The following is a 51898-nucleotide window of genomic DNA, read 5'->3' as shown; positions in this document are numbered from 1 at the left end:
AAATGCCAGGTTGTCTTTGTGCCGAATAACAAAAAACACACCGTTGCTGTCCCAAACGTTGAGTAAGGGAAAGTCATTGTAATACCTGTCGGCTACGATCACCGACCCTTTCTCCAGAGGCATGTCATAGGCACCTTTATTGTCTCCGACACTTCCTTCGGTAATATTCACATAAACAGGGAGTTTTCCGTCATAATCGAGAAGGGTATGCATCTTTATCGCTCCTTTTTTGGTACGGAAGGTAGCCCAGTCAAAGACCGAAAGACAAAGACTGACCACCGTGGAGTCCAGCAGGTAGACAGGGACCTTTACTTTGAGTTTTGTCCGCTTTAAAGAAGCTTGCTGTCCTAAACTGCCCAACAGTGAATAGTAGGGTTCTTTGAACAGATCTGAATCCCTTCGCTTGTTCTGGTAGCTTATACTTGACTTGGAAGGGGCCTTGGAAATACCCAAGTGGTTGAGATTACCAGTGGCTGACCGGAGTCCGTTGGAGATATCCCGTACCGAAGTACTTTTGGCGAAATGACAGAACAACATGGAGACTAGGTGGGTCCAACTGTCAAATCCTTTACACCCTTTGTCGGTTTGCTTTTCCAGAACCAGCTTCTTGAAAATTGAACGGTCAATTTTTTTAATAATCTGCGAAAACAGTGTAATATTACCCATGAGAGGTCTGATGTTTTGGTGCAAACCCAAAGTAACTATTTTGGGCAAAAAGTAAGACCTCTCATTTTATTATTTAGGACGGTATTGAACCCAAATCGATAAAGGATATTAAAATGAATAATCTTGGTCGTGCGTGGTATTTGATTTTGATGGTTTTTTCCTTCAAAATTTTGCAACTGCCCAAAGTAAAATATCTCTGGAGTTTAAAACAGGTTTAACCAATACTGATTTCACTTTTCAGGGTGATTTTCCAGAACTTGAAATAAGTTCAGTAGATAATAGATTCTACGGTGTTACAATTCTCAAATCATTAAGTAGAGGTCTTTCTTATGGTTTGGAGTTTAATTACTATCGATTTGACATAAATAGAAGATTTGTTCCTTTGGATCCTGTTAAAAATACAGGTGGTTTGGCAACTAACTTTTTGAGCTTAGGCCCGAAAGCTCAGTTTGATCTTTATTTCTTTCCTAAATTTGGTTCTAGCTTTGCAATTAGTTTTCTTCTGAACTATGCTCCGAATGAGGAATATGAATATCAGGGTGGGGAATTCCAAGGTGTAAGATTAGAGAATGGAGATCCTCGAATTCCTGTTAAGCCATACGGAAAAACTTATGTTGAAAAAATCTCCTTCATTTTAAAGCCTGAATTAAGCTTATTCTATGAATTATCGTCTAAATCTAGAATTATTATTACTTCGCAATGGGGATTGGACCTCCGCGAACCCTCCATCGTAATCGACCTGGATAGGATAGAATTTGAAGGTCAGACCTACCAAAATAAATATTTCTACAGCGGGAATTACTTCTCTGCCCTTCTGGGTTATCGTTATACCTTTTAATTAGATTAAAACTTTAAAAATGGCAGGAAATTAAATCCTGCCATTTTAATTCAGCTTTCTTGTTTTTCAAAACTATCTTTTATTTCTGAAACCTTCGAGGTCAAAAAAAGACCAAAGGTTGGGTAGATCCTTTGAGGTTTCTAAAACCACGAAGGATTCTTCAAAAACAGGATCCTCCTATTGCTCATATTAAAGGGACTTTTGCAAACCCTCCAAGATCTCCCGAATCCCCACAATACTTTCCCATTCCCGGTCTTGGGTGCCGTGCTCGATACCGACATACCCATGGTAATCGTGGGAAAGAACCAGTTTCATCATGCGCTCATAATCGAGCTCGGATTCATTTCCGGCATCGTCCCATACTCGGGGCTTGAGGCTGACTCCGGTGGCCAAGGGCATCAATTCGTCCACTCCACGATAGGAGTCGTAGGATACCGCTTTGTCATCCACCGTAGCGATACGGAAATTGCCGAAATCAGGCAGGGTTCCGGCAAGTGGATGGTCGGCGTTTCGGATGGTTTCGGCCAGCCATTTCCCATTGGAGGAAAAGCCCCCATGGTTTTCGATCACGATATGGATGCCATGCGGTTCGGCAAACTCACAGACCTTTCGGATGCCATCGCTGACGAGTTTGGAGGCTTCCGCAGCATCAGTAGGGTTTTCAGACCAAGGGATATCGGAGTAGCCATTGACTCGAACGGTATGGCAACCGAGGAATTTTGCCGCTTCGATCCACTTTTTATGGTTTTCTACCGCCTGTATTCTGTCACTTTCTGATTTTGCTCCGAGCATTCCTTCCCGATCCACCATGATGAGCACTTGGGTGATGTCTTCATTTTGGCAGCGGGTGTTCATCTCTTTGAGATAGGTCTTATCTTGGGCTTTATCCATAAAAAACTGGTTGACATACTCCACTGCGTGGATGCCATGCTTTTTGGTTTCCAAAGGGAAATCCAAATGGTCCAGCTTTTTACCAAAAATCAGCCGGTTGACTGACCACTCGGCTAGGGAGATTTTAAAAGGGGGATCTGCTGCTTTCATGGCGAAGGAAAATTGAGGTAAGCCTAGGCCTAAGGCTGCGGTGGCTAAGGTGGAATTTTTGAGAAAATTTCTTCGATTGGTCATGGAAGATTAGGTTTATGGGTTATTGAGTTTTGTTAGGGCCTCCAAAGGTTTTGAATCCTTAGAGGATTAATGAAAAACAAGATAATGATTTTGAGAGATTATGCGTTGCAAAAAATGGGAAAGCAATTGAAGGTTCTTCTTGATTGAAGGAATTATTCTTTTGAAGTCAGCTTTGATTTTATTAGAAGCTAAGGCCTAAACTAACGCCCATTCCAAATGGAACAAAGCTTACCTGATTTTCAGCAGCATCTGAATTTGAAAATGCCACGGTGGGGGTATATGAGATTCTGAAAAAGAAACCTCCTTCAGGTTTTTGATAGCGATAGCCGAGCCGAGCTAGGATATTTTGGTCCCAGTGTATTTGTTCTCTTACATTGTTCGGGAAAGTTTCATCAAAAGAATAGGTTCGATTTCGCAGGGCAAAAAATCCCGCTCCCAGCTCTAAGTGATGATCAAACCTCCCAATAAAAGCCGATAGCTCAAGTGGAATCACGGGTACCCAATATTGATTGAAAATACGTTCACTGCCTTTCCGATAAAGCATGGAAAAGCCCGCGCTCACTTGGAGCTTCAGTCGGTCTTTTTGGTATAGGGTGCGTCCATAATTCAATGCATAACCACCCGAATTTCCTGCAAATTCAGCATAAACTACATTTTTTGCAGTAAAAATTTCATTTTGAGGTTCTTCTTCACTTTGGGCAAATACTTTGCTTTGAATAAAAACACCCAAAATGATAATTGAGTATTTAAGGAGCGACATGTTATTTTAATTTTTTTAAAGTATTTTATTTAATTATAAATAAATATTTGTTTAGTGAAAATTTTATTTTCTAAAAATATATAGAGATAATAGGTTCCTGATTTCAAATTATTCGTTTCTAATTTGATTTTACTTTGATTGGAAACTCCTTCTTTGACCATTTTCTGATCCTCATCATATAATACCACTTTAAAATCCTGAAATATCCGAGTATCTTCTTTTGTTTCCTTCCCGTGTCCTTGGTTTTTATTTAAATCTTGGTCTTCAATAAGTTCTATATTTAGTTCGTCTATAGATGGATTAGGGTAAACCATAAAGCTTCCTAATGAGTAATTACAAGGGAAGGTAGTAATACCTGAATATCCTGTAGGGCCACAACCTATGTCTACAGAAAACCTAACTGGACCATACGATGTATTGTATGTGGGTACATATAAAGTAATGGTGTTGATATTACTGGATTGTAAACTCCATCCAGAAGGAAAATACCAATCATAAGAATAATCAGTTTGATGCCCACCAGGTACAATAGCTGTATAAGTATATGTGTTTCCATTGCAGACTGCTGAAGTACCTGAAACGTAAATTTGGGATGAATCAATATCTCCTACTCGAACAGAATAATTTTTTGGATCGCTCAGGTATCGATTGTTTGGGAAAGGACCCGGTTGTCCGTTGGGTATGGTCGCTTGTACTGAAATAGTGTAATTACCTGGAGGGTTGTTAGAAGGGGCAATAATATTTGCAGAAGCACCAAAACCAAAAAATGAATTACCTCCCCCATTTATACTCCAGCCTTGAGGAGCAGTCCAATAATACTCATAATGGTAATAACATGTTTCATCATCAAGACCAAGGGGTGGATCAGTTTCAAAGGTATAGGTTTGACCTGGGATGCAAATACTTGGAGATGTTACGGCCTTTATTTTATTTGGCATTTTAACTCTAGATGTAACATGTAAATCCCCTGAGACATTGAAAACGTTAATAAATCCACAACTATTCCCAAAAAATCTAACAATGTAGTCTCCCGGTTCAGTAAAATTATAATCAGAAATTGTATTCCCAGCCCCACCGTCTATTTGAAAATTATCGCTTTGCCTAATGATGAACCACTGCCAATAGGTGCATGTAGCATTTGATCCACTGATAACAGCTTGAGCAGTGTAATCGTGTCCAAGTTCTCCATTTGGATTAAAATTATTAGGACATACAGTTGTTGGACCAGAGATTTCAACTGTCTGGCTAAACAATTGCCCTAATAGAACAAAATATAAACAAAGGAAAAGTAGTAGATTGAAAATTAGGTTATATTTCATACCTTCTAAATTATTAAGTGAAAAAAACAAAAAAAGCTCAGATGCACAAATAAAAAGCAAAATATTTCATTGTCAACTACTTATTTGAATTAGATCCATTCATATATACAAAAAAATATTGATTAAAATTAATGTCATTCGATTAGAAACTCTAAAGGTAATTAGTTTCTTGAAATAGTATAAAACAGGAAAAGCGGAAGCACCGAATGGTATATTTCTATGTTGTCCTGTTTCTGCAGAAGCTGGACTTAATCATTGAATCCTGCTTTCGAAAAAGCGGGATAACTGAGAACTGTGACTGCCTTCTGCGTCCGCTTTCCTAAACTTCCCACCCCGCGCGATACTCCCTTGTTAGCAATTGATTTGCTGTTTCATCATTGGTGATTTTAACCAGATTGGCATCAAAACCTACTTTTTTGCCAGTTCTAAGGGCAACAGCTCCAAGGTTAATCGTATCAGTGATGCATTGGGCTCGGGTAAAGCTCCCCGGGGTCTGTCGCTTCTCCAGCATGGAATCGACCCATTGATCGGTTTTTCGGTCCACTTCACGGGAATTGATCCGCTCGGAATCCCGGCCTGTCATCATTTGAGATTCTGGTAAAAGCACCGGATTTTCACCACGGAAACCGCCCAGGATTTTCCCTTTTGAACCCACGATCAACAAACCTTCTTCAGGGGTGTCTTTTCCGTCAGCTTCCAATTCTTCACAGGCAAAAGGCTTCATTCCCCCATCATACCAGAACAGCTCAAAAGCGGGCAATTTCTGCTGGGCTGGGAAATTCCACTTGATGGTACAGCTGGCTGGGAAAGCTACATCGTTTTTGACCCACTGATAAACCTGATTGACTTCTTCTCGAGTTGTGGTGCCAAAAGCCCGGGCGGAAACAGGGCTTCGGTCGATTCCCAAGGTTTCAAAAAGCGGAAACAAGCTGTAATGTCCCATATCCGCCACCGATCCACCGCCAAACTCATACCACCCGCGGAAGACATTGTGCGTGTAGTTTTTGTGATAGGGCATGTCTGGCACCGGCCCCAGCCAAAGCTCCCAATTCAATCCTTCAGGGACAGCTTGACTTTCAGCAGGCCGCTTGGTCCATTGTTGCCAGACGGGTCGATAAGACCAGTTGTGGATTTCTTTCAATTCCCCGATCAGTCCAGCATCCATCCAGGCCTTGATTTGTCGGTACTCCGGTCGGTCGGACCAAGCCAACAAATGCGTGACCAAGCCGGTGTCTTTCGCTTTTTGGATGACTTTTCGCCCTTCGATAAGTCGGTTGGCGATGGGTTTGTGGGTGACTACGTGCATTTTCTGGTCCATGGCCGCCAAAGCGATTGGCGCATGGGTATGGTCAGGAGTCATAATTTTGACGGCGTCGATGCCCTTTTCCTTGGCAAAAAGCTCCCGATAGTCCTCGTAGCTGGCGCAACCCTTGTATTTACCGGAGGGTTTGTTTTTGGCATAGAATTTTTCCACATACTCCTGCCCGATGTCTCGGCCACCCGGGATTCCGGGCTTTCCTTCCCACCAGGATTCATCGCCTAAGGTTTCACGGATTCCGTCCCGAATGCCATAGGGCGACCAATCGAAATAGTCGGTAGAGAATTTATTCACATCGCAGACGGCGACGACCCGTACTTTGGGATTAGTGAGGAGTCCACCCATTTCCCGCAATCCCTGCGTTCCGCAACCAATATTGGCTACAGTCAACTGATCAGAGGGAGGAATTTTCCCCAGTCCGGCGATGACGTTTGACGGAACGATGGTAAATGAAGCAGCAAAAGTGGCTGCTGAAGCCAGAAAATCCCGGCGGTTGAGGTGGTCTGGTTTGGACATAATTGAGGTTTTTTGGGTTTGGATGGGAATTTAGGGAATTAAGCCAAAAAAGAGAATCTTTTTGCTTTCTTACTTCTCCAGAAGCCGGATTGTTTAGTGGGTAGATGGGTAATCTTGCTTTCAGAAAAGAAATCTTTAAAAATATTCACCCAAGGTCTTGCATAATAATATAATTGACCCAACTGATAAGTTGTCAGCTACTGGGAATCCAGTTATTTTAATTAAATTGATTTTATCATGAAAAAATTTATTTTCGGGGGAGTGGGATTACTGTTAATAAACCTAAATTTTCAAGTAACTTCTACTGCTTCTGCGAACCCCTATAAAGTTGTTTGGCAGAGATGTGCAGAAGGAAGTGAAGTTGAGTATGTAATTAGGTGTAGGCTGGAGGGGGGTGAAGAATGTTTTGCTAATTGCCAAGGCCATTGCGATGAGCCACCATCGATGGGTGGATGAGAATTTTGAAAGGCACCTTGGCTATTGTTTGAACAAGAAGCCAAGGTGTTAACTTATTTTGATAATGAATAGATTCACTTTAATCGTAATTGTAATCCTCTTTTTTTCTTGTGAAAAAAGTACTGTTGATTTTTCATTTTCTCCAATTAGTTCAAAGAGCCCTATTCTTTTTTCTAACCTAGGACAAAGATTAGAAATTGTAGAAATCGAATCGGACTATCCTATCTCAGGAACACCATTAATTCTCAAATCTGAGCGATATTTCTATTTGTTTGAACAAGGGATTTTAACATCTCTTCATCAGATTGATACGAATGGAGAATATAGAAAGAGAATAGATTTTGGGTTTGACGACAAACTGAATGCAGAAGCAATAACTCAAGTGCTAATTGAGCAAAATCAAATAGGAGTTATTACCCATGGAGACCGGATCACCTGGTTTGACGAAGATTTAAAGGAAGTCGGAACGGAGGAATTGCCTAATAAAGCAAAAGTTCATTTCAGGCAAGGAACTCAAACCATTGCCCATACCAATGGCATCAATGATGATGACTGGGAGATCAAGACCTACGGTTCTGAAGGTTCCAAAACCTTTTTACCCAGAGATAAAAATCGGTATCATTTTTACAATCAGACCTTTTCCCCTTTCTCAGAATGGGAAGGAAAAGTACTTTTTTCACAAGCCTTTAACGATACGATTTATGTTTGGGATAAAACAGATTTTAAACCACTTTTCCATGTGGATTTTGGTATAAATGCAGTGACAGCCGAAAGGTTTTCACAAATCCAAGGAGCAATGGACATGTTGTCCTTTTTCAATGAAAAGAAATACAGCTATATGCCTGGGGAGGTTTATGGATTGGATGAAAATAGGATTCTTTTTCAAGTAATCGAAAAAGGAAAACAGCGATTGGGTTTGATGGATTTTCAGAATGAGGAACTTACCATTTATCCCGGATTTGTCGATAATTCTGTCTCGGGGATACCCCTCTTTTCACCACAGTTTTCTAGAAATGGTATATTGTATTTCGGTGTATCTGGAGAGCGGATCTTGGAAAATTATGATCAATTACCTGACTCCTTTAAGCACAGGCTTTCGGATGATTATGCCGAGTCGTATTTTATCTACTGTTTGAAGTTGAAAGATTGAAATTAATAACCCCTCCCACTTGCTTCTCCAGAAGCTGGACTGGTTAAGTCCGTGAATATGAAATCCTGCTTTCGGAAAAGCAGCAATAGTAAAAAATCCCCAAATTTTTATAGGATTTATTGTGGACTAGTCTTATAATTGATTCTGAATAATTCGTCAATCTTTTTCAGCGTAAAATGAAAACTAATTTACCCCCCCCCCCCCCCCACTCCCTCCATTTTATTTCTTTCTTGAAGGATAAGAGAAGTCTTTTGCGCCTTTGCGCCATTGCCTGTTTGTCAGTCCTCTTATTGATAGGGTTCTCCTGTATTCAGGAGGAGGATATTGAGACTTCCATGGATCAGGGATTCAGCCCGGGGATCCAAAAAGTAAAGTCTTGGTATGAAAAGAATAAGGTGCTCTTGCATCCCAAGCCGGGTTCAGCCCATGCCCGGGAATTCGCCCATGATTTGATTTTACCCTTCTTCGAAAAAGAGCCGGATTGGGAGGATTTTTATTCTTATCAATTCCCGGACGGAAGACAAGTGTTTGAGGTGCATCTTAAAAATCTAACCGGAATCCTGCCTACTGCATTTATGGAGAAATATGGCAGTCAGGCCGATGATTTGACCGAGGAGAGTCTTTTATTCATCGAAAATCCTCAGATACCGGATGGCTTTGTACCGGTGGTGGCCCGTTATTTCAGTGAAGGTCAACAGTCCGAGGGGATGACCTACCACCAGATACCGTTAGGATGGACGGGAAGGATTGATATCTTTACCTACGATGAGCGACATCTGAGAAGTATCAAAGTGGAAAACGGACAGTTGATCTCACATATCCGCTATCAGACCGAGGAGCCGAGAGTTTCATCAAGAGCATATTCTTCATACACTTATTGCCAACCGGGTTATTGGGTGGATTTTCCCTATTATGCCATGGAAGAAGGGATTGGGGTAGAATCCCAGCAATCGGTGTGGGTTCAGGAGTGTTATACGAATACGTATGAAACTGAAGAACCAGGAACCTCCAGCCCTCAAGTAGGCGGAGGAGGAACGAGTTCACCACCCCCTTCATCAACTACCCCGGAAGAAGAAGATATCTGTGAAGAGGAGTTTTGCATACCTTTTCCGGAGGAGTTGCTTGATCCGGATCAAAAAAGAGAAGCACAACTGGACTACCTGAATACTCATGGCGCTTCAGAGTTTGTATCCATGATTCGGCAAATGATGGCAACTCCAGGATTGACGATGGGTGATTGGGCAGAAATTAATAAGCTTGTCAATCAGATTTATCTTCAGCAGAAGGGGAAATTTATGATGGCCATTTTTAGTCCAGAGAATGTTTCTCAAGTACTTTTTCTAGCACTTTCAACTAATATCTCTGACGCGCTCAGAAATCGGGTGTTTAGTTTATCAACAAGATATTCAGCTTACACCGAAATAGCATCTATGCTAGGCAGTAAAAGTTGGACTGTTGGAGGACTAAAAATCACTTTTAATGGATATACTTCCCATGGAACAATTGCTTATGGAATGTCTAAAGGTTTTACCCCAACTCTTATTAAAAATATTATGAATAATGGATCTGTTTTTAGATTCCCCTATGGAAATGGATATCAGCTTAGAATATTGCATCCATTTAATGGGAAAACAATTGGAATTGTAGTTGATGCTAATCCAGGGACTAGGAATTATGGAAAAATAGTAACTTATTTAACTGACTATTAAATGGATATTAATTATAAAATAAATGAGATTCTTAAAATTTGGAACCCAATAGGTGTAAGAGGAAATGATCTTGATAATGAATATTTAAGGTATGTGGATGAAATTATTGAGTGTGTAAACAATAATAAAAATCTTATGGACCTAATTGAAGATATAGAAGGAAATCAAATTGGATTCTTTTACACTTCAAAGGAAGATAGAGAAATGGTGGTTGATCAGATATTAAAAATTTTTAATAAAGATCAATTATAAAAAAGTGACCCCTCTAATTCAATTCTTCTCTAATACTACTTTACGAAGTTAAAAATAGTGTTTCTGGGGTTGTAAAACTAGGTTGAAAGCAGTACCCTAAGGAAACAAATAAATCAGTTTTAACCCCGCCGATTGAAATTGACCATGCCATTTCAATCGGATAAAAAAAATTTGATTACAAGTCAATCCTCTCTGAATCAGCAAGTAATCTTGGTCAATTCATTCGCCGCTATCGGCCTGAATTTTTATGCCATCGCTATGACAATTCTTCCACTGCCCTGGAATATATTTTGGGACTTATCGCATGTAAAAAAAATACCGCTAATTTGGAAAGAATGGAAGAAGCTATAGATCAAGGCGAATACCGCAGGTACCAACAATTTATCTCCAATTCAACATGGGATCACGCTGCTGTATTGAAAAAGCTCCAGCTCCAAGCCTCCGAAGTATTGGCCTGCCAAAAGCAGAAGAATGGCAAGCCAACCGGACTGATAGTGGACGAGTCTTCTCATGTGAAAAAGGGGAAAATGTCCGTTGGAGTTTCCCGGCAGTACGCAGGTCTGTCGGTAAGGTGGACAACTGTCAGGTGGGCGTTTATGCCTCCCTGTGCAACGATACGTTCGCCACGCTGGTTAATGAGAAGCTTTTTCTTCCAAAGAACTGGGTGGAAGATAAAAACCGCTGCGACAAAGCCGGTATTCCCAACACCGAGCGGATATTCAGGACCAAGCCGCAACTTGCCCTAGCGCTTGTAGACGAATGTATTGCTCATGGAGTAGCCTTCGACTGGGTTGGTGCGGATGGCCTTTACGGACACAGCGATATACTCTGCTCCGGACTGGACAAGCGGGGGCTGTTGTTTGTGCTGGACGTTCACAACGACGAGACCGTCTTCTTCGAAGAACCGGTCCTGGCAGTACCGTTAGACCAAGGTAACCGGGGACGCAAGCCCAAGCACCCCAAACCTGACCGGCAAGCGGAGCGATTGGATGATTACCTGACTAAGCTGTCGGAAAACGACTGGGAACAGGTGAAGGTCAGAAAAACGACCAAAGGATGGCTCTGTTTGCGGGTCCACAAATGTGCTGTATGGTCATGGAACCGAAAGGATGCCCAAGCAAGGAGACGGACTTTTTCTCATAACCCGAACCGAAAGAGATAAACCCAAGACCATGTTCAGTTTCAGCAACGGGGAACTGGAGGCCTACACGGCCCAAGAGTATGCCTATTTTCAATCCTAACGCTTCTGGGTAGTGCACATTCGACGATAGTAAAAATGAATTGGGACTATCCAATTACCAGGTGAGAAAATGGATTGGATGGCACCATCACCATGCGTTGGTGTTCATGGCCACACTTTTCATGAGGAACAAACGGATTGAAAACGGAGTGGATATCCCCTAACTCAGTGTCAGAGATTATAAAATCCTAATGATCGTTTCCATGTTTGGAACTCCCCAACAATTCCAGATAGAGTGGGACCAGATGAAAATACGGCACTTAAAACGACAACAAGACATCGATCGACATTACCCGCCAGAAGAAGATCTTAAAGTCGTAAAGTAGTATTAGGAAGATACCCGAGCGAACCCTGTGGAGTTAGTTTTGTCCCTTCTCGATTACACTTCCTACAAGGTGATGTAAAGGACTTTTCCGATTTTTTCAACTAACTTAAGTGTCCATCAATTTTACCACTTATGTATCGAGCGATTTTTCTTTTGGTCTTTTTCATTTTAAGTGCATGCTCCGAAAAAGAATCCACAATCTCGTATAAGCCAATCTATTCGGAGAAAGCCCTTTTAGTATCCGAAATAGGCAAAAATCTGGAGATTCTTGAAGTCAAAACCAAGTATCCGATCACAAGCTATCCGACAACCTTGAAATCAGATCGATACTACTATCTGCTTGAAGAAGGATTGGTGACTACGCTGCACCAAGTGGATTTCAAAGGAAATCTTCGAAAAAGTATGGATTTCGGGAATGATGACAAGCTAAATGCTGATGCTATCTCACAGGTAGTCACCAAAGATTAGCGAGTTGGCGTCATTACCTTCGGAAAGCAAATCACGTGGTTTGACGAGGATTTGAAAGAAATCGGATCCGAAGAACTCTCTGTCGAAGCAAAATTTCATTTTCAAGTGGGCAGGGATTCAATTGCACATACGAATGGAGGCCGCGATGCAGATTGGGACATTATCACCTACGGACCAAATGGGATAAATTATTATATGCCAATCGATAAAAACCGATATGGCTTTTATAATCAAACATTTTCACCTTTTGCAAAGTGGGGAGAAAAGGTTCTGTTCTCCAGAGCATTCAATGACACCGTCTACAGCTATGAAATTGGAAGTTTCAATCCACTTTTTCATGTCGATTTTGGAGCAAATGCAGTAAGCAATGAATGTTATCTCCAAATTCAACATCCTTTGGAAATGCTGGATTTTATCAACGAACGAAATTACAATTACCTCTAAGGTGAGATTTATGCGCTGGATGCGGACAGGGTCCTATTTCTCCCAAATAATAAAAGCAAAAGGAGTGTTGGCTTAATGGGCTTCAAAACCAATCAGCTGACTGTCTATCCCGGCATCGTGGACAATTCAGTTTCCCTGATGCCGCTATTTCATCCTCAAGTAACCATTGAGGGAGACTTGTATTTTGGGATTTCGGGAGAAACCATAGAAGAAAATTACAATCGGCTTCCCGACTCATTCAAACATCGCCTTTCTCCGGAGTATGCCGAATCGTATTTCATTTATCGGCTTACTTTGAAATAGCCATCTTCAGTTCACATTAAAATTCCAATTTTTTAAGGCCAACCTACTTTTCTGGCTTTACCGTTGAGGTCAAAAAGTATCACTAGCCTTAAAATTTTGAATTTTTAAGGCCAAATTGTGATTTTAACCTTGCGTTTAAGGTCAGTTTTCTTACCTTACATTAAAATTCGACTATTTTAATGCCAGATCAGCACTATCGAATCAATCCCGACCGGACTATTCCTTGGAATAACCTACCCAAACTCCCAATCGACGCCTCGTTATACCGGGATTTGGATGTATTTGAAGGTTTGGGAAAGGCAAAGGCGGCTTTGGGTAAACTTCAAGGGCGGAGCATCGCCATTCCCAATCAAGGGATTCTGGTGAATACGATCAGTTTGCAAGAAGCCAAAGCTTCAAGTGAGATTGAGCATATTTTCACCACAGACGATGAACTGTATAAGGCTTATAGTGACGAGGCCACCCAAATAGATGGACCAGCAAAGGAGGTTTTGCGATACCGAGAATCCATCTGGTCTGGGCATGAGTACTTGACTGAAAAAGGCAAATTCGACTTGGGCTATTTTGAACAGGTTTACCGTACTACTACGCAGTACACGGATGGACTGAGAAAACCCTTTGCCCAAACTTACATCCGACAGGGCGGTTCCGGCCCGAATGCTGGGAAACCCATCTACACGCCACCTCGTGGGGAAGGTATCTTAGAAGACTTGATGGACAATTTGATCCAGTTTGTCAATGATGTCCAGCAACCCGAGATCGATCCTTTGATCAAAGTGGCCATCGCACACTTGCAGTTTGAGGCGATTCACCCCTTTCGGGATGGAAATGGGCGAACAGGTAGGATTTTCAACATTCATTACTTGGTTCACAGTGGACTGTTGGATCTGCCGATTCTCTACCTGAGTAAATATATCCTCAGAGAAAAGGAGCAGTACTACGCCAATCTCGCGGCTGTCACTCAGCGTGCGGCTTGGAAAGACTGGTTTCTGTTTATGTTCCGAGGGATAGAAGAGACGTCTCAGGATACCTTTCAAAAGATCACCGACATCCTCAATGCCAAGGAGGCCATTATTCAGGTCTTGGAAAATCAAACTAGTATCGCCCGTCCGGAATCACTTTTGGAGGCGATTTTCACTCAACCCTTCACCAAAGTCAAGCACTTGGTGGACAAAAAGCTCTATGCCGAAAATACCGCCCGGCAGTATTTGAATCAGTTGGTCGAGTTGGGGGTGTGTGAAAAGCGAAGAATCAGCGGGGGAGATTATTATCTGAATCTGGAGTTGTATCGGATATTGGGAAACTAAAGAATGACCAACTCCTCCAATCTTTTTTTCCCTCAACCAATACATTCAAATCTATCCGTTCCCCAATACCCGGTAAACTGCCCTTTTCTGAAAATTACCATATCGTCCAGTCTTCGGTTTCTGGCTTGACAATAGTATTGTAATTGGCCACCCAAATCGGATATTCATCAAAGCCCTGATTGTGTAGTACTTCCCAGAAAAACCGATCTCCTGTGTAAACCATGGGCTTAACTCCATAGTGCTGCTCCACGATCTTCAGCCAATTTTTTAGTCCTTCGCGTAATCGATCTCGAGACTGAATGGTACTATGTTTTTCGATATCCAGCACAGGAATCATATCCCCCGATTTGAGTGGGGCAGTTTTGATAAAGTTCTGCGCCTGAAGAATACTATTTTCGTTGGGACGATAATAGTGATAAGCTCCACGCTTGACTGGGAGAGGGCGAAATCCTTCCCAGTTTTGCTTAAAGCGGGCATCCACTCCATCTTTTCCCATGGTAGCCCGAATGACTACAAATTCAATTTGGTGATTTTGCAATTGGAGCTGAAGGCCAGGAAAATCAATTTTACCTTGATATTGAGACACATCGATCCCAAGAATTCCCTCCGAAAAATTAGAAAACACGCCCTCAAATTTCAAGGCTTCAGTAAAAGGGGGTGCCTTTCTTGTAAAGTCCCCCAATCTGCGATCCAATTGGTGACGGAATTTGAATACTAAATATCCTGATCCAAAAGCTACAAGGATCACCAAAAACACAATCCAAATCCAAGGGCTTGCTTTTTTCTTCAGGGGCATATTCGATTTCTTCGATTTTGGATTTACGGTTTTAGAATTCCTGTGATCGCAAATTCAATTTCAAGGCCTTTTCCTTTAAATTTTAATATCATGGTATTATCAAGTTTGTAAAACTGGGGAAGCCAAAAACTTTCGTGTTCTTCGTGGTTCACATTTTTACCTAACCTCAAACACCGCCGACTCCCAAGGCCCAAGGTCCAAATCGATCTCAGCTCCAGCATCGGTCACTCGAAGTTTAGTCGTCTTTTTCCCAAACATCACTTCCTTGATTTCCCGTTCGCCGAGTTCTAAGTTCCAAGTGTTCAGCAATTCCGGAGAAAGTTTGAGCGTTGTTTTCACGGATTGGAATTCATCGAAGTTGGTCACTACGATCAGTTTTTGGCTCTTATCCCATCGGGCAAAAGCAAAGGCTTTGTTGGTATAGGCTGGGTTTTGGGATCGGTTGAAGGAATGTAATTCCAGATACTCTCCCATCAGTGCCGAACTGTTCCGGGTGAAGTTGAGCACTTCGGAATAGTAGTTCCGCAGCGCTTTTTCATTTTCCGATAGCTGCCCTCCATCAAACTTTCCTTCATTCATCCATTTCTGATGCTGCGGTACCCCGATGTAGTCAAAAATGGAGGTTCGGCTCGGATCACCAAAACCTGCATCTTCGGCCCCCGGTTCGCCCACTTCCTGCCCGAAATAAATCATCGTTGGAGAAGTGGAAACGGTGGCTGACACGACCATAGCAGGCATGGCTTTCCAGGGGTTTCCGGCAAACTCCGGACTTGCGATGCGTTGCTCGTCATGGTTTTCCAGGAAGTGAAGCATGTGATGCTCGGTGTCACGCTGCGATTCAAAAATCGCGGGTAAATTGTCTGTAGAGCCATGCCCGTAAATGATGTTTTTGAGTGTGTCATAAAGCTCCACCTTGTCGTAGAGGTAATCCATTTTGCCCATGAAAATGTAATCGCGATACAAGGCAGGCTGATAGACCTCTGCCATCAAAAAGGCATCCGGCTTGGTGTTTTTGATATGGGAATTCAAATAAGACCAAAATTCCACCGGGACCATCTCGGCCATGTCGAAGCGGAATCCGTCTACTCCCTTTCCCAACCAAAACTGGGTGATATCTTTGAACTTTTTCCAGGAATCAGGCACGTCTTTTCCCCGCCAAAAGTCATAATGCGCTTTCCAATCCAGAGAATCCGCTCCGGCAGGCAACTCATCAAAATCTTTTTCCCCATCGGGACTCACTCCGTAATTGATCTTGACCGTCTCATACCAATCGTAGAAGTCGGGTTGTGCCAAACGTGAACCATTTCCGGTCCATTTGGCGGGGTTTTCATCAAATTTTCCGTCAGCTAATGGATGTTTTTCTCCTCCAAGTGGCTGATAGCCATTTTTGGGTTCTGGTACCTGAAAAGCTTCTCCGGGGATGTAGTAAAAGTTGTTATCCTTGGAATATTCAACTGATTTATCATCATCTGCTCCAAAATCACGAACTCCGGCCGGGTTGTTTTTCCCTTCATAAAAGCGAGACACATGGTTGGGCACAATGTCAATGATCACCTTCATGTCCTGCTTGTGCGTACGGGCGATCAAGGCCTCAAACTCCTCCATTCGCTGGGTCACGTCCACGGCCAAGTCGGGATTGACTTGGTAATAATCCCGAACGGCGTAAGGAGAACCAGCCCTCCCTTTAATCACGTCGGGATCGTCCGAACTCACCCCGATCTCCGGAAAATCCCCAATCACGCCATGATGAGGTACACCCGTGTACCAAATATGGGATACGCCGAGCTTTTTGATCTCTTCCAAGGCGGTATCTGTAAAGTCATTAAACTTCCCAACACCGTTTTCTTCTTTGGTTCCCCAAGGCTTGTTGGTGGTATTGGTATTGCCAAAAAGTCGGGTAAAAACCTGATAGACGACTATTTTCTGGGGTTTCATAGGCTCGGATTCTGAGGATTCTGGAGCTTGGCAGGATAGAACCACAACCAAGATTACCATAAAAGTGACTATTCTTTTCATGAGTTTATAATTGTTTTTTAGCGGTCACATGGAATCTCGCTATTATAATCATCCAAGTGTGTGACGCGTACGTCATGCTCGATTTCATCTGTTTATAATTGTTTTTTAGCGGTCACAACTTGTCCCGATTATCGGGATAGCATGCCCCGATCACTCGGGGGAATCTCGCGATAATAATCATCCCAGTGTGTGACACGTACGTCATGCTCGATTTCATTGAGATTTCAAGTAATCAATTGGCAAAATAGCTGTTCTTTTCCTTTAGACCTGCTGCCTTTTCCCAAAAAGGCAAAAAAAAACGTGGTGAGACACCACGCTTAGTTGTTTGATTTTTAATTTCAATCCACTCGGAAGGAAATATTACAAATCACACCATAGGAGCTGATTTTCCCATCTTTTACATGAGCTTTAATGTCTTTGACATAAACTGAATCGATGTTTCGAACAGTTTTTGAAACTTCCGTGATTCCGTTTTGGATGGCCTCTTCGATGCTTTTTTCTGAAGAGGCGATGATTTCGATTACTTTGACAATTGACATGGTTACTTTGGTTTATTGTGAAATATTGCCTGAAATTGAGATTCTGGATTTACCCAGAATTGATTTTGGAAATTAAGTCAAATCAAGCTCTTTTAATTTACGATTAATTGCTCTAAATCAGAAAGATGTATCACATTTTCTTAGCGCCTATGAGGTGAAAGTTCTTTTTGGAAAAGTGAGAAGTTAATTTTGATTGGAATTTTTTTTCCTCTTGAATCCTTCAGTTTTTCTTCTTGCCCTTTCCAAGAAATATTCCGCAGAATTTGTCTGGCCTGTATTTCATCAAAAAAATACTTATAATTAGGTCTCCAAAAAACCTATTGTACATGGCCAATTTTAATATCGATGCCGACAAAAATCTCACTTACGATGCGATCGTCATCGGTTCGGGAATCAGCGGAGGCTGGGCGGCAAAAGAACTTTGTGAAGCCGGGCTCAAGACTCTCGTACTCGAGCGAGGACGAATCGTGGAGCATGTGGTCGATTACCCCACCATGACGCTTGACCCTTGGGAACATGAGCTTCGTGGCGGGCTCACCCCAGAACAAAAAGCCAAACACCCCAAAGGCGGCCGATCTGGATTTATCGGTGCTTTCAATGAACACTTTCACGCCAATGACTTGGAAAATCCGTATACCGAAGTCAAACCTTTTATGTGGGTTCGAGCCCATCAAATGGGCGGAAGATCTCTGCTTTGGGGCAAGCAAACCTATCGCTGGTCAGATTTGGATTTTGAAGCCAATGCCAAAGATGGTCATGGGGTAGATTGGCCGATTCGATACAAAGACATTGAGCCATGGTATACGCATGTGGAGAAATATGCTGGAATCAGTGGGGAGGCCATCGGATTGCCTCAATTGCCGGATTCCCATTTTTTACCTCCGATGGAATTGAACTGTGTTGAAAAATACGTGAAAGAGCGAATTGAGAAAGATTTCAAAGGTCGGAATTTAATTATTGGCCGTGTCGCTCACCTGACTGAGCCGCTGAATGGCCGTGGGAAATGTCAGTTCCGTAACCGCTGTGATCGAGGTTGTCCTTATGGAGCTTACTTCAGTTCCAATGCGGTGACACTTCCTGCTGCCAATGCAACCGGCAACTTGACTATCCGACCATTTTCTATTGTGCAGTCGGTGGTTTATGATGAGCAAAAAGGAAAAGCTTCCGGCGTACGCATCATCGATGCGGAGACCAGTGAAGAGATGGTGTACAAAGCCAAAATCATCTTTGTCAATGCTTCCACGCTCAGCACCACTCAGATTTTGATGAATTCGACCTCTAGTCGCTTCCCAAATGGTCTGGGAAATGACTCTGGTGAATTGGGGCACAACCTGATGGACCATACCTATCGCGTAGGCGCTATGGGAACCGTAGAAGGTTTTGAAGATCAATATTATAAAGGACGCCGGCCAAATGGCATTTACATTCCCCGCTATGTCAATCTCCAAGACGGGCCACAGTCAGATAAGTTTGTCCGAGGTTTTGGCTTCCAAGGCGGTGGAGGTCGAGCCGGTTGGGGGGCAGGTAGCAATCAGGAAGCCTTTGGTGGAGACTTTAAAGATGGGCTGATGAAACCCGGACCTTGGGAGTTTTTCATTACCGGTTTTTCCGAATGCCTTCCTTACCATGAAAATCAGGTGTATCTCAATAAAGAGGTATTGGACAAATGGGGACAACCTACCCTTTCTATTGATGCAGAGTGGAAAGCCAATGAATTGGCGCTAAATGATCAGGCCCGACAGGATGCCAAGGAAATGCTGGAGCGGGCAGGGCTGAAAGATGTCATGGAATTTGACAACAAGCACGAAATGGGTTTTGGGATCCATGAAATGGGCACTGCCCGAATGGGAAAAGACCCCAAAACCTCTGTGCTCAATGGCAACAATCAAGTCCATGGATGTGAAAATGTCTATGTTACTGACGGTGCCTGCATGACTTCTTCCTCTTGTGTCAATCCTTCCTTGACTTACATGGCGCTCACCGCCCGAGCGGCCGATCATGCGGTATCCGAACTTAAAAAAATGAACCTCTAAGCCATGAATAGACGAGACGCACTCAAAAAATCAGTTTTAGCATTCGGCGCGGCCGCTGGAGCCCCCACATTGCTCAGCTTACTTCAGTCCTGTTCGCAACAGGATCGATTGACTTGGACTCCTCAGTTTTTATCAGATGAACATGCGAGGTTTCTGTCTTCTTTCGTGGATTTTCTTTTGCCTAAAACAGATACGCCGGGAGGATTGGATGTCAAGGCTGATATTTTTATTGATCTGATGTATGCCAAAACCTACGATGAATCAGGGCAAAAACAGGTGGTGGCTGATATCGAAAAATTCAATGCCGACTGCAAGAAAAAATATGGGGATATCTTTGCTGAGCTTTCTGCAGAGGACAAAGCAGCCTGCTTTAAGGAGCACGAGGCTAATTCTCCAAAATTTGCCAAAAAAGTTTGGGGAGGAGATGTGGGGCCTCGAGAGCCTGTTGGGTTTTATCGGGGATTGAAATCTACGGTACTTTGGGCCTATTTCAGTTCGGAGGAAATCGGGAGAAATGTCCTCAGTTACGATCCGATTCCGGGTGAGTACAGAGGCTGTATGCCTCTTGCTGAAGTGGGGAATACCTGGAGTCTGTAAGGATTTAAGTGAAAAAAGGTTTTTCGTTCAATACGATTTAAATGAAAAACTGAAAAAATGTCGGCATTTTGGGCTTGGCATGGGGATTGATTCTTTATGGGCCTAAACCAATTGTTTTACTTAAACTCATATTCACTATGAAACTTAAATCATCAGCAATTTTAGCCATGGCCATTGGAGGTCTTTCTTTGATGGCATGTAATGGAAATCAAAATGAAACCACAGAGACGGAATCCGTAGAGGTGGAAGTCGAATTTGAAGAGGAACGCAGCGAGCTTCAGCAGGAACTCCGAGAAATGGAGGCTGAGATAGATCGGGAAATTCAACGGTTGGAGGCAGAAAAGGAAGAGGCTTCCGATGAACTGAAAGCTGAAATTGAGGAAATGGAAGAAGATCTTCGTGGCGAGAAATCTGAAATTGAAAAGGCCATGGAGGAAGTAGAAAATGCCAGCGAAAACACGTGGCAAGATGTCAAAACTTCAGTAAATAAAACTGCGGAGGATATTGAAAACGAGTGGAAAAAGTTAAAAACCAACGTAGGTGAGATTTTCAAGAAGGATTGATCCTATGGAATGAAGAAAAACAAAAAGCCGGGTTTTGCCCGGCTTTTTGTTTCGAAAGATGTAGGAGGCTAAACAGGTAGCTTAGAATTCAATCGTTTTTTCGATTGTTTTTGGGATGAAATAATGGATATTTCATCTGTTTATAATTGGTTCTTCAGCGGTCATATGGAATCTCGCAATTCTAATCATCCCGGTGAGTGACGGGTACATCATGCTCGATTTCATCTGAGTTGGCTAGAAGTTTTTGGGCTCAAGTGTTGAAAACCAGCTATAGAATTACTGGCCGGTAAAGGTCATCTCTGATTTTATTTTCATGGGAATTCGCATGCCTTCAGGCATTTGAGGATTTCCTTCCATGATCGTTGCTCCCTCTATTACCTGAGAAATCTTTGCTTCATAGATCCAGCCAGTGATTTTATCAACTAAGATGTCTGATTTAATGGAGCCATTGAGGTCGGATTTTACACTCATCCCGTTCATCTCAAATGCATTGGGACTGCTGCTTAAAGTTGCCTCACCGGTAATTTTATGATGGGCTTCATCTGAACCTAAATAGGTGTAATTGCTATTTACAATCACATTCATACCCGATGTCAGCTCGCTTTCCACCACCCAAGTGTCCCCCTCTGCTACGTTTTGATTGGGGTAAATGGCAAGGGTCATTTCCATATTACTTCGAAGACTTTTTTCTCCAAAAGTTCCTGAAACTTGTTCCTTCATCTGAGCGAGTTGTTCACTACTCATGCCGGGAAAATCTGCAAACACTTTCTCATAGATTTTGTCAAAACCTGAAATGTCTTGAATTCTGCCGTACTGATTCATTTTCAGGCTGAAAGGTACATTGCAAAAATTGGTAAAGAGTTTAGACATTGGATTGGTTTCATCCCCACTTTTTATCGTCATTTCATTTCCTTGGGGCATCACCATATTCATTTCCATGGATTTGTATTGGACTTCCATGTCATAGACTCCGTCTTCGAAATTTTTGACCAGATAACTCAGTTCGCCAGTCAAATTCATATCGATGTCCATTTCCATTCCCTGAACATTTTGGGCAATGGACATGGTAGATTGTGTTTTTTGAAGGTAGGTTTCATCTACATTCAAATTGAGCTTTAGTTCTGTTTTCTGTGCCCAAGTGGCTGTGAAAAACAAGAGTAAAGCGAAGGAAAAATAAAGCTTTTTCATATTCATTTTGGTAGTTTAAAGATAGTCCTCAAATTAAGGGATTTATTGTCAAAATTTTTAGTCGGTGAATTGTAAATGGTATAAAAAGGTCGAAAAATATCGTTTATTCTGGCTGATACGCTTGGATCAGAAGTTGATTTAATGAATAAAGAGAGCAGGTCATTCAGGAAATTTATTTAGGTGGATTTGATTTATCCTATTCTATCCTCAAAACACCTGCAATGAATTGCCTGAAGGGATGTGAAAAACCGGCAGTCCTGGCATGTGTTTGTTGAGCCAATTTTTGACAAATTCCGATCCGCCTTCTTCGCTTGCGGAATGTCCAATCTCAATCATGGAGAGTTTCATTCCGATTTCATTGGCTGCGCGGACATATTCAGGGGTTTCCCATTCATTGGATTCTCCACATACCAAAACATCGGGTCTATGCTCCATGATTTGAGTGATTTGGAGACGTCCACCCACGGCACCGGGAAGCAAGAGTACTTTACGGCAAGGTTGATTTAAATCCCCCACATACCGCATGGCCGGCACATCGAGTTTGGTTTTTAGGTGATTGATCAGTCCACGAAGATCAGTTTTGGGAATGGTGAGGATGCGGCTGCCGGGCATGTAATATTCCTGCCAGTCCAAGTCTTCCACCACACCCACACGGACGCCATCGTCGGTCATCCGGTGCACATAATCATGATTTCGCCAGAGGGTAATTCCGTTTTTCTCCATCAACTCATATTTGGCTCTGAAAACAGGATCCTCTTGCAAATAATCCGTTTCGTCTTGACCGGAGAAGAAAGTAGGCTCATGCGGAATGATCAGGTTGGCTTTGAGTTCGATGGCTTTTTGGATGATTTCCAGGGTAGTGAACATGGTCGTCACTACTCCGGTCACCACCTGATCACGCGAGCCGACTTTGATCGTGTCTACCGTTTGTTCAAATGGTGCATTGGGGACTTGGGAGATAAAAGCGTCTATAATCTCACCCACTGTCCAAGAATTTTTTGAGGCAAAGAGCGAAAAGGGGTTTGCCATCAGCCCAGCCCCTAGTAAGGTGCCGCTTTTAAGTAAAAAATCCCGTCGATTTGGAGAATGATTTTTCATAAGATGAGTTTTATCTCAAGATAAAAAAATCCCTTTCGCTTTTTGACTAAAGGGATCATTTTTAAGCAGGCAGATTTCCGTTTAATTAACTTTAACGTCGGTAAACCAAATGAATTTTTCACCTAGCGCATTTTTATGGTCCAAGGCGAGTTTGATAGGACCAAAGTCCTGGACATTCTCCCAAGTCCAAGTAGCGCCTTGATCGCCATTTCCCCTTCGGAAAGTCCACTCTAAAATCATATGATTTTCATCCAAATACAGGTCATAGGCATCCCCAGGGGTATAGCCATCCGCAGAATTGTAGATGATGGTCAGTTTGGTGGAGGGGGAACCTTTTAGTGGGGAGCTTGCATTTTCCTCGGTTTCAAAGGTGTATCCCTGATCCCAGGCCAGCTGAAAAGGCATCATAAACCAATATTTATCATTGATGAAACCTTTGTCCGCTTCAGGAAGTGAATCTGTTGGCAGGTCCAGACTATAAGTGTAGCTGGTATCGGCCCCAGTATACCCTACGGTACGATCTTTGACATTCCATTTCCAATTTCTGGAAAATACAGTGGCTGAATCCCTTTGGACATTCCAGGTATATTCAATGGTTTTAACTTGATCCCACTGATCGATGCCATAGGCTTGGGCTACTTTCATGGGTAGGGTTTCGGATTTTTCTTCGGCTTGTTGGCAGCCAAAAATTAAGAATGCAGAAAGTAGAATGAGGCTAATGTTTTTCATGGAATGAAGATTTATTTAGTAAAGGAGTAACTGAAAGGGATGAGAAATGTTGAAGGATTAGTTGGCAGGAAATCGTTTAGGATAAAGTCTTTCTTTTAAGTTATTCATGGAATTTTGCTTCCGGGAAATGGATTGAGATTGGGTTAACGTTGATCCCAAAAAATGGGCGAAAAGGCCTGAGGTCAGGAAAGTATTCTGGATCCAATTCCTTGATGCTAAGGGTTGCCAGTTTTCCCCAGCCACTGCCCGTCGGTTTGACAAAAAACTGGACGCCATTCCACCGCTGATGAAGGTCAATCGGCAGAAATGAGGTGGTTGCAGGAAGAGGAATTCCTCCCGAGTTCACCTCACAGCTGAAGATGATATGGTTAAGTTTTTTAACTGTGATTAGAAGTTTTCCGTTATTCTCTACCCAATCAATCTCTGCTTTGCTTTTTGGAATGCCCCAATTGGTACGACCATTTTGGGTGCTTGCCAGAGTGTTAACAAAGATGCTGATGATAGAATGCTTTCGTGACTTTCCGAATTTCCCAGGGATGAAAAGGAGCTCTCGGTAGGGTCCCACGGGGCTTTGCTGGTAATTTATCAACATCAAAAATCCCAGTCCCCCTCTAAATTCTTTTCTTAAATAATCTGGAATAAGAGCACATTCTTTGATCCAAGAATGAGAGATTTTATAGGCAAAGATGATTCCCTGTCCCTTGAGATTCCAAGGTGGTGGAGCAAATTTGACAAATTTACTTTTAGATAAGTTTAGGATTTCTCTTTCATTCATAGGGTGATGGGCTTATACTGGTCCAACCGCCATCGATAATTAAAGTTTGTCCAGTGATATGGCGTGCTCGATCCGAAAGCAGGAATGAGGCCGCCTCGGCAATGTCCAGTGTGGATGCCGGTCGGCCTAATGGGGTGAGTTTAGACCAGGTTTTTGCGTAGTCAGGATCAGAGGTTGTACGTTCGGTTAGGGTAGCTCCAGGTGCTATGGTATTGATCCGGATGCCTAAGGGCGCAAGCTCGAGTACGAGGTTTTTGGCAAGCATTTCTATGGCTGCTTTGGACATGGCATAGGCAGCGAGGTTTTCGTGACTTTGATGGGCAGTGACCGAGGAGGTCAAAAGGATGGATCCGCCGTTTTCCTGTTCCTTCATTACCCTGGCGGCAGCCTGAACCAGAAAAAAAGTTCCAACCTGATTTACCCGCACCACCTCCATAAAATCCTCACGATTATAATCTAAAAAACTTCCAAATAAAGTCACCCCAGCATTGGCCACAATTTGGTCAATTTTCCCAAAGTTAGACTGGGCCAATTCCATGAGTTCATGAATGACCGATTCGCTTGCAGCATCTCCAGAGCAAGCTAATACCTTTCCTTTTCCAAGTCTGGAAAGATTGGCTACGGCGTCTTCGGTGAGGCTTTTTTCCAGGTCGTTGAGTATCACCTGACCTCCTTTGAAGACCAGCTTTCGGGCGATCTCCAGTCCGATTCCCTGACCGGCACCCGTTACGATGGCTACTTTTGGTGTTTTCATTTTTAATTTGGTAAAACTCGGCCTGATTAAAATCTGGCCAGTTTTAGGTACATCCCGATCAATGCGAGTCTCTTTTTACCTCAGAGCCCGAGCTTCCTTGGAGAAAATCAAAATCAACCCCTTCATGAGCTTGATTGACTTTGTCAAGAAATAGATTGACATAACCGCGTTCATAGGGGAGTTTGATGGGCTGAAATGCTGCCCTTCGCTTTTCAAATTCCTCTTCCGTAATCAATAAGTTCAAACTACGATTTGGGACATCCAGCTCGATTTGATCTCCAGTTTGAACCAAAGCGAGCGGACCGCCAATTGCCGATTCGGGAGAGACATGAAGCACTACCGTGCCAAAGCCCGTTCCACTCATCCGTCCATCCGAAATGCGAACCATGTCTTTGACTCCTTTTTCGAGTAATTTTTTTGGCAAGGCCATATTCCCTACTTCCGGCATTCCAGGGTAGCCTTTTGGTCCTACATTTTTTAGAACCATCACGCTTGATTCCTCAATATCCAAATTTGGATCATCGATTTTTGCTTTGAAATCATCAATATCCTCGAAAACTACAGCTTTACCGATGTGTTTGAGCAGTCCCGGGCTAGCTGCCGAAGGTTTGATTACCGCCCCATTTGGACAGAGGTTTCCTTTGAGCACGGCGATTCCCGAATCCGGTTTGATCGGGTTATCAAAGGTTCCGATCAGATTTCGGTCATAGCATTCCGCTTTTTGGATATTTTCGTTCAGGCTTTTTCCGGTGACGGTGATCACCTCGGTGTGAAGTTGGTTTTCGATTTCTTTCATCACTGCCGGAAGTCCACCGGCATAAAACAAATCCTCTACCCAGTGTTCCCCGGAAGGCTGCACATTGGCGATCAAGGGAATTTTTGAAGAAAAATGATCAAAATCTGTCAACTCCAATTCTACTCCGATCCGTTTGGCGATGGCGGTAAGATGAAGGATAAAATTGGTCGAACCGCCCAATGCAGCATTGACCATGATGGCATTTTCGAAGGATTTCCGAGTGAGCACTTTGCTCATTTTGAGGTCTTCATTGACCATTTCGACGATTCGAATTCCCGCCATGTGGGCGAGAACTTTGCGGCGGGAATCTGCCGCAGGTATGGTTGCATTGTCTGGCAAGGCCAAGCCCAATGCCTCTACCATGGCTGCCATCGTGGAGGCGGTTCCCATCGGGGCACAGTGGCCGACCGAGCGGGACATTGCCGCTTCGGCCTCGATAAATTCTTCCTGTGAAAGCTTACCCAGTTTATAATCTTCAGCAAATCGCCACACATCAGAGGTCCCGATTTTTTTGCCCTTGAATCGTCCCACCAACATCGGGCCGCCTGAAATTACCAAAGTAGGCAAATCGACCGAAGCGGCACCCATGACGAGCGAAGGGGTGGTTTTATCACAACCGCACATTAAAATCACTCCATCCATGGGATTGGCGCGGATGCTTTCCTCTACATCCATAGAGGCCAGATTTCGAAAAAGCATGGCTGTGGGTTTGATGGAACATTCACCAAGCGACATCACGGGAAATTCCAACGGAAATCCACCTGCTTCCCAGATTCCTCGCTTCAAAGCTTGCGCAAGGTCCCGAAAGTGCGCATTGCAGGGAGTTAGCTCAGACCAGGTATTGCAAATACCGATTACCGGTTTATCCCCTTCAAAGAGGTGATGGGGAAATCCCTGGTTTTTCATCCAAGAACGGTAAATAAAACCGTCTTTTCCGGTCCGGCCATACCATTCCTGGCTTCTGAGCTTCTTTTTGGTCATAGGTTTTTGGGTTGATAAATTTTTCAGAAGTTAGAAAAAAATATGAATATCCGAATGATTGTGGGTGTAATTACGTATGCTTTCCTGATTTGAGCCTACTAAAAATGGTCAGAATAGAGCAAAAGCTACATTTTTTTGGATTGAAAGGGGGAATAGCGTTTTTAAAAACCAGAGTATCCTAATTGTAAGATTTTTGGTAAACGGGTTTTCGAAAAGGATAACAAGCAAAAACCCCACTCGAGAGCCAAGTAAATTAGCTCTCGAATAGGGTTTGAGATTGACTTAAAGGTTGTAGAGGTCCTTCTTTTTCCTATAGATTAAATTCGCTCGATGTCTGCTCCAAGGGCATTCAGTCGCTGATCAATATACTGATATCCCCGATCAATCTGCTCAATATTGTCAATCACGGATGTTCCCTTTGCGGACATGGCTGCAATTAAAAGTGCCACCCCAGCACGGATGTCCGGGGAAGTCATTCGGATTCCTTTTAGTTGGTATTTCCGGTCCAGACCAATCACCGTTGCCCGATGTGGATCGCAGAGAATAATCTGCGCTCCCATATCGATCAATTTATCGACAAAGAATAAGCGGGATTCAAACATTTTCTGATGGACCAAAACTGTTCCTTTTGCCTGAGTGGCGGTGACCAAAACGATGGAAAGTAAGTCTGGAGTAAAGCCTGGCCAAATCTGATCGGCTACCGTTAAAATAGATCCATCAATAAAGGTTTCGATTTCGTAGTGCTTTTGCTCAGGGATAAAAATATCATCTCCTCGAAACTCCAATTGGATTCCCATTCTTCGGAAAGTATCTGGGATAATGCCCAGTTTGGGGATTTGGCAGTTTTTGATGGTGATCTCTGATTGCGTCATTGCTGCCATTCCGATGAAAGAACCGATTTCAATCATGTCCGGTAGCATGGTGTGTTCGGTTCCCCCGAGTTTTTCTACTCCTTGGATGGTCAATAAATTCGAGCCTACACCGCTTATTTTTGCGCCCATGCGATTAAGCATATCACAGAGTTGCTGCAGGTAGGGTTCGCAGGCAGCATTATAAATGGTTGTTTTGCCTTCGGCCATGACCGCAGCCATGACGATATTGGCTGTGCCGGTCACTGAGGCCTCATCGAGAAGCATGTAAGTTCCTTTGAGGTTTTTGCCGTCAATGTGAAAAATCTCCCTTTCGGCATCGTATCGGAATTTGGCACCGAGTTTTTGAAAGCCAAAAAAGTGGGTATCCATTCGTCTGCGACCGATTTTATCACCTCCCGGTTTGGAAAGCTTTCCGGTCCCAAATCGAGATAAAAGTGGCCCCAAAATCATGACCGAACCCCGAAGTGCAGAGGCTTTGTCCAAGAAATCCGCAGTTTCCAAATAATCTAAATTAACTTGATCTGCTTGAAAAGAATAGGATTCTGGACCTAATTTGGTCACTTTGACCCCCATATCTCCCAATAGCTCGATGAGTTTGTTGACATCGCGGATCGTGGGGATTTTGTTGATGGTGACCTTTTCTGAGGTCAATAAAACTGCGCAAAGAATCTGAAGCGCCTCGTTTTTAGCGCCTTGAGGGATGATCTCACCTTTAAGCTGATTTCCGCCTCTTACCCGAAAAGATGACATTTAATTTCTCCTTTTATTTTTATGGCCTCCATTACTTCTTCGTTTATTTTGATGTGCGGGGCGCTTGTTTTTGCCGTTGTTTTCTTCCTGCATGGGCAGTTTAAAATCCCGCCGTGTGTTGGATTCAAAAAGTGCGTTTTCCTTTACTTTTTCCAAGTCAATGTGCAGCTTTCCTTTGGAAAGCGTTTTGATATCATCGAGGATAATTCCGTCGTCGAAATTATCTCTGTTCCAAGTGGAATGGAAGCTACGCATCAGCTGACCGATGTAAATAATGGCTGCTTCCTGTTCTTCATCATCCTCGAGTTCAACGGCTTTTTCGATCAGTTTTTCGATGTTTCTACCGTAGTGCTTAAACTTGATTTCTCCCTGAGGGTACCCGATGGGAAGTGGTTTTTTGCCTAAAAGCTCCTTCACCGGCATGGGGAAGGGCCCGTCCACATCCAGTTTGAAGTCTGACATGATGTAAATGTCATCCCATAGCTTTTGATCGGTTTCCTGCTTGAGGGCGGGATTGAGTTGCTTGATGATTTCGATCACAGTGTATGCGCTAGCGGTGCGCTTTTCTCGGTCTTCAATCGTACAGATGTGATCGACCAAGCCTTGGATATTTTTTCCGTATTCCTTCATAAAATTACGATTGTCTTCAATGGTTAAGCCCGGTATGAATCGGGGGAATTTCGCAAAACCTTTCCGCCTTTGTCAGGGGATTTGTTCAGGTTTGCGTCCAGTGTGTTCATTCTTTAAAGTGTAAAATGCTCAAAAACCTTTCTAATTTGATTCTGCCTGGCAAAAAATCTACCAAAAGACAGGATAGTAGGGAATTAATCAATAATTCTGAGCTTCGCAAAGCTAAGTAATAATGTCTTCTCGCCAAAATGCTCGAATTTGATCGTTGCTTTTCGATTGAGCCCCTCCACTTCGATTTTTTCTACCTTGCCAAAACCAAATTTGGGGTGCTCTACCAATTGCTCAGCTTTTAGGTTATTGGTGTTGCTCGGTTTAAAATCCGGACTGGGTGTGTGGATTTTCATCTGCGAGGGGACTCGGGATTCTGGTTTTTTCTTTAATCCGATAAATCCCGAACCACCGGGCAAGCCTTCTTTGCGCATAGCGCCTGGCATTTCACGAGTGGCGGATATGCGCTTGTTTACTTTGAGTGTAGCGGGATCGACTTCTTCCAGAAAACGGCTGGGCTCACAGTTGAGCAGTCGGCCAAATCGATATCGGGTCAGGGCATAAGTCAAATACAGTTTATCCATTGCCCGGGTAGTGGCTACATAGAATAATCTCCGCTCTTCCTCGAGATCCTCCCGACTTTGCATCATCATCTGGGAAGGAAACAGATCCTCTTCCATCCCAACTACAAACACCTGCTTAAATTCCAAACCTTTGCTGGAGTGGATCGTCATTAGTGTAATGGCATCAGTGGTATCTTTATCCCGATCATTGTCAGTGAGCAAAGCAATTTCCTGAAGGAAAGCTCCTAAACTTTTATCTTCATTTTCGGGATTGTCCACGTATTCTTTGATGGCGTTGAGGAGTTCTTGGACGTTTTCGTAGCGATTGAGCCCCTCGATCGTTTTATCCTCGTAAAGCTCGCGCAAAAGGCCACTTTGCTTGGCAATGTAATTGGCTGCTTCAAATGCGTCTTTCCGTTCCACTTCGATTTGAAAAGCCTTGATCATCGTGGCAAAATCATCCACTGAGCTTCCCGCTCGGCCAGAAAGGAAATTTGGGGCGTTTTGTACCACCTCCCAAAGCGGCATATCATGATCGTAGGCGGCCACCAGTATTTTTTCTACTGAGGTGTCACCGATTCCCCGCTTGGGATAGTTGATGATTCGTTTAAATGCTTCTTCATCAACCGAATTGACCGTGAAGCGCATATAGGCCATCAGGTCTTTGATTTCTTTTCGCTGGTAAAATGAAAGCCCTCCGACGATTTTATAGGTCAGATTCATTTTTCGCAGGGCTTCCTCTATCGCCCGTGATTGGGAGTTGGTGCGGTAGAGTACCGCAAAGTCGCTGTTGTTGAGTTTTTTGTTGTTTCGTTCCTCAAAAATGGTGGTGGCGACTATCCGTCCTTCTTCATTGTCAGAGGTAGCTTTAATCAATTCGATCAGGTCTCCATCGGGATTGGAAGTCCACACCGTTTTCTTAAGTTGGGCTTTGTTTTTGTCGATGATGGAATTGGCTGCTTCGACGATGGTTTTGGTGGAGCGGTAATTTTGCTCCAGCTTGACCACAAACAAATCAGGATAGTCCTTTTCAAAGTTTAGGATATTTTGAATATCCGCTCCTCGGAACGCGTAAATACTCTGTGCATCGTCTCCCACCACACAAATATTTTGATGGACTGCGGCGAGTTTTTTGGTAATGAGGTACTGGGAAAGATTGGTGTCCTGAAACTCATCCACCATCACGTACTTGAAGCGATGCTGGTATTTATTCAAAACATCAGTATGATCACGAAAAAGCACATTGGTATTGAAAAGCAAGTCGTCAAAATCCATCGCTCCGGATTTGAAAAGTCGGTCTTGGTATTTCTGATAGATTTCGCCCATGCGAGGACGCATGGCAGCTTCATCGTCTGCTTTAACAAAGGGGTCTTTTTGGTAGGCCTGCCAGGAGATCAGACGGTTTTTGGCTCCGGAAATTCGAGAAAGGACCACGCCCTGTTTGTACACTTTATCATCTAGCCGCATTTCTTTGACAATGCTTCGGATCAGGGACTTGGAGTCGTCGGTGTCGTAAATGGTGAAATTGGACGGATAGCCTATTTTTTCGGATTCGACGCGGAGAATTTTGGCAAAAACTGAGTGAAAAGTACCCATCCAAGTATTTCGGGCATCCAAACCGACCAGGGATTCGATCCGATGCTTCATCTCGGCAGCGGCTTTGTTGGTAAAAGTCAGGGAAAGAATCTGAAAAGGATCCACTCCGCGGGCATAGATCAGGTGGGCTATCCGGTAGGTAAGTACCCGGGTTTTTCCCGAACCGGCTCCGGCAATGATCATCACTGGACCTTCGGTACGTTCGACAGCTTCCCGCTGAGGCGGATTGAGTTCTTTTAAATAGTCCATTTAAATTTGATACATGTTTTTAGATATAAGAAGTAAGAACCACTTGGATATCCTAAACAGAATTGGTTCTAAACGACTCCCTAGTTTTTAATCGCTTCAGGGTTTTAAATGATTCCCTATGGAAGCCCTAGTTGATTTATTTGTTGGAAAGGAGAGGGGATATGCCTTCACCTCCAATCTCCTTGCAGGACAACTTCCCGACGAAGGGCTACACTTTCCATCGCTTATGACTCCAAAGGTACAGGTCTGGTTGGTTCCTGATGTTTTCCTCCAAGAGTTCGCAGAACCGGTCTGTGATGCTGTGAGTAGCCGAGTCTGCGTAGGGTGCATCGGCAAGTTTGGTAAATTCAAAACGATAATGACCACGCTTGACCTTTTGCATTTTTCCAAAGAAAACCGGTAGTCCCATTTTTTTGGCCATGAATTCTCCTCCTTCGAAGAAATAAGCCGGGCGGTTCATAAATGTTCGCAGGTATCGACGCTCTTTGGAAGGGGGGCGCTGATCTGCAGCTAAGTGGACGATCCGAGGATCGGAGCGCATAGTAATCATACTTTTTCGAAATTCCCGTTTTTCGGTCATTACTCCGCCAAAATGTGTCCGGATTTCCAGCATCAATTGGTTGAAAAAGGCATTGTTTAGCTTGAGGTAAACGGTTTCAGCGGTTACTTTGGTTTCCAGTGCCACACCCAATATCGCCATTTCCCAGTTGAAGACATGGCCTGCCATCATGAGGGCACTGCGGCCTTTTTGAACTTCTTGATCGATCAGTTCCTGATTGACCACATGGAATCGCTGTCGCAATTCGGCTTCCGAAATTGTCAGCATTTTGATGGTTTCGGCAAATGTGTCAGTAAAATTCCGATAAAATCGGTTTCGGACCTGTTTTCGCTCAATAGCTGTAAGTTGAGGAAAAGCATGGAGGATATTTTCGTCGATGACCTTTTTGCGGTAGCGAATCACAAATCGGGCGATCAAATAGATCAGATCACTGAAAATGTACAAAGCCGGAAGAGGGAGTCGGGAGAGTAGCCGAAAGAAAATCATCATGCAATTTCAAGAATAGAGAGCCCTGGAATGGAGCTTTTCGAAAACAAAATAAAGGAAATCAGGTGAAAACTTCCCGATTCCTAGTTATAATTTGACCCAATGATTACTTTTGAAACGTATGTCGGAAGTACAACGCAGAAAATATTCTCAAGAAGAGAAAAATTCCATCTTTGATGGGGAGTTTATGCCACACATAGACTCCATGTACAACTTTGCCTACCGGCTCACCTTTGATGAGGATGATGCCAAGGACCTGGTACAAGACACCTATCTCAAAGCCTATCGCTTTATCAATTCTTTTGAGCAGGGAACCAACGCCAAGGCATGGCTGTTTCGAATCCTCAAAAACAGCTTTATTAATGAGTATCGAAAGAAGAGTAAGCAGCCAGCGAAAGTAGATTATCAAGAAGTTGAAACTTATTACAACTCTGATGATGTTGACTTTCGTGGGACCACGGATTTGAGAGCTGAATCGGTCAAGGATATGATCGGAGACGAGATATCCAATGCACTCAACAGTCTGGCGGTGGATTTCAGAACAGTGATCATCCTCTGCGATCTCGAAGGATTCACCTACGAGGAGATGGCCAAAATCCTGGATATCCCGATTGGTACGGTGCGGTCCCGACTGCACAGAGCGAGAAATTTGTTAAAAGAAAAACTAAAAGGATATGCCCAGCACATGGGCTACAATACGGACGAGGAGGAATAAAAAACGATTACCAAATGGACAAAAAGGAAGAATCAGCGGGTGAGCGAAAACTGCAATGCAGTGATGTCAGCAAATGTTTTGAGCTGCTCGAAAGCATTTTGGATGGAGAGATGGGGGATCCAGGCAAGGAGGTCCTCAAGGAAAAGCTAGCCAAATGCCAGCCTTGTTTTGAGCATTATCATCTGGAGCAGGCCATCCGTGACCTGCTCAAGACCAAGTGCAGCAAGCAAGCGGTTCCGGGAGAATTGGTTGATTCAATCCGAACCAAAATTTCAGACATCAAATAAGAGCCGATGAACCCAGGCAAAGCCATTATTTTTTCCGCACCCTCGGGTTCGGGCAAAACCTCATTGGTACGTCACCTGATTGAGCGGGTGCCCAATTTGGGATTTTCAATCTCAGCCTGCACAAGAGACAGAAGAGGTCGACATGAAGTACATGGCAAAGATTATTACTTTTTAAGTCAGGAAGAATTCAAAGCTAAAATTGACCAGGACGCTTTCATTGAATGGGAAGAGGTCTATGAGGGAAATTTTTACGGCACCCTCAAAGAAGAAATTCAACGGATCTGGGATTCTGGTAAAGCAGTCATCTTTGATGTGGATGTGAAAGGCGGTTTGGCGCTGAAAAAATACTTTGGCAAACAAGCTTTGGCGATTTTTGTGAAAGTGCCTTCGCTGGAAGTACTCAAAGCCCGTCTCAATGACCGGGGAACGGAGTCAGAAGAGTCTCTATCCCGTAGAGTATATAAGGCAGAATTTGAAATGAAATTTGAGCCGCAGTTTGATGTGACGATTGTCAACGATGATTTTGCCAAGTCCTCTCAAGAAGCAGAGCAGCTTGTTCGGGAATTTTTAGCTTCCTAGGTCGTGAACATTGGGCTTTTTTTCGGCAGCTTCAATCCTATCCATCTCGGTCATCTGATCATTGCGGAGACGATTTACGACCGAACGGACTTGGATGAGGTCTGGTTTGTGGTCAGTCCTCAGAATCCGCTGAAAAAGCGAAAATCGCTGGTCCATGAATTTGACCGGCTGCGCATGGTGGAGTTGGCCATATCGGATAATTTTCACTTTCGGGCCAGTGATGTGGAGTTTCACATGCCCCGTCCGAGCTATACCATCGATACGTTGACCTATCTTTCGGAGCAGTATCCCCAGCATCAGTTCAGTATTTTTTTAGGATCGGATAATCTGAAGCAACTTCGCAAGTGGAAAAACTACGAGCAGATTCTGGCCCAATATCGGCTCTATGTCTATCCCCGGCCTGGTGATAAAGTAGCCTTAACCCATCCGGCAATAATGGAGGTAGATGCACCGCTTTTGGATATCTCGGCGACCTTTATCCGAGAGGCGATTCAGCGGGAGCGATCCGTTCGCTATCTGCTTCCGGAGGGGGTAGTGGACTATATCCGGTCGAAAAAACTCTACTTCTAGCTGATTATTAACCGTCTGCAAAAAAAAAAAAAACACCGTTGATGGAAAAAGTGAATGTTTTTTGGAGTTTACGCTTGCGATTAAAAACCGAACTCAATAAGTTAGTTTCAGCTTTGAAGATCGAAGCTACTTTTGGGCCAAAAGTTTTTAAACTAACAAAACCAATAAAAACATGAAGAAGGTATTGTTTGGATTAGCCTTTTTGGGGGCTATGGCGTTTTCGGGCATTACGGTTAATGCACAGGAAGAAGAGGAACCTTGTCCTGATGGCTCCGCTACAAATAGTTGGGGAGGTGTCTGTTGCCAGTCAGCTCTTAGTTGTAATCATCCCTATTATGGTACGGTCTATGCATCTACATGGACTCGATGCGTCGAAACTTGTACTGAGTAATTTACCCAGTGGGAGGAATTTGCCTCCCACTTAACTATTTCACTTTATGCATAGAAGTATACTTATTGCAAGCATTTTTTTTGTTTCTGTTTTTTTGGGCTGTAACACTAATTCCGGTTCAAAAAATGATATTATCTATTTTTCTGAAGAAGACTTACCGGATCCCATTCAATTGACTGGGGAAAAATACGGGATTGAGGAAATCACCAATCCGCGAGGTTTACTGCTAACTGATGATTTCATCCTGGTTTTTGAACGAAAAAATATTTACGATAAAAAATTTCATATTATAGATAAAGAATCCGGAAAATATTTAAGATCCAAGGGAAAGGACGGAATGGGACCTGGAGAGATTACCGTCATCTCCCAAATCGAGGAGGCTGAAGAGTCTGGAAAAGTATGGGCTTATGATCCTGAAATCAGGAAGTTTTCCAAATATGATCTTAGGGATAGCAGTTTACTGGCAGAGGAAGAATTTCGCTCCCCGGAGACCAGCTTTTTTTTGACAGAATTGACTTGGGCAAACAATCAATCTTTATTCGGAGGTGCAGTGGATGGAATGACCCAATACCTTCATTTGACTAAAGAAGGGGATACCCTTCATCTGATGGGAAACTGGCGAGATCAAGTTAAAAATTGGGAATTGCCCAACGGGTATCAACCCGAAGATTTGGATGCTAATTTGATCAGTTCGATTTTCCAAGGCCCGATTAAGTCCAGCCCAAATGGCGAAATGGTTGTAAAGGTTGGAATGAGTGTCGATTATATAGATGTCATCAATTTGAATGGGTATCATACCAAAACCATCATAGGTCCCTCACCTGAGCTTCAACATTTTGATATTGGGTATTCCATGAGCTATCAAATGCCTGATTTTGGCATGAATTCCACTCTTCGATATTTGGATGTTTATTCAGGAGAGAAAACTTTTTTCGTCTTATTCTTTGGAAAACCCTACCGTGAACTCAGTAGCCCAGACAATTTAAACCGGGTATTTGAATTTGATTATGAAGGAAATATCCTGAATCAGTATCAATTGGATATGCCCGTATATGGGATTGCAGTGGACGAAGAAAATAGGATCATCTACGGGGTCACGGTGGATCGGGAACCTAATCTGGTCCGGTTTGAGTATTGAATTGATGGGCAAATCATATTTAAAACCAACAGCAAAATTATCAGCATTGATGGATTAAGTTAATGCTTTTCGGTGCTCAGGTTTGCGGTTAAAAATGAAACCCAATAAATTAGGTTTAGCTTCGGGGTCGAAGTCACTTTTGGCCAAAAGTTTTTAAACTAACAAAACCAATAAAAAAATGAAGAAGGTGTTGTTTGGAGTTGCCTTTTTAGGGCAAGGCGTTTTCGGGTACAAATGCCCAAGGTCAGGGGAGTGTGGATCCCGGGGAAGGTGAAGAAACCCGCTGTTATCAGCGGATGTACTGGTGCGCAGGAGAAATTGAAGCATATAATTGTGAAAATGTAGCTACAGGTTACTTATGTTCGCAATCTTATGTTCATTATTATAAGTGTAATTAGACTAATTTAAGGCCAAGGAAAATATTCCTTTGGCCTTTTTACTTTCAATAAAAATAATGAATCATAGGATTTGCACTTCCTTCTGACTTTTGGGAAAAAAGCCTCTTCGAATCATTTGGAGAGTTGTCGGAAAATGGATTTGCAGTTTTTAAAGCAGCATTTGAGAGTGAAAAGCATTATCTTGTTAATATACATATTCAGAAAAATTCTGGTTCTTTCAAGAAAGTGTTATTTACAGAAAAACAGGGAGATCAAATTTTTGGATATGAAGGAAAAAGTCTGGAAGAAGATCCATTTAGTGAGCCGGTTTTGGTTAAGGGAGAAGAGGTTATCTTTCTTTCTAACCACTCCACTGTTAAGAAAACGTTTTAAAAACAACCTTTAATCCGGTCTAAGTATAAAATTGGAGGAGAGACAATTTGATTACCCAGTACTGATCAAGGCTAAATTAAAAGATGAGATATAGTTTACTTCTATTTTTTGTGATTTTCCTTTATTCCTGCGGGAAAAAGGAAGTTACAGTTATTACTTTTCCTGATGAACTTGAATTAATTAATACGAATGGGTCACCAGCAGAGCCCTGTTTAACCTGTGAAAAAATGCTGGTCACCTATTTTGGGATGAATGAAACCAGGCCCCTGTCAATGTTCCATTCCATGCTAATAAAGCGATTCGAGGACCTTAAAACGAAACATCCTGAATTACCAGTAATCCTTATATTTGGTGGAGAAAATAAAGAATTAGGATTGAATAAAACCTATTTGGAAGATTTACTTTCTGAAAATCAATTTCCCTATTCGGTATTTTATAATAAAGAAAACAAATTCTTTGGGCTTAATCATTTAGAGTATTTTCCCTATGAGCGGAATGACGTTCAGATGTATTTGGTAAAAGAAGGTCAGGTTTTTTCTTCGGCCGAAATGGGTATTCCAGAATTGTTTGAAAAACAAGTACAGGATTTTTTACAACCGTAATTGCAGGTATATCCAATAGAAAATGTTAAAAATCATCCGTCTGCAAAAAAAACGTCACTGATGGAATAAATGGCTATTTTTCCGAGGATAGATTTGCGAATAAAAATTGAAATCAATAGACTAGTTAAGTCTTCTGAATTGAAGCCTATTTTAAGTCAACCCTTTTACAAGTATATCAGTCGTTTGCGTTTCATACGCTGCATCCAATGGGTAATTGATTATTTTGATCAATATCATGAAAATCAACAATATCAAACTTTTAATATTCTCCGTATTTTGTGTTTCCTGCAGCAATTCCAAGCAATCCGAGCTTCCATTATTTGTTCTGGAAGAGCTTGAGGTGATCGGTAAGGAAAAGCTTGCCCTACATAAAATTATCAATCTGGAAACTACTTCTGAAAATCTTATAGGTTCAGATATCCGGGTTCGATATGATGCCTCGGTTTTTTATTTGATGGACGAGGGCAATAAGGATGGGATTCATCAATTCGATCGAAATGGCGACTACCTAGGAATCATCGCCCCCGAGGGTGATGGTCTGGGTTACCTGGAAGATTTGGATGATTTCTTTATCAATCCTGACGGAAGTGTGGAGGTGCTTTCTGGAATTGGTGATCAAGCTACGGTTTATCATATCTCTGAAGCAGGCGAAATATCAACGGTTTTCGAAACGGATTACCTGGCCAGTTCCTTACCAAATTGCCATCCGGAGAATATTTGCTTTATGGAAGCTATAATCTCCCCTTTACCCAACATCGACTCATAAAAACAGACGCTCAAGGAAATGAGCTTTCCTCTTTTTTGGAAAATACCTATCAAACCAACCTCTTGCCGATGACCGAACGGAATTTTTTTCAAAACCAAACTAACCTCCATCTGATCGAATCCTTTCATCCGTATGTGTATCAGTTTGAGAATGATTCGCTGGAGCGAGTTGCCCAAATGGATTTTGGGAGCTACGCCATCCCCGACTACTTTTGGGAGGAGGATATTATGGAAAGCTTTGGCAAAATGAGTGAGTCAGGCTTTGCCAATCTTCATGGGGTTTTTGAGGATGAGCAATTGATGCTACTCAGCATTCATGTTCAGAAGCCTGAAGGCATTTTCAAGGAATTGGTATTTATCGATAAATCTACCGATAAAGTCCAAAAATTATCCACCAACCTGAATGAGGATATGCTCTATCATTATCCCATTGGGATTGAAGATGGAGAAGTCATGTTTTTGACCTATCGATCCGTGATGCTAGATGACCTTCCACAAAACAGTTTGGAAAAAATCCAAAAAGAAATTCCGGAGCAAGATTTTGATTATCCGGTTATCCTAAAGACAAAAATTCAATTCGATGAATAAGTTATTGGCCTATTTTTTCTTAATCTGGTTAGTTCTTTCTTGTCATAGCGCTCCGGAGCAAATGATTTTTCCAGAAAACCTGGAAATCATTCATCAGGGTAATCCCCCTTGTCCAGACTGCGAGGAAAAAGCTGTTTTTTATTTAAATATTGCCGAGCGATCCAGCTATTTATTTACTGACAATATTGTGAATTGGAAAGACTTTGCGGCATCCTATCCGAATCTTTCAGTCAGTGTTTATTTGGGAGGAGAAGGGAAAGATGGGAAAAGCAGTCCTGAGCAGATTCGTTCTTTTTTCAAGAAGCGGGATTTTCCTTATCCGGTTTATTTGGATCCTGAAAATGAATTTTTTGAAGTAAATCAGCTAGACTATATTGATTTGGACAATAAGTTTGTTCTTCATTTTTTGGTTGAAGGTAATCGGATACTTGAACTATACAATTTTGGGATGCCCAATGATCGAGTTGGTCAATTGGAAGAGCATTTCGGGATGAAACCCATCGAAAGCGAGGAGTAGATTTTTTGTTTTCCATCCCTTTTCAGGTGTTTTGGCGTCCTTTATTCGAGAGGCGATTCAGCAGGAGCGAGCTGTGCGCTACCTGCTGCCAGAGGGGGGAGTGGACTATATCCGCTCGAAAAAACTCTACTTCTAGCTGATTATTAGCCGCCTGCAAAAAAAAACACCGTTGATGGAATAAATTTACAATTTTTGGAGTTTACGCTTGCGATTAAAAATCGATCTCAATAGGTTAGTTTCAGCTTCGGAGACGAAGTCGTTTTTGGGCAAAAAACTTTTTAGTAAAATCTAATTCTTTAACAAAATGAAAAAAGTATTATTTGGTTTAGCCTTTTTGGGGGCTATGGCGTTTTCGGGCATTCCGGTTAATGCCCAGGAAGAAGAGGAACCTTGTCCTGATGGCTCCGCTACAAATAGTTGGGGTGGTGTATGCTGCCAATCGGAGGACAGTTGTCAACATCCGTACTATGGAAATGTTGCTGAATCAACTTGGACACGATGTGTCGAAACCTGTAGTTAATTATCAACCTAGTGGGAGGAATTTGCCTCCCACTTAACTATTTCAATTTATGCATAGAAGTATACTTATTGCAAGCATTTTTTTTGTTTCTGTTTTTTTGGGCTGTGACACTAATTCCGGTTCAAAAAATGATATTATCTATTTTTCTGAAGAAGACTTACCGGATCCCATTCAATTGACTGGGGAAAAATACGGGATTGAGGAAATCACCAATCCGCGAGGTTTACTGCTGACTGATGATTTCATCCTGGTTTTTGAACGAAAAAATATTTACGATAAAAAATTTCATGTTATAGATAAAGAATCCGGAAAATATTTAAGATCCAAGGGAAAGGACGGAATGGGACCAGGGGAGATTACCGTCATCTCCCAAATCGAGGAGGCTGAAGAGTCTGGAAAAGTATGGGCTTATGATCCTGAAATCAGGAAGTTTTCCAAATATGATCTTAGGGATAGCAGTTTACTGGCAGAGGAAGAATTTCGCTCCCCGGAGACCAGCTTTTTTTTGACAGAATTGACTTGGACAAAAAATCAATTATTATTTGGAGGTGCAGTGGATGGGATGACTAAATACCTTCATTTGACTAGGGAAGGGGATACTCTTCATCTAATGGGAAACTGGCGAGATCATGTCAAAAGTTGGGGATTGCCCAACGGGTATCAGCCCGAAGATTTGGATGCCAATTTGATCAGTTCCATTTTCCAAGGCCCGATAAAGTCCAGCCCAAATGGTGAAATGGTTGTAAAAGCAGGAAGGAGTGTCGATTATATAGATATCATCAATTTGGATGGGTATCATACCAAAACCATCATAGGTCCATCACCTGAGCTTCAACATTTTGATATTGGGTATTCGATGGGATATCAAATGCCGGATTTTGGACGGGATAAAACGACTAGATATTCTGATGTAACTTTGGGACAGGATTCATTTTTCACCTTGTTTAGGGGGAAACCATTTCGAGAACTTAGTAGCCCAGACAATTTAAACCGGGTATTTGAATTTGATTATGAAGGAAATATCCTCAATCAGTATCAATTGGATATGCCCGTATATGGGATTGCAGTGGACGAAGAAAATAGGATCATCTACGGGGTCACGGTGGATCGGGAACCTAATCTGGTCCGGTTTGAGTATTGAATTGATGGGCAAATCATATTTAAAACCAACAGCAAAATTATCAGCATTGATGGATTAAGTTAATGCTTTTCGGTGCTCAGGTTTGCGGTTAAAAATGAAACCCAATAAATTAGGTTTAGCTTCGGGGTCGAAGCTACTTTTGGGCCAAAAGTTTTTAAACTAACAAAACAAATAAATACATGAAGAAGGTATTGTTTGGATAAGCCTTTTTAGGGGCAAGGCGTTTATGACTAATGTGGGATTCAGTCAAACTGAGCCTGATCCTGGTGGTATTGAAGATTCTAAACCTCCATGCTATCAAAAAATGGTCGTCTGCAATGGACATTTTACAGTTTATCATTGTGACAACGAATTCACGAGCGAACGATGTAGAACTGTTGAAAAAGGGTGTTTGAATTGTGAAGGATATTAAAATAAAGACTGTCATTTCATTTCATGAAAAGACAGCTCTTTCTAACAAGAATAAATTAATGAAGCATAAAAAATTCTCATCAGGGTTGTTCATTTTCATTTTTTGCTTATCCTGTACAGGTAATGGAGATTTAGAAAATAAGAAATTAGTATTGAATGATCTGGAAATAGCTGAAAAGAGTGAGCTTACTATTCAAAAAATCATCCCTCTGGAAACTACTTCTGAAAATCTCATGGGGACTGATATCCGGGTGAGATTTAATCGATCCACATTTTACCTTATGGACGAAAACTCCAAAAATGTGATCCACCGATTTGACAGAGAAGGTGGATATCGAGGTGCTGTTGCTCAAGTGGGTGATGGACCGGGTTACCTGAAAGATTTGGATGATTTCTTTATCAATTCTGACGGGAGTGTGGAGGTGCTTTCTGGAATTGGTGATCAAGCTACGGTTTTTCATATCTCTGAAGCAGGTGAAATATCAACGATTTTCGAAACGGATTACCTAGCTAGTTCCTTTACCAAATTGCCTTCCGGAGAATATTTGCTTTATGGGAGTTACAATCTCCCTTTTACCCAACATCGACTCATAAAAACAGACGCTCAAGGAAATGAGCTCTCCGCTTTTTTGGAAAATACCTATCAAAACAATCTTTTGCCGATGACCGAACGGAATTTTTTTCAAAACCAAACTGACCTCCATCTGATCGAATCCTTTCAACCGTATGTGTATCAGTTTGAGAATGATTCGCTGGAGCGAGTTGCCCAAATGGATTTTGGGCGCTACGCCATCCCCGACTACTTTTGGGAGGAGGATATTATGGAAAGCTTTGGCAAAATGAGTGAGTCAGGCTTTGCCAATCTTCATGGGGTTTTTGAGGATGAGCAATTGATGCTACTTAGCATTCATGTTCAGAAGCCTGAAGGCATTTTCAAGGAATTGGTATTTATCGATAAATCTACCGATAAAGTCCAAAAATTATCCACCAACCTAAATGAGGATATTCTCTATCATTATCCCATTGGGATTGAAGACGGAGAAGTCATGTTTTTGACCTATCGATCCGTGATGCTAGATGGCCTTCCACAAAACATTTTGGAAAAAATCCAAAAAGAAATTCCTGAGCAAGAGTTTGACTATCCGGTTATCCTAAAGACAAAAATTCAATTCGATGAATAAATTACTGGCCTACTTTTTCTTAAGCTGTTTAGTCCTTTCTTGTCATAGTGCTCCGGAGCAAATGATTTTTCCTGAAAACCTGGAAATCATTCATCAGGGTAATCCCCCTTGTCTTGACTGCGAGGAAAAAGCTATTATTTATTTAAATTATTCAAAGTTATCCTTATATATTTTTACTGATAATATTGTGAAGTGGAAAGACTTTGCTGCATCTTATCCTGAATTATCCGTAAGAGTCTATTTGGCAGGAGAATGGAAAGATGGAAAGAGAAGCCCCGAAGAGATCAGATCTTTTTTCGAAAAGCGGGATTTTCCCTATCCGGTCTATTTGGATCCAAAAGATGAATTTTTTGAAATAAACCAGCTCAAATACGTAGAATTGGAAAACAAGGGCTTACTCAGTTTTTTGGTTGAAGGTAATCGGATACTTGAACAATACAATTTAGGGATGCCCAATGATCGAGTTGGTCAATTGGAAGAGCATTTCGGGATGAAACCCATCGAAAGCGAGGAGTAGATTTTTTGTTTTCCATCCCTTTTCAGGTGTTTTGGCGTCCTTTATTCGAGAGGCGATTCAGCAGGAGCGAGCTGTGCGCTACCTGCTGCCAGAGGGGGGAGTGGACTATATCCGCTCGAAAAAACTTTACTTCTAGCTGATTAGTAAACGTCTGCAAAAAAAAAACGCCACTGATGGAATAAATGGCCATTTTTCCGTTATCAGATTTGCGATTAAAAATCGAACTCAATAAGTTAGTTTCAGCTTCGGAGTTGAAGTCGTTTTTGGGCCGAAAACTTTTTAGTAAAATCTAATTCTTTAAAACATGAAAAAATTAATTTACGGAGTGCTCTTCCTGGCTGCTTTATGTTTTCCATATAGTGGCTCCATTGCAAATGCTCAAGTTTTAGCGGGAGAAGGGGATTGTGAAGAGTCAATAGATATCGATGGTGAAACCATAACAGTTACTGTTTGTGGTCGAAAGACGAACTTCTGGGGAATGATTGATGGTATTGATTGTAATGCTGATGCTACTACTTCTTGTTCTTTCACGAATTGATAAAATGACTGAATGCGGGTCAGATCGACCCGCGTTTTTATTTTAAAAAATATGATCAATCGATTTTATTATATTCTAGTATTCTTTTCTCTGAGTTTAACCTATTCATGCAATCAAAAATCTACGGAGGTTGAGCCTTCTCATCCGATAAAGATTCAGTCAATTGCTCCTGTTGAAAATTTATCCATAAAGTCTGCTCGGATAGTCAGGTTTTCAAAAAATACCTTTGCGCCAGTTGGAAGTATATACAAGGTATTAGCGATTAAAAAACGGATTATCTTAGTTGATAAAACTATTGGAAATAGTGTTCTTATTTTTGACGAAAAGGGCAAGTATTTAAATCATATCTATAGAATTGGTGAAGGGCCAGGTGAATATAAGAATTTGGAAAATATATATTATGATGAAAAAAAAGATTTACTTATTCTAATTCCTATGGATTATAGAAAAAAGTATTTTTTTGATCTTGACGGCAATTTTATCAAGGAGGAGAAATATAATGAGAATATTAAATATTTGGACTTATTGTCATCAGGCGATTTTGAAATTCTGATCAATAATGGCTCCCTGAATGCAGAAGATGGTTTAAAAGTATACGAAAATCAAGAATTGGTTGTATCATCGATCCCTTTTGTCGATTATTTAGACATGACTCCATTGGATGGGAGGAATGTTATTTCCAAAATTAATAAGGATAATTTTAATTTTACTGTTGGGAATAGAGATACCATTTTTCGCTACAATGCAAAGAGTCGTAAAATTTCAGTTGACTATATTTTTGATTTCGAAGCTCCGATTTCGAAAATCGATTATGGTAACCATCCCCGTCCGTTAGAATATTTTGTTGAAAGCCAAATGTTTATTGGCATTTTTGATATTTTTCAAAACAAAAATTTCCTTTCGTTCACAACATTTAAATATCCGAGAATCAAAGGTAGACTTCTCTCAAAGTCTACTAACAAGATTTATGATACCGAGGAATTTGTCCGAAACGAAATTGGTGACCTCGGTTTTGATGGAGTTTTGGGTTTGGGACAAAACGGAGAGTTTATTGCGGTACTGAAGGCTGGCGAAAATGGGAATTGGGATTTTTCAAAGAACAAGAGCCTAGAGGCCGCCGCCAATCAAATGGAGGACTTGGAGCCTGAGGAGTTTTTACTGCTTTTCTTTAAGATTGAGGAATTTAGTTAACCTATGCTGTTAAAAGTTATAAGTTTTGGTAATTATCCCAGTTGATTAATTTTCTTTTTTATCAAACTGTATGTGAAATGACGGATGCCGGGTTCATTCATCAATTCGAAATAATTGGGCTGTTCAATTTCGCCATTGGTAAGAAATCGGATATACATGTAATTCAATTTTTGGATAAATCCCATTGAAAGTAAGGTGTAGTTTTTTGCTTTCCATTTCCATTTTTGCTTATTTGCCTCCTACCCAATAGCCGCACTTTTTTCTCAAACCTAAGTAAAATTTCAATGAACCAACACCTCTACGAATCCGGCTTGATCGGTAACTGTGCCTATATCGCCCATATCGAAAAAGACACCAATATTTCCTGGCTTTGCATGCCCCGATTTGACTCTGACTTTGTCTTTGGGGGAATGCTTGATCGGGAAAAGGGAGGGAAATTCACCATTCTACCGGAAAATCCTGAATTTGAATCTTCTCAGGCCTATCTGGAAAACAGCAATATTCTAGAAACGACCATTAGCAGTGGGAATGAAAGGTATAAAGTCACCGATTTTGCCCCTCGTTTTAAAAATTACGACCGCTACTACAAGCCTTTGATGCTGATTCGGAAGGTGGAGCCGCTTTCCGGTTCACCGCGAATCCGTATCGAATGTCAACCCGTCACCGACCGGGGCCAGGTGCAACTCCGGCCTAGCGTCGGTTCCAATCATATTCGCTATATGGGAATCGATCAGGAAGTGCGTCTGACAACCAATGCTCCCTTGAGCTATGTTTGTGAAGGAAAGGCTTTCGTGCTTCAGCGTCCGGTTTATTTGGTTTTTACCTATGGCAGGCCACTTGAGGCTCCGATTGAGACCACTTCCGAGCGCTTTTTACAGTCCACTGCTGAATATTGGCAGTCTTGGGTGAAATCGACCAGTATTTCCGGTTTTCATCAGCGACTGGTCTTGCGATCGGCCTTGATATTGAAAATTCACCAATTCGAAGATACAGGAGCAATTATTGCAGCTTCGACCACTTCTCTGCCGGAGTCTCCAGGTTCGACCCGAAACTGGGATTACCGCTATTGCTGGATTCGAGACAGTTATTATACGCTGACCGCATTCAATTCCATCGGTCACTTTGAAGAACTGGAAAAATATTTTGAATATATTCAAAATCTGCCTACCGGCCCAGATGGGCGCTATCAGCCGCTTTATTCGATTACGGGAGACTGGCTGCTGACTGAAGAAATCTCCGAACTCTCGGGGTATTTGGGAAACAAACCCGTTCGATTTGGAAACCAAGCCTATACCCATATCCAAAATGACCTCTACGGACAGGTTTTGGTTTCACTGCTTCCGCTTTATTCCGATCAGCGTTTTACGGCAAAGGAAAAAAGCTATTCCGAACCCATGATTATGAATTTGCTGGATAAAATCGAGGAAACCATGCATGAAAAAGATGCGGGATTGTGGGAGTTTAGAAACTTGGCTCAGGAGCATTGCTATACCTTTTTGTTTCACTGGGCGGGAGCCTGCGCTGCTGCCAAAATCGGAATTCGATTAAGCAATGAGGAAATGTATCAAAAGGCTATATTCCTCCGGGATGAGGCGGTGAAAAAAATTGAAGCCTGCTACCTTCCCGAGCGTAAGGCTTATGGACAGGCAATTGGATCCAAGCACATGGATGCTTCGACACTCCAGTTGATTACCATGGGCTATTTTGGGGATGATTTGGAGCGAGCCAATGCCCACTTGAAAGCCTTGGAAGAAGATTTGCTGGCCAAAGATTTTCTCTTTTATCGTTACAAGCACATGGATGATTTTGGGGTTCCAGAGACCACCTTTTTGATTTGTGCCTTTTGGTATATTGAGGCGCTGGCTTGTGTTAATCGATTGGAAGAGGCGATCGAAGGTTTTGAGACCTTGGCCAAGTACTGCAATCATCTTAAGTTGTTTTCCGAGGATGTGGATCAAGCCACAGGTAGTCAATGGGGCAATTTTCCTCAGGCCTATTCCCATGTAGGCTTGATGAATGCGGCTTTCCGGATTGGCAAAAAGCTGGATCGGCCTAATTTTCTGTAGGGTTAAAGCCACAAATTCACGAATTGAAATTTAAAGACTGGTTGTCGTCTGTTCTTTCCAGACGACAACCCTAGAATTCCAGTCTGTGGCAGCTTGAATTGAAGAGGAAGTATTTCATGGTAGGAAGCCTGTTCTTCCCGCTGATTTCTGCTGAATAATCCGCTGATTTCGCAAATAGCGAACACACTCATGTTAGTGCCAAAACAGAAAATTTACCTCCAATCAATTTGATACTGCTGTTAGTGTCTCAATAGAAAGCTCTAATTTTCTGCTTGAGGGGATGTGAACCAAGGCCAGAAGGCTTTAGTGTTTTGCACAAAGCTATTTCCATGTTTCAGCCTTCTCAATTTAGCTTTTTAATTTCATTAACTGCCATCTTGTCACTTTTTCTTGATTGGAACAGGCATTGATAATTCCCCTTTGTCAATTATTGTATTCACTAAAACGATTTATACCATGCAGGAAAAAGGTACCATCTCGATTCATACCGAGAATATTTTCCCCATTATCAAAAAATTCCTCTACTCAGATCATGAGATTTTTCTTCGCGAATTGGTTTCTAATGCCGTCGATGCCACGCAGAAAATTAAGCGCCTGGCCACATTAGGTCAGTACAATGGCGAACTCGGAGATATCACGGTAGAAGTAGCTTTTGATGAGAAAAAGAAAACCATCACCATTTCTGACAAAGGACTTGGGATGACCGCAGAGGAGATCAAAAAGTACATCAATCAGATTGCTTTCTCCGGTGCGACTGAGTTTGTTGAGAAATTTAAAGACGCTAAGGATGCCAACGAAATCATAGGGAAATTCGGCTTGGGATTCTATTCTGCCTTTATGGTGGCCAAAAATGTAGAAATCCATACGCTTTCCTATCAGGATGGAGCCGAACCTGCCATTTGGACTTGTGACGGTTCCACCGAGTTTGAAATCAAAAAAGGCAAGCGAAAAACCCGTGGTACAGACATTATTCTCCACATCAACGAAGACTCCGAGGAGTTTCTCGATAAGTGGAAGCTGCAGGTCATTTTGGACAAATACTGCAAATTCCTTCCCGTTCCGATCAAATTTGGCACCAAGAGTGAATCGGTAGAAGACGGCGTCGACGATAAAGGTGAGAAGAAGTGGAAATCCGTCGAAGTGGACAATATCATCAATACCACTTCCCCGATTTGGACCAAGTCGCCTAATGATCTGAAAGATGAGGATTATTTGAATTTTTACAAGGAACTCTATCCGATGAGTGAGGATCCGCTTTTTTGGATTCACCTGAATGTGGACTATCCATTTAACTTGACCGGAGTATTGTACTTCCCGAAAGTGAAGAATGAGTTTGAGTTGCAGCGCAATAAAATCAAGCTATTCAGCCGTCAGGTATTTATCACAGACGAGGTGAAGGATATCGTGCCTGAGTTTTTGATGTTGTTGCACGGAGTAATCGATTCTCCGGATATCCCATTAAACGTATCCCGAAGCTTCCTGCAGGCAGACGGAAACGTGAAAAAGATCAATAATTACATCACCAAAAAAGTTGCCGATAAACTTTCCGAACTGTACAAAAAAGACCGAAAAGCTTATGAGGCCAAATGGAATGATATTGGTCTTTTTGTGAAGTACGGGATGATCTCCGAGGATAAGTTCTATGAGAAAGGCAAGGAATTTACCCTGCTGAAAAACACCAAGAACGAGTACTTTACCCTCGATGAATATACCGAGAAAGTAAAGGCCATTCAGACCAATAAGGACGATCAGACGATCTTCTTATACGCCACAGATGTGGATAAGCAGGATAGTTTCATTGCATCGGCTAATAAAAAGGATTACGATGTGTTGATTTTAGATTCGCCAATCGATAGTCACTTTATTCAGCATATTGAAACCAAGCTCGACAAAACCCAACTCAAGCGGGTCGATGCCGATGTGGTAGAAAAGCTGATTCAAAAAGAAGATTCCTATGCTAACTTGCTCACCGAAGATCAAAGCAAGCAGGTGAAGGAACTCTTCGAAAAAGCGATCGACAACAAGTCCTACTCGGTAGAGATTGAAGGACTCAGCCCGGAGGAAATGCCGGTCACCATCACCATGGAAGAGTGGATGCGTCGCATGAAAGACATGGCCCAAACGGGCGGTGGAGGCCCGATGAGTTTCTACGGGCAAATGCCGGACAGCTATAAAGTGGCGATCAACGGAAACCATCCCGTAGTGGACAAAATTTTGAAAGCTGAAGGCGAAGAAGCCCAACTGCAGTTGGCCAAGCAAGCCTTTGACTTGGCAAAACTGTCTCAAGGACTTCTAACTGGGAAAGATCTGACTGCCTTTGTGAAGCGCAGTGTTGAATTGATTTAAGGGTCATAATTTACCCTCCGAGGGTATTCAATCCCTCGGAGGGTTTGATTTTTACGAATAAAGAATTCTGATCCTTGAGGTGTTCATGATCTCGATAGTCTTTTATTGAAATTAGGATCTAAAATAGAGACCTCATCGAAGGTCTTTTTTGATTTTCTTGGGGCTCAAAGGTTTACTTTAACCCGTCGAATCGCCGGGGATTTTTTAATTTTCCATTCCTACTCGTTATCCTATTGTTCATCACTAAAATCAGCTCGTTTATTAATAAATTGTATTTCAGTAGGTTAGAAGTATAATTATTTTGAGGACTAAAATATTTATTACTGATAATCAACTTCTTATGGTATACAATTGTAGATTTATTAGTGAATTGTTTGACTTTCTGAATGGGGGGAATAAGTTTGTTTCAAGTTTTTAGCGCTAAAAAAGTTAATTTAAATTCAACTTAATTATTAATTTTATGAAAATCTTATCAAGATTAATTTTCACTGTTTTTGTAATATCTTTTTTTTCGTGTATTGGAAAAGACGGTGACTTAGAGGATTTGTCCAAGGCAAAAGTTGAATATCTACCGGCATCAATTAGCCAAAAAGAGGCATTCGATACGTGGCTGAATAAAGGTTCTTCAGCTAGATTGGCTACAATTGAATATTCGTCTTCTGATCTGATCAAAATAGTTAATAAAGAGAAAGGGCTGATCAGAATGGCAGTAGTGAATAAAAATGATAAAAATTCAGCTTTGTCTTTTATTTTTAATGAAGACAATGAAATTGAATTTGAAGTTCTTTCACAAAGCCAAGCATTGAAGAACGGAAGTATCAAAAGTAAGTTGACTACATTGGAGGGGCAACTTATTCTTGAAGTTATTCATTTTCCAGATGGAGCTATTGAAATAATGAGGGGCGAATTCTATGATAATCTTAGGTTATATGGTTGGTGGTCTGATTTCGATGATTGCGTTGGGACAGTTGCTGCTCCATTTGATTCAAATGTTGCGAATATTGCAATGGATGTTGTATTCACGTCTGCTACCTTAGGGCTTTGGATGCCAACTGTACTAGGGGCATGTGCAGTAGTGGCTTCAGTATCTTAAATATATATGAAATGAAAAATCTGTTTATCTATTTCATAACTGTAAACATTCCGTTAGTGATAATTTTAAGTTTATATTTTAATGCTTTAATTCCGGTTTCATTATTTGCAATATTTATTGTATTTGAAGCATTTATTTATAGGCCTATTATTGATTATTTTAGATTGAAATCACTGGATATAATTAAGCCAAATGACTTTAGAAAAATGTTCGGTTTTTATAGATTTAAATTTTATAAAGAAATTTTATTCGGGGTGAAGTAAGGCTTAGATTTTATTTAATTGTTGAAATATTAGGATTACCTGATTTGACTTAAAAACTTTGTTTTGGATTCAAAGTTATCTCTTTTATTAATTTATTATTAATAAGTAAAAATTATTGCTAATGTTTGAAAATATCTAAATATATCCAAAGATAATATTTTAGCTGTATTTGTAAAAAAATCCGTTGGTATGATTTAACCTTCGGGGTTTCACAAAACCCAAAGGTTAGCCCCATCCCCGTCAACTCGACGGGGATTTTTTATTCATACACCATGATTAGTACTTGATTTGTTAATAATTTGTTTTTTAGAGGTCAGATGGAATGCCCATTTTAATCATCCCGCTCCCGAAACAAATTCGAGACAAGTTGTGTAAGATTTTTCTTTACGGGCATTTTATAACTTAAAAAAACAGTTGTTTATTAATAAATTGTATTTCAGTGAGTTATAAATATGAATATTTCTAGAACGAAATTTGTTGTAACTGATAGTCAATTGCTTAGGTGGTAAATTTGAAAAAATTTAGTCAAATTCTTGACTTTCTGATTGGGGGGGGGTATGTTTAGTTCAAGTTTTCGGCGCTGAGGGCTTTTTAATGAATTTTCAACCCATAAATTAATCGAAAATGAAAAAGTCGATATTTGTTTTAGGCCTTTTTGGGCTATTATGTGTAAATGAAGCGTCCGCTGCCTGGAGATATGAAATGCAGTATGAAAGATGCAATAATGTAAATGCAATATTTGCGGTCTGTCGACCAACTGAATTGTATATTGGTATCCACCCGAGCAACCCCGTCTTTGCTTAGTTTGATTTTTTATTAATGAAAAGTTTATAATAATTGGGCAGGAGTTCCTGTATTTTCTGGATGTTGGTGTCCATGATATGGTCGAATACAT

At 41.8% G+C, this 51898-nt stretch carries 47 protein-coding genes and 2 pseudogenes (1 of these 49 cut by a window edge); 30 read left to right on the top strand and 19 right to left on the bottom strand.

Translation table 11 applies throughout. From position 1 onward, the window contains the following. Window positions 1-666: pseudogene (locus Q0L00_RS05300) on the bottom strand (IS4 family transposase); it reaches 581 nt to the left of the window's first position. Between the two features lie 133 nt (window positions 667-799). Between Q0L00_RS05300 and Q0L00_RS05295 the strand changes: the two are divergent. Next, window positions 800-1504 (top strand): hypothetical protein, encoded by a 705-nt coding sequence (locus Q0L00_RS05295; RefSeq protein WP_297335825.1) that lies wholly within the window; start codon window positions 800-802, stop codon window positions 1502-1504. A gap of 189 nt (window positions 1505-1693) precedes the next feature. Here Q0L00_RS05295 and Q0L00_RS05290 read toward each other — a convergent pair whose 3' ends face one another. The 4 genes from Q0L00_RS05290 to Q0L00_RS05275 form a co-directional block, all read right to left on the bottom strand. After that, complete coding sequence (locus tag Q0L00_RS05290; RefSeq protein ID WP_297335824.1) at window positions 1694-2629, bottom strand: TIM barrel protein; 936 nt, start codon at window positions 2627-2629, stop codon at window positions 1694-1696. Between the two features lie 181 nt (window positions 2630-2810). Beyond that, window positions 2811-3389 (bottom strand): hypothetical protein, encoded by a 579-nt coding sequence (locus tag Q0L00_RS05285; protein WP_297335823.1) that lies wholly within the window; start codon window positions 3387-3389, stop codon window positions 2811-2813. Between the two features lie 29 nt (window positions 3390-3418). Continuing rightward, window positions 3419-4708, bottom strand: coding sequence for a T9SS type A sorting domain-containing protein (locus tag Q0L00_RS05280; protein ID WP_297335822.1), 1290 nt, complete (start codon window positions 4706-4708; stop codon window positions 3419-3421). A 319-nt stretch (window positions 4709-5027) separates the two neighbouring features. Next, window positions 5028-6542, bottom strand: a complete 1515-nt coding sequence (locus Q0L00_RS05275) for a Gfo/Idh/MocA family oxidoreductase (RefSeq protein ID WP_297335821.1) — start codon at window positions 6540-6542, stop codon at window positions 5028-5030. Window positions 6543-7062: 520 nt separating this feature from the next. On the opposite strand from Q0L00_RS05275, the gene Q0L00_RS05270 reads away from it, so the two are divergent. The 8 genes and pseudogenes from Q0L00_RS05270 (at window position 7063) to Q0L00_RS05235 (ending at window position 14196) form a co-directional block, all read left to right on the top strand. Beyond that, window positions 7063-8148: a 6-bladed beta-propeller gene (locus Q0L00_RS05270; protein ID WP_297335820.1), complete on the top strand. Its 1086-nt coding sequence runs from the start codon at window positions 7063-7065 to the stop codon at window positions 8146-8148. 230 nt (window positions 8149-8378) lie between these two features. Then, the gene (locus Q0L00_RS05265; RefSeq protein ID WP_297335819.1) at window positions 8379-9857 is read left to right on the top strand and encodes a hypothetical protein; all 1479 of its coding nucleotides are present in this window, start codon (window positions 8379-8381) and stop codon (window positions 9855-9857) included. After that, the gene (locus Q0L00_RS05260; protein WP_297335818.1) at window positions 9858-10109 is read left to right on the top strand and encodes a hypothetical protein; all 252 of its coding nucleotides are present in this window, start codon (window positions 9858-9860) and stop codon (window positions 10107-10109) included. Between the two features lie 290 nt (window positions 10110-10399). After that, a pseudogene (locus Q0L00_RS05255) lies at window positions 10400-11271 on the top strand (IS701 family transposase). Window positions 11272-11806: 535 nt separating this feature from the next. Then, entirely contained in the window at window positions 11807-12142 is a 336-nt protein-coding gene (locus tag Q0L00_RS05250; protein WP_297335816.1) for a hypothetical protein, read from the top strand. Window positions 12143-12193: 51 nt separating this feature from the next. Continuing rightward, a complete protein-coding gene (locus Q0L00_RS05245) occupies window positions 12194-12586 on the top strand; it encodes a hypothetical protein (RefSeq protein ID WP_297335815.1) in 393 nt (130 codons plus the stop codon). A gap of 75 nt (window positions 12587-12661) precedes the next feature. Next, on the top strand, window positions 12662-12889 hold the full coding sequence (locus Q0L00_RS05240) for a hypothetical protein (protein ID WP_297335814.1): 228 nt from the start codon (window positions 12662-12664) through the stop codon (window positions 12887-12889). 179 nt (window positions 12890-13068) lie between these two features. Beyond that, window positions 13069-14196: a Fic family protein gene (locus tag Q0L00_RS05235; protein WP_297335813.1), complete on the top strand. Its 1128-nt coding sequence runs from the start codon at window positions 13069-13071 to the stop codon at window positions 14194-14196. 94 nt (window positions 14197-14290) lie between these two features. Here the strand turns inward: Q0L00_RS05235 and Q0L00_RS05230 are convergent, their stop codons facing one another. The 3 genes from Q0L00_RS05230 to Q0L00_RS05220 all read right to left on the bottom strand — a co-directional run bounded on the left by Q0L00_RS05230 (window position 14291) and on the right by Q0L00_RS05220 (window position 17547). Then, a complete protein-coding gene (locus Q0L00_RS05230) occupies window positions 14291-14992 on the bottom strand; it encodes a GH25 family lysozyme (protein WP_297335812.1) in 702 nt (233 codons plus the stop codon). Between the two features lie 156 nt (window positions 14993-15148). Continuing rightward, window positions 15149-17008, bottom strand: a complete 1860-nt coding sequence (locus Q0L00_RS05225) for an alpha-amylase family glycosyl hydrolase (protein ID WP_297335811.1) — start codon at window positions 17006-17008, stop codon at window positions 15149-15151. A 338-nt stretch (window positions 17009-17346) separates the two neighbouring features. Then, window positions 17347-17547, bottom strand: a complete 201-nt coding sequence (locus Q0L00_RS05220) for a dodecin family protein (protein WP_297335810.1) — start codon at window positions 17545-17547, stop codon at window positions 17347-17349. Window positions 17548-17873: 326 nt separating this feature from the next. Here Q0L00_RS05220 and Q0L00_RS05215 point away from each other — a divergent pair, with 326 nt between their 5' ends. The 3 genes from Q0L00_RS05215 to Q0L00_RS05205 all read left to right on the top strand — a co-directional run bounded on the left by Q0L00_RS05215 (window position 17874) and on the right by Q0L00_RS05205 (window position 20740). Further along, window positions 17874-19580: a GMC family oxidoreductase gene (locus tag Q0L00_RS05215; RefSeq protein WP_297335809.1), complete on the top strand. Its 1707-nt coding sequence runs from the start codon at window positions 17874-17876 to the stop codon at window positions 19578-19580. Between the two features lie 3 nt (window positions 19581-19583). Continuing rightward, window positions 19584-20177 carry a gluconate 2-dehydrogenase subunit 3 family protein gene (locus tag Q0L00_RS05210; RefSeq protein WP_297335808.1) on the top strand — a complete coding sequence of 198 codons (594 nt, stop codon included), beginning with the start codon at window positions 19584-19586 and terminating at the stop codon, window positions 20175-20177. 137 nt (window positions 20178-20314) lie between these two features. Continuing rightward, on the top strand, window positions 20315-20740 hold the full coding sequence (locus Q0L00_RS05205; protein ID WP_297335807.1) for a hypothetical protein: 426 nt from the start codon (window positions 20315-20317) through the stop codon (window positions 20738-20740). 276 nt (window positions 20741-21016) lie between these two features. On the opposite strand, the gene Q0L00_RS05200 is transcribed toward Q0L00_RS05205, so the two are convergent. The 10 genes from Q0L00_RS05200 to Q0L00_RS05155 all read right to left on the bottom strand — a co-directional run bounded on the left by Q0L00_RS05200 (window position 21017) and on the right by Q0L00_RS05155 (window position 32817). After that, a complete protein-coding gene (locus Q0L00_RS05200; RefSeq protein WP_297335806.1) occupies window positions 21017-21928 on the bottom strand; it encodes a DUF6263 family protein in 912 nt (303 codons plus the stop codon). A 207-nt stretch (window positions 21929-22135) separates the two neighbouring features. Next, the gene (locus Q0L00_RS05195; RefSeq protein ID WP_297335805.1) at window positions 22136-23026 is read right to left on the bottom strand and encodes a Nif3-like dinuclear metal center hexameric protein; all 891 of its coding nucleotides are present in this window, start codon (window positions 23024-23026) and stop codon (window positions 22136-22138) included. Window positions 23027-23107: 81 nt separating this feature from the next. After that, window positions 23108-23755 carry a hypothetical protein gene (locus tag Q0L00_RS05190; protein ID WP_297335804.1) on the bottom strand — a complete coding sequence of 216 codons (648 nt, stop codon included), beginning with the start codon at window positions 23753-23755 and terminating at the stop codon, window positions 23108-23110. 100 nt (window positions 23756-23855) lie between these two features. Next, on the bottom strand, window positions 23856-24530 hold the full coding sequence (locus tag Q0L00_RS05185; protein ID WP_297335803.1) for an acetoacetate decarboxylase family protein: 675 nt from the start codon (window positions 24528-24530) through the stop codon (window positions 23856-23858). Beyond that, window positions 24523-25284, bottom strand: coding sequence for an SDR family oxidoreductase (locus Q0L00_RS05180; protein ID WP_297335802.1), 762 nt, complete (start codon window positions 25282-25284; stop codon window positions 24523-24525). The genes Q0L00_RS05185 and Q0L00_RS05180 overlap by 8 nt, the downstream gene beginning before the upstream one ends. Window positions 25285-25342: 58 nt before the next feature. Continuing rightward, window positions 25343-27061, bottom strand: coding sequence for an IlvD/Edd family dehydratase (locus Q0L00_RS05175; protein WP_297335801.1), 1719 nt, complete (start codon window positions 27059-27061; stop codon window positions 25343-25345). A 317-nt stretch (window positions 27062-27378) separates the two neighbouring features. Then, complete coding sequence (gene murA, locus Q0L00_RS05170; protein WP_297335800.1) at window positions 27379-28683, bottom strand: UDP-N-acetylglucosamine 1-carboxyvinyltransferase; 1305 nt, start codon at window positions 28681-28683, stop codon at window positions 27379-27381. Next, window positions 28684-29313: a DUF4290 domain-containing protein gene (locus Q0L00_RS05165; protein WP_297335799.1), complete on the bottom strand. Its 630-nt coding sequence runs from the start codon at window positions 29311-29313 to the stop codon at window positions 28684-28686. Between the two features lie 194 nt (window positions 29314-29507). Further along, window positions 29508-31769, bottom strand: coding sequence for a UvrD-helicase domain-containing protein (locus Q0L00_RS05160; RefSeq protein ID WP_297335798.1), 2262 nt, complete (start codon window positions 31767-31769; stop codon window positions 29508-29510). Between the two features lie 208 nt (window positions 31770-31977). Further along, window positions 31978-32817 carry a lysophospholipid acyltransferase family protein gene (locus tag Q0L00_RS05155; RefSeq protein WP_297335797.1) on the bottom strand — a complete coding sequence of 280 codons (840 nt, stop codon included), beginning with the start codon at window positions 32815-32817 and terminating at the stop codon, window positions 31978-31980. 118 nt (window positions 32818-32935) lie between these two features. Here Q0L00_RS05155 and Q0L00_RS05150 point away from each other — a divergent pair, with 118 nt between their 5' ends. The 15 genes from Q0L00_RS05150 (at window position 32936) to Q0L00_RS05080 (ending at window position 45235) form a co-directional block, all read left to right on the top strand. Continuing rightward, window positions 32936-33529: a sigma-70 family RNA polymerase sigma factor gene (locus Q0L00_RS05150; RefSeq protein ID WP_087941314.1), complete on the top strand. Its 594-nt coding sequence runs from the start codon at window positions 32936-32938 to the stop codon at window positions 33527-33529. A 14-nt stretch (window positions 33530-33543) separates the two neighbouring features. Beyond that, the gene (locus Q0L00_RS05145) at window positions 33544-33816 is read left to right on the top strand and encodes a mycothiol system anti-sigma-R factor (RefSeq protein WP_092788762.1); all 273 of its coding nucleotides are present in this window, start codon (window positions 33544-33546) and stop codon (window positions 33814-33816) included. Between the two features lie 6 nt (window positions 33817-33822). Then, complete coding sequence (gmk, locus tag Q0L00_RS05140) at window positions 33823-34395, top strand: guanylate kinase (RefSeq protein WP_092788763.1); 573 nt, start codon at window positions 33823-33825, stop codon at window positions 34393-34395. Window positions 34396-34398: 3 nt separating this feature from the next. Beyond that, window positions 34399-34965 carry a nicotinate (nicotinamide) nucleotide adenylyltransferase gene (gene nadD / locus Q0L00_RS05135; protein WP_297335796.1) on the top strand — a complete coding sequence of 189 codons (567 nt, stop codon included), beginning with the start codon at window positions 34399-34401 and terminating at the stop codon, window positions 34963-34965. A gap of 437 nt (window positions 34966-35402) precedes the next feature. Continuing rightward, the gene (locus Q0L00_RS05130; RefSeq protein WP_297335795.1) at window positions 35403-36494 is read left to right on the top strand and encodes a BF3164 family lipoprotein; all 1092 of its coding nucleotides are present in this window, start codon (window positions 35403-35405) and stop codon (window positions 36492-36494) included. Window positions 36495-37015: 521 nt separating this feature from the next. Further along, window positions 37016-37264: a hypothetical protein gene (locus Q0L00_RS05125; protein WP_297335794.1), complete on the top strand. Its 249-nt coding sequence runs from the start codon at window positions 37016-37018 to the stop codon at window positions 37262-37264. Window positions 37265-37548: 284 nt separating this feature from the next. After that, window positions 37549-37866 (top strand): hypothetical protein, encoded by a 318-nt coding sequence (locus Q0L00_RS05120; RefSeq protein WP_297335793.1) that lies wholly within the window; start codon window positions 37549-37551, stop codon window positions 37864-37866. A 235-nt stretch (window positions 37867-38101) separates the two neighbouring features. Then, a complete protein-coding gene (locus Q0L00_RS05115; protein WP_297335792.1) occupies window positions 38102-38632 on the top strand; it encodes a 6-bladed beta-propeller in 531 nt (176 codons plus the stop codon). Beyond that, on the top strand, window positions 38566-39219 hold the full coding sequence (locus Q0L00_RS05110) for a 6-bladed beta-propeller (protein ID WP_297335791.1): 654 nt from the start codon (window positions 38566-38568) through the stop codon (window positions 39217-39219). The genes Q0L00_RS05115 and Q0L00_RS05110 overlap by 67 nt, the downstream gene beginning before the upstream one ends. Then, a complete protein-coding gene (locus tag Q0L00_RS05105) occupies window positions 39212-39736 on the top strand; it encodes a hypothetical protein (protein ID WP_297335790.1) in 525 nt (174 codons plus the stop codon). The genes Q0L00_RS05110 and Q0L00_RS05105 overlap by 8 nt, the downstream gene beginning before the upstream one ends. A gap of 569 nt (window positions 39737-40305) precedes the next feature. Next, a complete protein-coding gene (locus Q0L00_RS05100) occupies window positions 40306-41397 on the top strand; it encodes a BF3164 family lipoprotein (RefSeq protein ID WP_297335789.1) in 1092 nt (363 codons plus the stop codon). Window positions 41398-41867: 470 nt separating this feature from the next. Further along, window positions 41868-42989 carry a 6-bladed beta-propeller gene (locus Q0L00_RS05095; protein WP_297335788.1) on the top strand — a complete coding sequence of 374 codons (1122 nt, stop codon included), beginning with the start codon at window positions 41868-41870 and terminating at the stop codon, window positions 42987-42989. Further along, entirely contained in the window at window positions 42982-43506 is a 525-nt protein-coding gene (locus tag Q0L00_RS05090) for a hypothetical protein (RefSeq protein WP_297335787.1), read from the top strand. Before Q0L00_RS05095 ends, Q0L00_RS05090 begins: the two co-directional genes overlap by 8 nt. A gap of 304 nt (window positions 43507-43810) precedes the next feature. Next, entirely contained in the window at window positions 43811-44044 is a 234-nt protein-coding gene (locus tag Q0L00_RS05085) for a hypothetical protein (RefSeq protein WP_297335786.1), read from the top strand. 51 nt (window positions 44045-44095) lie between these two features. Next, entirely contained in the window at window positions 44096-45235 is a 1140-nt protein-coding gene (locus tag Q0L00_RS05080; protein ID WP_297335785.1) for a 6-bladed beta-propeller, read from the top strand. A gap of 32 nt (window positions 45236-45267) precedes the next feature. On the opposite strand, the gene Q0L00_RS05075 is transcribed toward Q0L00_RS05080, so the two are convergent. Continuing rightward, entirely contained in the window at window positions 45268-45393 is a 126-nt protein-coding gene (locus tag Q0L00_RS05075) for a hypothetical protein (protein WP_297335784.1), read from the bottom strand. A gap of 126 nt (window positions 45394-45519) precedes the next feature. Between Q0L00_RS05075 and Q0L00_RS05070 the strand changes: the two genes are divergently transcribed. The 3 genes from Q0L00_RS05070 (at window position 45520) to Q0L00_RS05060 (ending at window position 50740) form a co-directional block, all read left to right on the top strand. Beyond that, window positions 45520-47301, top strand: coding sequence for a glycoside hydrolase family 15 protein (locus Q0L00_RS05070; protein ID WP_297335783.1), 1782 nt, complete (start codon window positions 45520-45522; stop codon window positions 47299-47301). 456 nt (window positions 47302-47757) lie between these two features. Continuing rightward, window positions 47758-49647, top strand: a complete 1890-nt coding sequence (gene htpG / locus Q0L00_RS05065) for a molecular chaperone HtpG (protein WP_297335782.1) — start codon at window positions 47758-47760, stop codon at window positions 49645-49647. Between the two features lie 460 nt (window positions 49648-50107). Continuing rightward, window positions 50108-50740 (top strand): hypothetical protein, encoded by a 633-nt coding sequence (locus Q0L00_RS05060; protein ID WP_297335781.1) that lies wholly within the window; start codon window positions 50108-50110, stop codon window positions 50738-50740. Window positions 50741-51898 lie beyond the last annotated feature (1158 nt).

This window comes from Algoriphagus sp. (assembly GCF_024305035.1).
Taxonomy (GTDB): Bacteria; Bacteroidota; Bacteroidia; order Cytophagales; family Cyclobacteriaceae; genus Algoriphagus.
Note: the sequence above shows the minus strand (reverse complement) of the source record. Positions and strands in the feature narration are given on the sequence as shown.

Coding starts and splice junctions, on each gene's coding strand:
- Q0L00_RS05270 (WP_297335820.1), top strand. CDS start 7,063: ATGAATAGATTCACTTTAATCGTAATTGTAATCCTCTTTTTTTCTTGT.
- Q0L00_RS05115 (WP_297335792.1), top strand. CDS start 38,102: ATGAAAATCAACAATATCAAACTTTTAATATTCTCCGTATTTTGTGTT.
- Q0L00_RS05230 (WP_297335812.1), bottom strand. CDS start 14,992: ATGCCCCTGAAGAAAAAAGCAAGCCCTTGGATTTGGATTGTGTTTTTG.
- Q0L00_RS05090 (WP_297335787.1), top strand. CDS start 42,982: ATGAATAAATTACTGGCCTACTTTTTCTTAAGCTGTTTAGTCCTTTCT.
- Q0L00_RS05290 (WP_297335824.1), bottom strand. CDS start 2,629: ATGACCAATCGAAGAAATTTTCTCAAAAATTCCACCTTAGCCACCGCA.
- Q0L00_RS05150 (WP_087941314.1), top strand. CDS start 32,936: ATGTCGGAAGTACAACGCAGAAAATATTCTCAAGAAGAGAAAAATTCC.
- Q0L00_RS05280 (WP_297335822.1), bottom strand. CDS start 4,708: ATGAAATATAACCTAATTTTCAATCTACTACTTTTCCTTTGTTTATAT.
- Q0L00_RS05145 (WP_092788762.1), top strand. CDS start 33,544: ATGGACAAAAAGGAAGAATCAGCGGGTGAGCGAAAACTGCAATGCAGT.
- Q0L00_RS05195 (WP_297335805.1), bottom strand. CDS start 23,026: ATGAAAAATCATTCTCCAAATCGACGGGATTTTTTACTTAAAAGCGGC.
- Q0L00_RS05200 (WP_297335806.1), bottom strand. CDS start 21,928: ATGAAAAAGCTTTATTTTTCCTTCGCTTTACTCTTGTTTTTCACAGCC.
- gmk (WP_092788763.1), top strand. CDS start 33,823: ATGAACCCAGGCAAAGCCATTATTTTTTCCGCACCCTCGGGTTCGGGC.
- murA (WP_297335800.1), bottom strand. CDS start 28,683: ATGTCATCTTTTCGGGTAAGAGGCGGAAATCAGCTTAAAGGTGAGATC.
- Q0L00_RS05080 (WP_297335785.1), top strand. CDS start 44,096: ATGATCAATCGATTTTATTATATTCTAGTATTCTTTTCTCTGAGTTTA.
- Q0L00_RS05260 (WP_297335818.1), top strand. CDS start 9,858: ATGGATATTAATTATAAAATAAATGAGATTCTTAAAATTTGGAACCCA.
- Q0L00_RS05075 (WP_297335784.1), bottom strand. CDS start 45,393: ATGTATATCCGATTTCTTACCAATGGCGAAATTGAACAGCCCAATTAT.
- Q0L00_RS05285 (WP_297335823.1), bottom strand. CDS start 3,389: ATGTCGCTCCTTAAATACTCAATTATCATTTTGGGTGTTTTTATTCAA.
- Q0L00_RS05060 (WP_297335781.1), top strand. CDS start 50,108: ATGAAAATCTTATCAAGATTAATTTTCACTGTTTTTGTAATATCTTTT.
- Q0L00_RS05085 (WP_297335786.1), top strand. CDS start 43,811: ATGAAAAAATTAATTTACGGAGTGCTCTTCCTGGCTGCTTTATGTTTT.
- Q0L00_RS05215 (WP_297335809.1), top strand. CDS start 17,874: ATGGCCAATTTTAATATCGATGCCGACAAAAATCTCACTTACGATGCG.
- Q0L00_RS05175 (WP_297335801.1), bottom strand. CDS start 27,061: ATGACCAAAAAGAAGCTCAGAAGCCAGGAATGGTATGGCCGGACCGGA.
- Q0L00_RS05210 (WP_297335808.1), top strand. CDS start 19,584: ATGAATAGACGAGACGCACTCAAAAAATCAGTTTTAGCATTCGGCGCG.
- Q0L00_RS05275 (WP_297335821.1), bottom strand. CDS start 6,542: ATGTCCAAACCAGACCACCTCAACCGCCGGGATTTTCTGGCTTCAGCA.
- Q0L00_RS05095 (WP_297335788.1), top strand. CDS start 41,868: ATGAAGCATAAAAAATTCTCATCAGGGTTGTTCATTTTCATTTTTTGC.
- htpG (WP_297335782.1), top strand. CDS start 47,758: ATGCAGGAAAAAGGTACCATCTCGATTCATACCGAGAATATTTTCCCC.
- Q0L00_RS05205 (WP_297335807.1), top strand. CDS start 20,315: ATGAAACTTAAATCATCAGCAATTTTAGCCATGGCCATTGGAGGTCTT.
- Q0L00_RS05250 (WP_297335816.1), top strand. CDS start 11,807: ATGTATCGAGCGATTTTTCTTTTGGTCTTTTTCATTTTAAGTGCATGC.
- Q0L00_RS05190 (WP_297335804.1), bottom strand. CDS start 23,755: ATGAAAAACATTAGCCTCATTCTACTTTCTGCATTCTTAATTTTTGGC.
- Q0L00_RS05220 (WP_297335810.1), bottom strand. CDS start 17,547: ATGTCAATTGTCAAAGTAATCGAAATCATCGCCTCTTCAGAAAAAAGC.
- Q0L00_RS05155 (WP_297335797.1), bottom strand. CDS start 32,817: ATGATGATTTTCTTTCGGCTACTCTCCCGACTCCCTCTTCCGGCTTTG.
- Q0L00_RS05100 (WP_297335789.1), top strand. CDS start 40,306: ATGCATAGAAGTATACTTATTGCAAGCATTTTTTTTGTTTCTGTTTTT.
- Q0L00_RS05070 (WP_297335783.1), top strand. CDS start 45,520: ATGAACCAACACCTCTACGAATCCGGCTTGATCGGTAACTGTGCCTAT.
- Q0L00_RS05180 (WP_297335802.1), bottom strand. CDS start 25,284: ATGAAAACACCAAAAGTAGCCATCGTAACGGGTGCCGGTCAGGGAATC.
- Q0L00_RS05185 (WP_297335803.1), bottom strand. CDS start 24,530: ATGAATGAAAGAGAAATCCTAAACTTATCTAAAAGTAAATTTGTCAAA.
- Q0L00_RS05120 (WP_297335793.1), top strand. CDS start 37,549: ATGCTAATAAAGCGATTCGAGGACCTTAAAACGAAACATCCTGAATTA.
- Q0L00_RS05160 (WP_297335798.1), bottom strand. CDS start 31,769: ATGGACTATTTAAAAGAACTCAATCCGCCTCAGCGGGAAGCTGTCGAA.
- Q0L00_RS05130 (WP_297335795.1), top strand. CDS start 35,403: ATGCATAGAAGTATACTTATTGCAAGCATTTTTTTTGTTTCTGTTTTT.
- Q0L00_RS05165 (WP_297335799.1), bottom strand. CDS start 29,313: ATGAAGGAATACGGAAAAAATATCCAAGGCTTGGTCGATCACATCTGT.
- Q0L00_RS05225 (WP_297335811.1), bottom strand. CDS start 17,008: ATGAAAAGAATAGTCACTTTTATGGTAATCTTGGTTGTGGTTCTATCC.
- Q0L00_RS05235 (WP_297335813.1), top strand. CDS start 13,069: ATGCCAGATCAGCACTATCGAATCAATCCCGACCGGACTATTCCTTGG.
- Q0L00_RS05240 (WP_297335814.1), top strand. CDS start 12,662: ATGGGCTTCAAAACCAATCAGCTGACTGTCTATCCCGGCATCGTGGAC.
- Q0L00_RS05105 (WP_297335790.1), top strand. CDS start 39,212: ATGAATAAGTTATTGGCCTATTTTTTCTTAATCTGGTTAGTTCTTTCT.